Below are 57,671 nucleotides of genomic sequence, written 5' to 3' on the forward strand. Positions count from 1 at the left end.
TCTTGCGGCATTTGAAATGGTGAGGCAGTCCGGTCTTGGGGGTTCCCCCCATGAGGAACTGCCGAACCCGAAGGGGTATGTTTATTTCCGCGCCCGCCGTACTAGGATGTTTGCCATGTTAAGGTTGTACCATTTTGGAATTTTGAATTGATGAAAGTGATATATATCAACCAAGATCCAACACATCTGGTCAAAGTTCCAGATGTGTGTGCTGCTTTGAGAAGAAAATACCACGAGATAGAGAACCCATGCAGAATCTGATCGAGCTGGATTTCGTGGATTTAGCTATTGGTGTGGGATTGATGGCGATCGCCATTGGTTTATCTGCCTGGGAAAAATTAGGATTAGAGTTGAACCTAGCCCTTGCTACTGGGAGAACCATCTTACAACTTCTTGTATTGGGATACATTTTAGATTTCATCTTGGCTTTAGACAATGCTTGGGCAGTTTTGGCGCTATTAGCAATAATGCTGACAATTACGGCGATTGTCGCACGAAATCGCATCAGCCAAAAAATTCCTCATCTTTTGCCTTTGGTGTGGGGTGCAATTTTAATTAGTACCGCCGTCACAGTGTTTTACATCAACTTCTTGATCGTTCAACCAGAAAGATGGTACGAACCACAGTATATAATCCCTCTAGCAGGGATAGTCTTAGGTAATGCTACCAATGCAGCTGCGATCGCAGGCGATCGCCTTGTCAGCACCATTAATTCCAGCCATCTCGAAATAGAAACCCATTTAAGCTTAGGTGCAACTCCAGAGCAAGCAGTTAGCCAGTATCGCAAAGACGCCATCAAAGCCGGATTGATTCCTACTCTCAATCAAATGATACTCATAGGTATGGTCGCAATACCAGGAATTACTACCGGACAGTTATTAGCTGGTGTCAAACCTCTAGATGCTGTCTCCTACGAAATTTTGATTATGTTTATGGTTGCTTTTGCTAACTTGTTGACAACAGTTTTAATCACGAAGGGGTTGTGTCGTCAATTTTTTAATTCTACCGCGCAGTTGGTGAGGTAAAGGGATTCATCTACATCCAAAATAAGTATTTCATTTCCTTGTAGGGGTGCACAGCTAGCTATGCGCCCCTACAAAGTATCCACGCAATTTAAACTTGAGGACTTTTTGGAAACGCATCTATCCTATGGAGTATTTTATACAAAGCATAAATAAATATTTATATGGTTATTTAAAAATAATGTAATTTCAGTATTCAAACTCAATGCTGTAAAGCTGAAAACTCAACCCATTGCCATCTATCAGAGGTAACAGAATCAAAAAAAGAATGTCATGATTATCAGATGTACCTTTGAGTACTGAAGTCAAGCAGCTGAAATATTTATTAATATTAATAGTAGAAGGTGTAAATTCAGCGTCAGGAGTCAGAAAAAATTCCCAATGGCAGGTATTTCACATCAATCACCAGATTCTTCACCAACCGAACAGAAGATTATGAAAGATCAAAAACGATCGGACTCTAAAGAATTCGTCGGAAATCTCAAGAATGGGATTTGGCTATTTGGCCTGTCATCCTGGGTATTTGGCATTACCGATCGCAGTATTGCTTCATTTGCAGATGGCTATCTATCTGCTTTGGATTTGACGCAACTATTTACAGCGGCTACGTTCTTTGTGGCGTGGCTATTTTTGAAACCGGCATCCAGAGTTTAAGTTAAGCAACTAGTTGAGTATTTAGTCATTGTTTAGGCTAGTCCGATCGAGATATAGAAAGTTATCTATTTGATCGCTATAAGAGGTGTGCCACAGAATGCATAGATTTTTTTGCATTGATTGCAATCAAGGTAATTCGTAAAATCTCCGAATTACCCTAATTTTTAGTTTTCACAAGAGAGAATCAGGATCTACACCAAGTTCGCGTAACCTTTGTGCCAATATTTGGGCGCGTTCTTCCGGCGTTTGTAAACGTCGTTCTTGCTCGTTATACCAGTAAAGCCACTCTCGCGTGATACCGTGATATATTCCTCGTTCTATGCCAATTCCCAAACCTACCTCTGGTAGCCAAACAGGATTTCCTGAGAGCAATTGATACTCGTTATTGACTAATTTATAGACCTCTAAGTGTTGCTTGCGGCGGCGAGTAGGATTATAAACGACATAGTACAAGACTTTCAGCTTTGCGTACTCGTTTTTCTTAGTAGTGTATTCTCCGCGATCAGTCTGAGATACTACTTCCAGTACCAATATAGGAACTTTTTCTTCTTCCCAAATTGCATAACTTAAACGGAGGTTTTCATCAAAGTTATAGCTGCTTTGATTTTGGTGTATCTAAAAAAATTTTTCTAATTTTCCGGAATTGATTATGCTCAGGTGGTAGTCTTTATCAGATTAGCGATTTATACTGAAACTCTATAACGAACCTCCGGGGATATAACCCCATTACGGATTAAAAGCCCGGTCTTCATGGCCGGGCTTTTGCCAAGAAATTAAAAAAATCGGGGTAACTCTGGAAAATTTCAGAATTACCCCAAATTTTAAAAGTTACGAGCTAAAAATTGTTTTTCACTCATCACTTCTGATTAAATTAGGCAAACGCAGCGGTTGTCACATCGTTATTCGAGAGAATTTCTTGCAACTCTTCAGCGTCTACTGTTTCTTTATCAACCAGCATTTGCGCTAGCTGATCTAGGACGTGGCGGTTACGCACTAACACTTCTTTAGCGCGTGTATAGGCTACATCTACAAGTTTGCGGACTTCTTCATCAATGGCAGCAGCAGTTTCTTCAGAAAAATCACGCTCTGACATGATATCCCGTCCGAGGAACATGTTACCTTGTTGACGACCAAGAGCAACAGGGCCTAAGCGATCGCTCATCCCAAATCGGGTAATCATCTGACGCGCAACCCGGGCTACCTGTTGTAAGTCGTTAGAAGCACCAGTGGTAACTTCTTCTTCACCAAAGATTAATTCTTCAGCGAGCCGACCACCCAAAGCCACAGCCATCTGATTTTCCAGATAAGCGCGGCTGTACAAACCAGTGTCCATCCGGTCTTCGCTAGGGGTAAACCAAGTTAAACCACCTGCGCGACCACGAGGAATGATACTAATCTTCTGCACTGGGTCATAATCTGGCATCAAAGCACCAACTAAAGCGTGACCAGCTTCGTGATATGCCACCAAGGTTTTGCGCTTTTCGCTCATTACCCGGTCTTTCTTCTCTGGCCCAGCTAATACGCGATCGATCGCGTCGTTGATTTCATCCATTGAAATTTCAGTCAAATTCCGGCGTGCTGCCAGAATTGCGGCTTCATTCAACAGGTTGGATAAATCTGCGCCAGTAAATCCAGGGGTACGACGGGCGATTTTATCCAAGTCCACATCTTTCGCCAAGGTCTTGCCACGGGCGTGTACCTTGAGGATTTCGCTGCGTCCGGCATAGTCGGGACGGTCTACCACAACTTGACGGTCAAAACGACCAGGACGCAATAGGGCTGCATCTAGGACATCAGGACGGTTGGTAGCGGCAATAATGATGATGCCAGTGTTACCTTCAAAGCCGTCCATTTCTGTGAGCAACTGGTTGAGGGTTTGTTCCCGCTCATCGTTACCACCACCTAAACCTGCACCCCGTTGACGACCTACGGCGTCAATTTCATCGATGAAGACGATACAAGGAGCATTAGTTTTAGCTTGTTCAAATAAATCGCGGACGCGGGATGCACCCACACCTACGAACATTTCCACAAATTCCGAACCAGAGATCGAGAAGAAGGGCACACCAGCTTCACCAGCTACCGCACGAGCTAGGAGGGTTTTACCTGTACCAGGAGGGCCAACTAACAACACACCTTTAGGAATTTTTGCACCAACAGCAGTAAAGCGATCGGCGTTTTTCAAAAAGTCTACGACTTCATTTAATTCCAACTTGGCTTGGTCAATACCAGCGACATCGCCAAATGTCACCTGAGTTTGTGGTTCCATTTGCACTCTGGCTTTGGATTTGCCAAAGTTCATCGCTTGGCTACCTGGGCCACTTTGAGCGCGACGTAGCAAGAAGAATAAGCCAACCAAAAGCAATACAGGGAAAAATAAGCTGCTCAGTGCCTTAAACCAAAATCCTTCGTCGGTTTGGGGCAAAACAGAAATATCAACGCCTTTAGAAGTCAGAGTATTAATCAAGTCTGGATCGTTGACTAAGGTAACAATCCGTTTCGCTGGGTCATATTTGGGTGTAACCAGTGCTGTAGAGCGATCTGCACTCAAACTGACTTTTTCTACTCTGCCTTGCTGAACTTCTTGAATAAAGCGACTATATCGCCATGTCTCTCTGCTTTGGGGTTGTTTGTCAAAAAATGCTGTTCCCAGCGCAATGACGACAATAAACAGCAGCGCGTACAGCCCTGCATTTCTCCATCTTTTATTCACTAAGGTCTATCCTCCGGTATTTTTCGCACCATCGCCTAGCATCTGCGATCGCAAAGGTGATTATTAAGAATTATGTTAACTTATCTTAAGATATAACAAATTTGGCGTGGATGTCATGCTAAAAAAAGCTCCCTTATTAGCTGAAAACTATCATGGTAGGGATTACATTGTAGCGACCCTGAAGGCAGATGAACGGTATGAATGGGAATAATTTCTACCACACTATTAGTGTAGGCGATCGCTTCAAATCTCTGGACTAACTCGACGCTCCAAGTTTCTTCTAGCGCTGGCTGCTGGTGGTTTTGCAACCAGTTTACAAGTTGCGATCGCACAATTCCCGGCAAAATTCCGGCTCTCAACGGTGGCGTGTACCAACTGCGATCGCACCATCCCCAAAGGTTGCCTGTGCTGGTTTCTAGCCAATTTCCTTGAGTATCGACTAATATTGCTTCTTGAGCATCTAAGCTAGTTTTTGCCAACCAAGCACTCAAATAGTTTCCAGTTTTATGAGAGGGGAGGGAGCGATAAAATTCTGAACTGGCAACAGCGCACAAAATACCATTATTTTGTTTTTCTGTCAAATCTTGCGGTAAGAATCTGCCAGTTATCCACTCTCGTCCATCAGGAAAGAGAGTAATTCTGAGAACGGGAAAGTGTGGGAGAAGAATTTGAGCGCCTTGACGCAGACGCTTCCAATCGGGTTGCTGCCAACTAAAAGTTTGTAGTGAGGAAAGTAGGCGATCGCAATGTGCTTGCCAATTAGTTAAATTACTATCTAGGGAGTTCTCATAAACCCGCAATGTTGTAAAAACAGTTGCCCCATAAAGTAAACCCGGATCGTTAATGTTTAATTCTAGGGTTCGAGAGTGAATTAATTTGCCGTCATACCAAAAAATATTATTTGTCACAACCAAATTGCTTGTTGCTACAACTCCATTGAAAAATGATGACTTGTAATACTCATACGCTGCATGAGATAAAACCTGTGGGCTGCAAATCGCTGAACACCAGAATCCAGACTTAGGTGTTTCCAGTCATGATTTCTGGCATATTCAATTAGCCACTGAAATAACTCTTGGCCATAGCTATGCGATCGCTGCAACTCATCAACAACTAAATCATCAATGTATAAAAACTTTCCCGATGCTAAACAATTAGAAATGCGAAATCCAGCGATCGCAACAGCTTGCTTTTCTACTTCTAAAAATACAAGTTGATATCCTTCTTGCATTTGATATCGAACTTGTTCTACAAACTTAGTCTGCTCAAGGTGAGGGCGCAGCTGGGAAATCACAGAAAAACACCCTAATATTTGAAAGTCAGATTTTGCCAATTTTATTGACATAAATATTACTTTATACCAATTATCTAAAATAAGGCAACAGATATAAGCAGGGATTGCCTTGCTGTATCTAAATTTCTCAATTGCGAATTGCGTTACGTAGCGGGGCGTAGCCCATTGCGAATTGGTATTACTCAATATACGTGATAAATTTAAAAAAATTGGGTGAATATAATTCTCTACAAAACTTGCAACAACCCCTTATGAATAATAATTTAATCTTTAGGAGGAAATATAATTTTATGAGTACCTTCAGGAGTTGTAACTATTTTTCCTCCCAAAGCTTCGATTTCCTTAATTGCGCGTTTCTGAGTTCTCTCATCGGCATGATTATTTAAAACCATTGACCATGTAGAAATTTGAGCGTATTTACTGTTAGGATTTCGACTCAGAAATTCAGCAGTTTTTTGGGAAGTATTAGCTATAAGCTGACTCTCTGGATCTGAAAATTTACTTGCCCAGTTTGCCGCTGTTGCAAAAGACTGTTGGGCAGCTTGAGCGTTGCCTAAAAATAATAACTCATCAACTCCTTTAAAACGCCATATATAATATGATTTTTCGGGAACTGACGGAGATATTGATTTTAAGCCTTTCTCTGATAATGCGATCGCACGTTCTGGCATACCAGCATACAATGAAGTACTGATCGAAAGACTGCGATACGCTGCTAAAAATCGCGGGTCGCGTCCTAGAATAACTTCAAAATATTCTGGACTTAAACTGTAACCTGTTTTATCCCGAACTTCATCATCTCCAAAATATTGTAAAAAATTGAGATATACCAAATCTGCAATGAAGTTATCATAACCAAAACTAGGCATTTTTTGGAGAAAATTCAGGCGAAGATTTTCAGATTTTATTTCTTTTTCTAAAGTTTCTAAAGAGACAGATTGTTTTCTATTTATTAGTTTTTGCAATTGGGGGAATTGAATCAAGGCAACTCCTAAAATACACATACAAATTACAAAAGGTGTAGCAAAAGCTTGACGCGATAACAACATATTTTCCTTGTCTTTATCATTATAGTTATATTATTGTATACATAGTGGTATAAGAAAAGTCAGCCCTACTTGTGCGTCTACGCTTTGCTAAAGCAAATAAAAAACAGGTTGACTAAAATAAATTAATCTGTTATTAGTATTAAATTATACTTAACTGTTGTTTTTCTGAGATATACTTTATGTTTCTTTGTTTACAAGTAATATCTAATTTTTACAGATTGGAATGAAACGCCCAAAAACTAATTAATTAAATAAATCTTTCAGAATCAAAGCCACTTAAAACAGCGGAGAAACCTTACCTACCGCATTGGTAGACTCATTGCAAACCGTGGCTCCAAAATCTAGCATGGTATTATTCTTTTTCTAAAATAAATTTGACTTTAGGAAAGCCATAACTTTTTTTAGTAAAAATTTCTGAAATTATTAAGTTGTTTTGACTTTAATTACTTTTTTTGAGTAAAAGTCTTAAAAATTTTGACATAACCTAAAATCGTATCTTACTTTATACTAAATCTGTCTGTAATCTCTAAAAAGTCATGGTGAATAACACTTTTAACGAAATCACAGCAACTAATGGTCAAGCCATAGAAAATGGGGAAAGCAATAGTCAATCTAGCAAACCAAGTAGTGAATTTAAAATAAAAGTTAAGAAGCTGAATAGTAAAGGGGAAGGATTCAATATTGATGACATTATTGATGCTATTCAAACAGCAATAGTTGAAGTGATCGAGCTAGAAATTACCACTTGGGTTCCAGAATCATCTACTCAGTTAGAACAACCAAGAGAGCAGCAAACTGCTCAAAAAGGTAATCGAATGCACACTATAATCAATCTAATTGATGGTGATATAACTAACGAAGTTGGTAGTCAATTTGTTGGTAGTGGTCCATATACAGAACTTCGCGAATTTCATCTAACTCAAATCAAAGAAAGTCGAGAGATTATGCACAAAAATATAGAAAGTTTGCATAAGTTGTATGGATTTTTTATAGAAATTATGAAATCTCGTAAAACTTCACAACAATCGCTATCCCGTCCCCAGTAGTTGAGATTTATTAATTGATATTAACCCAAAAATACTTACAGGATATGAGCTTATCTCTACCTGTAGGTTAATTTGCTTTAGATAAATCAAGGAAATTATGACTATGCTTAACAAAATTCAAGAACAAGCTAAAGATTTACTAGAAAAAGTAGTCTCATCTATACATGAATTAGTTGATGATATTACAGCTTTAGAAATAAATACGATGGTTGTGGAGCAAATTACTGGTGCAAAGTTTAATGCTTGGCAAGCGTATGAAGAGATTTATTCAATAAATGACAAAGACTACTTTGATAGCAAAGGAATTCCAAATCCAGACGATTTAATAGAGCCAGAAAAAACTCAAGCTCAAGAGCTACGCAAGCGTTATATAAGTCTATTTGCACAACTTGAAAGGGAATATTTTTACATTCTCCTTGAACAAAGTACTGAGACTAGTGAGCCAGACTCCAGAATAATCCAATATCAGGAGCGTCTTAAATATCAGGTAGAACATAAAGCAAATATTGTTCCAACTGATGAGGTATACATAAAGTTAGCTCGACCAATATTGCCTGCTCCAACTCCTGTTGCAGATGGAGAAGAAAATAATCTAAAAAGTTTACAACACAGGTGGCAAGAGATTGAAAAACTTTTGAATAATGATAAATTTATTCGGACACTGCGGAAAATGTCTGAGCTTAAAGCAGCGCTTAATAGTGACAACATTACAACCATAGATATCGATATTATTTATGCTCAAACTGTTATGCAGTTAGATGGAGATATTATCAGTCGTTACCATACAAAGCTATTTCAATTATCTGAAGGTGATAGAGATTTAATCCTAAAAATACATAATGAAGGGGTAGTTACTGGAGAGAAGCAGTGGCGTGGAACACTAGATTTTCTGATTGGTATTGTACAAAATCTTGCAAAGTTATCCCGACAATGAACGCCGATAAAACACACACAGATAGTAAAGCTGATGTTCAACTATCTTTCTTTGTGCAAATACCTCAAGGTACTCCTATTAAACTTGAAATTAAAGTTGAGGCAGGACAGTATGCTTTTTATCTAAATAAGGCAGTTTTAAAACAAATTGAGGAAGCGCGAAAAATAGACTGCTCTGTGTACATCCCGCCAAAATTAATAGCTTATCTTTTATACTACAACTGCTTTAATGATAGTACCATACAATACCATAAATTAGTAGTTGCTCAAAAAAATTTTAAAATTTTAAAACTTTTTGACGATACTTTTATAGTAAGTTTTATCAGATTATTTTGGAGTAAATTATTACAAAATAAATTAAATTTACAGTATGTACTTACTTTTAATTTGTATTATAAAGAAGATACATCAGCTTTATATTTGTGGAAAGAAGAAGATATTGTTTTACAAAGTAATATCTTATTTTATGGCGACATAATTCACAAAGTAAGGAATAATTTTATCCAAAATCCTGAGTGTTTAAATATTGTTTATGTGCATTATTGGCTTATTGAAAAAATACTAAGCTATTTTCAGACTCAATTAAATCTATTAGCTTGGGAGCTAGCTTCGCTGTTACCTGCTGCTTTTTTCGCTTGGAAATTACATTTAGCACTTTCATTATCAATACTTGTTGGACTAGTAACATCTTTTGTATTTGCTACTATTCGCTATTGGCTTGTTAATCAACTTCCAAGATGGACTTCTATCAGTTCTCAATATCGAAATTGGCTGGCGTGGGGAATAACTTGTGTCAGTTCTAGTATTTTTCTTTTTACTCCCACTAATTTCTTATTTTTGCTGTTTTTGTCACTACTTGGGCCGCTATTACAAAGAGTTTTTAGTTTTGTAGTGGGGCAAATTAGTAAAGGCTTTATGCGTTGGTTACTAGCTTGAAAATTGAGTATGAGGCATTGAAAAAGATATTTTATTGTGAAAGACTGTTTAAAAAAAAGATTAGGGTAGCTGAGATATTAAAACAATGTACCTAAATTAAATCAGACTTTCTAATTACGTTTCAACAACTGCCAACACTGTTGAGCGATCGCTCAATTTGATTGAGTCTTTATCACTAATACCTGCACTCCTGAATCCGGTAGCCCTAATTCTTTCTTAGAACACAAACAAGCTTGCCAAGAATGAATAAGTTTAGCAATGGGAGTACTTCTTCGCTCAAACCTTATCAAAATAGCAGTGTTGATGTAAGAGGTCTATTTTACTAAGTATAAAATATATTTCAATATATTTAAATAACCTATAAATAGTATATATAGCATTTTCTGATTTATGTAAACAATTGTAACAATAACTAATAGTTCGCGTAAAACTCACAGCCTGAACCCGATATAAAACTATAGCTATGTTGGTGTTTCATATAGTTCAACCATGATTTACACACGTTCATACGGAGTCATCAAGTTAAAAATGCTTTTGATAGTTCAAACGCTCACTCTTTTCTGCAATATTACTGCTAGATAAAAGTAGCTCTGTCTTAATTGAGCAAAAACAGTTCTGTCATCCAAGTTATTTAACGAAATGAGATCAAAAAAATGGCAACACTCAGCATAGAACAACAAGAATTAGAAGAACTCCAAGAGGTGACAGCAAGCACATTCGATACTTCACAAGCAGAAGTAATTGAACCAGTATTTTCTACAAATGAGCAAACTCGATTAGCAAGACTAGAACAACTAGAAACAGGTACGTATGTTCCATCAAAAGATACGCTATTTACTCCTGTTAAAAACATCGGCTTCAATAGCACCGACTCTATCACAAGCGCGGATGGAGTCGGTGACAATGTTGGGAAAATAATAAGGAATGTAGATAAGGATGATAATCAAATAATAATAGGCACGCCCAATGCGGATACACTCTATGGTGCTAATGGGGATGACGTTATAACTAGTTTAGGTATCGATGATATAGTCTCAGGTCGCAATGGAGATGACCTCATTAGTGGAGGAAGTGGAAACGACTACCTCCTGGGTGATGCTGGGAAAGATATCATTTATGGGGACTATAGTGCCAGTGGAAATTCAGACTTGATTGCAAGTGGCAATGACACCATTTTTGGTGGTGATAGAAACGATAAACTCTATGGTCAAGGTCGTCAAGACAGAATCTATGGTGATTCTGGTGATGACTATATTGAAGGTGGGGCAGACAACGATCAAATTAATGGTGACGATGGCAACGACATACTTTACGGTGATGACATAGAGGGCAACCCCGGTGTAAGTGGTGACGATATAATCTCTGGTGACAATGGGAACGACAAAATTTATGGTGGCCGAGGTAATGACTTCCTCGAAGGTGATGATGGAAAAGATTTACTAGTTGGAGGGCAGGGTTACGACTCTCTTAATGGCGGTAACAGCAACGATATATTGATTGGTACTGATACAGACTTTTATGGTCAACTGCAACAAGGATTTGGCTTTGGCGAAAAAGATACCTTAATCGGTGGGAAAAATAACGACACATTTGTTCTGGGGCTTGAACAAGCAAATGCTAGGGATGTAAATGGTAATGATACTGTTGTTTCTGGCGTAGTTTTATACAATGATGGCAATATTAACGCCAGTGGTACTCAAGACTACGCTCTGATTAAAGATTTTGGTTTCATTAACGACCGTGTTATCCGTGGTGTAGATAAAATCCAGCTAGCAGGTTCAGCAAGTCAGTATTTACTGGATGCATCTCCTGTTAGCTCGATATCTGGTACGGGAATATTTTTTACCCCAAGTCAAGTTGTACCCGAACTCATTGGTATCGTTGAGGGAATTTCGCTCTCCAATCTAAGTCTTTCCGATAGCAATCAATTCATTTTTGTTTGATTAGAAATTTAGACTCAGGGTATTGAACCAAAATCTTATCTGAGCGTTACTGCACGCCTAAAGGATTCCAATTAAAAAATATCCAACTTGTAGGGTGCGTTATATCTCCAGCTAACGCACCATGACAGATTAGCTCGAAATTATGCGTTACTTGATTAATGCACCCTACAAATTCAGATTGGATGATTTATTTTTTGGTAGTCCTTTAATAGCAAAAAGCAGGAAAACTATCTTATTCCTATTTGCAACAAAAGGAACAAAAGCTTTATGACTTCAGATATCGTTATTCAGTTTGCTGAAATTCTCGAAAATCCGACAATCTTTCCCGATGAACAGGGAAAACTAAAAATTGTTGTTGAGAATCAAGGTGATACACAGTTTAACGGGCCTGTAAATCTCAAACTGTATGCATCAACTGATAAAGTTCTTGACATCAATTCTCTAAACACACTCGAACAATCAAGGGGTGCAAGCGATTTACTCAAGGGCAAAGATGAGCTTTTGGGCGGTTTGAACGATCAAAGGGTTAATTTAGCGCCTGGTCAATCTAAAACATTTACTGTGGATTTTGCTGGAACTGAGTTCCGTACTGCAAGTGTTGTCTCTCCAGGACTCTACTATTTGATTGGACAGGTAATACCAGGTAATAGCGTTACTGAAAGTAATACAGCCAACAATGTAGCCAGCCAGTTAATTACTGGAGGTGACGTTGTGATCCAATGGAATTCAATTCTCTTAAATGCCATACAAGCATCGGGAACAGCACCTCCAGTGGGGGCACGCAATCAGGCGATCGTTCAGGGGGCAGTTTATGATGCTGTCAACGCAATTGACCGGAGTTACAAGCCTTATTTAGTGAACATCAGCGCATCGGAAGCTACCGGGGCATCAAAAGAAGCTGCGGCAGTTGAAGCAGCCTACCGAACGCTGGTCAATTTGTTTCCAAAACAAAAAACTACATTCGATGAACAGCGGCAAAGGTCTCTTGCAACAATCCCGAATGGTACGGCTGAGAACAAGGGCATTGCGATCGGAAACAAGGTTGCCCAGCAAATACTGGATAACCGGAAAAATGATGGTTCAAGTACTGCACAAGGATCATACACGCCGGGAACTGGCTTTGGCGATTGGAAGCCAACTTTCAGCGATGGTGAAACAACAAATAATACTACCAATTTTGCACCAGCATTATTGCCCCAGTGGGGTCTAGTAACTCCCTTTGCTATAGACAGTGTTATGCTGTTCCGTCCAGATACTTTCCCTGAGTATGGTAGCCCTCGGTATACAAGAAATTTTAATCAGGTTAAGGCGCTTGGCGCTGAAAATAGCACTGTTCGCACCGCAGATCAGACGGAAATTGCCCAATTCTGGGCTTACGATCGCGGTGATACTTTCAGGCCACCAGGTCAGTTGAACGAACTCGCGCAAGAAGTAGCATTGGCTCAAAACAATACTCTGGAAGAAAATGCCCGTTTATTTGCACTGCTGAACATTGCCCAAGCTGATGCGGGTATTGTTGGGTGGGATGCCAAGTACGTGTATGAGCAATTGCGCCCGATTACTGCAATCCGCAATGCCGATCAAGATAATAATCCTGACACGATCGCCGATCCTAATTGGGAACCTCTGCTAGATACCCCACCATTCCCAGATTACATCTCAGGACATTCTGTATTCGGTGGTGCATCAGCCGAAATTCTGAAACTTTTCTACGGCACCGACGACATCAGTTTTGACATTCCTTCACAAGAATTACCTGGCGTTGCTCGCTATTACGGCAGCTTTTCACAGGCAGCCCAAGAGTCTGCCGATAGCCGGATTTATGGTGGCGTCCATATTGAAGCGGCCACTATAGACGGGGTGCAAGTAGGTAGGAATGTCGGCAACTTCGTGTTTAATAACTTTTTGACTCCGGTTTAGTTATATAGCAAGGGACTGGGGACTGGGGACTGGGTGAAAAGTCTTTTTGTGTCTATGTTTTATCATGACCCAATCTTCTTTAGAAGACTTTAGCTATCAGCCTCAAAATTCATTCTGAGGCTGTTGTTGGGACTGGTGCAAGTTCTGAGTTTTTCAATAATTGCCAACATTGGCCGGCGATCGCCCAATCTTCTTGAGTATGAATAACTAATATCCGTACTGAGGAATCGGGTGTAGCAATATTCTCATCCACAGGCTGCTGTTGATTTTTCTCAAGGTCTATTTTCAGTCCGATAAAACCAAAAGCTTCACAGGCGGCTTGGCGAATTTCCGCAGAGTGTTCACCCACACCGGCTGTAAACACTAAAGCATCTAATCCCCCCAAACTAGTCAGCATTGCGCCAATACCAGAACGCAAGCGATGCACGTAGATATCCCACGCCAGTTGAGCGCGGGAATTACCTTGAGCGATCGCTTCTCTCACTTCACGCATATCGCTAGATACACCCGAAATTCCCTTTAACCCAGAAGCTTTATTTAATAACTCATCCAACTTTTCGATAGAGTAATTGCAGTGCCGCAACAAATAAATCAGAATCCCCGGATCGACTGAACCAGAACGACTACCCATCATCAATCCTTCTACGGGCGTGAATCCCATAGTGGTATCAATACTGCAACCGTTTTTAATCGCTGCTAAAGAGCAACCATTACCCAGATGGCAGATAATTAACCGCTCAGATGCAACATCTCGACCGAGAATTTGGACAGCACGTTCAGAACAGTATTGATGACTAATACCATGAAACCCGTAGCGACGAATACCTTGCTCTACCCACTGATATGGGCCGGGATAGATTGCTGCTGCATCGGGTAAAGTACTATGAAATCCGGTATCAAAAACTGCTACTTGAGTGACATCTTTTAAGATTTGTCCAATTGCTTCTATGCCTTCCAAAGCAACTGGATTATGTTCTGGAGCCAGGTTAGATAGACCAGCGATCGCCTTTTTGACATCTTTTGTAATTACCACACTATCTCGATAATCCTCTCCACCATGTACTATCCGATGCCCCACCACATCGATTTCTGACAAGCGATCGATTACCTTGATAGCATCACGATCGAGTGTATTGAGCATATAGGTGAGGTGCGCCTGTGGAGAATCACCAGAAATTGATTTTTGCAGCGTTCCACCCGTAGCAGTTTTCACCTCAATTTCTGCTACACCCCGATCTTGAGTCCAGTTGATTTTCCCTTCCCAAAGGGGTTGGGGTGCTTGGGTAGGCAGAGTTTTATCTGCAATTTCATACAGACAACTCTTTTGGCTGCTCGATCCGGCATTCAGTACCAATATTTTCATAGTGACAACAAAAAAAGGCGATCTCCTTTAATCGTGTCACTAATTCTAGCTTCATGCTTAGTACAGTTTTGCGTAAAAGCGTAGCGTTTTTAATGCAGAGGAACGCATTAACATTGCCCTCATCCCCTAACCCCTTCTCCCAACTTGGGAGAAGGGGAACTAGAGAATTTGCTCCCCTCTCCCAAAATTGGGAGAGGGGTTGGGGGTGAGGGTCAAACCTGGAAAGTTCGCCAAATCTAGCTTATACGTTAAGTTGACACCTATGATTAACAATGCAAGCCAACGCATTCACAATGCAGGCTATTGCTTTTCTTTAATTCGCTATGAATTAATCAAATGCTGTACTTAGTTTTTTCAAAGAGGGATAAGGGTTTTAAGAGTATGCAAGAAAGGAAACCCCCTACTGAAATCGTTATACTAACTGTGGGAGGCTGTTTTTCTATCCAGCCAGATTCCATAATTGTGTTTTTTTATAGCTTGCTGCACTATGTCCTTCTTCAAAACCCCGCTAATTGGTTTAAAAGCTGACTCATTTCGTCATCCATTAGACCTGGAAGCTACCAGAGCGCTCAAGCAGATACCAGGCATAGATATGTTAGTGCGAAATTGGCTCGGCCCAATGGCAGAGCAGGTTTTCTATGTGGAAAATATTGCCTCCAGCATTCTGGTGGGTGAAAAGCAACTACCCGATTTATACAAGCTGTTGTTAGACGCCTGTAAAACCCTGGATATAGATCCTCCCCAGTTGTATGTCCGGCAACATCCGGCTCCCAATGCCTATACTTTTGCTGTGCGGGGTAAGCAGCCTTTTGTGGTGCTACACACTTCCCTGATTGATATCCTTACACCAGAGGAAATACAAGCAGTAATCGCCCACGAGTTGGGACATCTCAAGTGCGACCATAGCGTTTACTTGACACCTGTAAATTTACTAATATTAGCTGCGGCGATTGTGCCCAATGTCGGAACCTTCGTTGCTCAAGCCATACAGGCGCAACTTTTGGAATGGGTACGTTGTGCTGAGTTTACCTGCGATCGCGCCGCATTACTAGCAACCCAAGACCCGAAAGTTGTCATGTCCGTGTTGATGAAGTTGGCAGGTGGTTCTCCCACGTTAGCGCCCCAACTGAATCTCGATGCCTTTGTTGCTCAAGCCCGCGCTTACGATGACATCAGCAAGACAGAACTGGGTGAAATGGTCAAAGCTGCCCGTACAGCTCAATTAACCCATCCAGTACCAGTACTACGGGCGCGAGAAATTGACCGTTGGGCAAGCAGCACAGAATATCAAACTCTGTTGCAAAGTCACGGACTGAAATCTACTAATAATGAAGTTGCAACCAAAGGTGGATGGCGCAATTGGTAGAGCTTCTATTTACAAGTGTTTTTTCGCTACATAAGCACAAAATTGTTAATAGATCGTAAGAAGCGATCGCTAAAGTGCGATCGCTTCTTGCTGTCGAAAAACGCAAACTCTAATTACACTACATATCCCTTTTGTCAACTAGAAGCTTTTAAAGCTGCTTCTGCTTGCGAGTGCAATAACAAACCGTATTCCAAGCCCTCCACCACGGCTTGATAGGAAGCTGCCAAAATATTCGTGGAAACCCCTACTGTCGTCCAGCGTTGACGACCATTGCCTGATTCTACCAACACACGGGTTTTCGCCGCAGTGCCCGTATGTCCATTGAGAATACGCACTTTGTAATCTGTCAAATCAAAAGTTGCAATTTGGGGATAAAAGTTCACCAAAGCCTTGCGTAAAGCTGCATCCAAAGCTGCTACAGGCCCGTTACCTTCCGCCGCCTCCAAAATATTTTTCCCGTCAACAGCGACTTTGACTGTAGCTAAGGCATTGCTAGTTTCTTTCTCTTCAATCAAGTCGCAGTGGACTTGAAAACCTTTGACTTCAAAAAACTTTCGGCGATCTCCCAAAGCTTCGTGCATCAACAGTACAAAACTGGCTTCTGCGGCTTCAAATTGAAATCCTTCGCTTTCCAAATCTTTGAGGCGCTGGAGAATTTCTCTAGCCTCTGCCTTTTGTTGATCCAATTCAATCCCAAAACTGCGGGCTTTGGCTAAAACATTGCTCAGTCCAGCCTGTTCCGAAATCACGATGCGGCGACGATTCCCGACTTGTTCCGGCTGAATGTGTTCGTAAGTCAGAGGATTACGTTCCACTGCTGATACATGAATACCGCCCTTGTGAGCAAAAGCCGAACGTCCCACAAAGGGCGCGTGTTCATCTGGCGCAAGGTTGACAACCTCACTCACAAAACGACTAGCTTCTGTAAGTTGTGTGAGCTGGTCTTCTGTGATACAACTGTAACCCGCCTTCAGTTGTAAATTGGGAATTAACGAACAGAGGTTAGCATTACCACAACGTTCACCGTAACCATTTATTGTGCCCTGTACCATCTTTGCCCCTGCCATCACGGCGGCTATTGCGTTAGCAACCGCCATTTCCGAATCGTTATGAGTATGAATTCCAATTTGGGGCATTGTCCTTTGTCCTACCCTGCGGAAAGCCGCTGGCGCGTCTATGTCCTTGGTCATTAATTCTTGACGAATGACGCCAGTTGCTTCAACGGAGGGAACCTCCGCAACGCACTGGCTCACTAATGACAAATGACTAATGACATCTTGAACAATTTGGCTAATTTCGTGGGGTAAAGTGCCACCATTGGTATCACAAAGGACTAGCCATTCCGCACCAGATGCGATCGCAGCCTCTAATGTCTGTAAAGCATAATCTTGATTGTGCTTATAGCCATCAAACCAATGTTCGGCATCGTAGATAATCCGACGACCTTGAGAACGGAGGTACTCAATTGTGTCGCGAATCATCGCCAAATTTTCTTCTAATGTCGTCTTGAGTCCTGTTGTCACGTGTAAATCCCAAGACTTGCCAAAAATTGTTACCCAGCGAGTTCCCGCAGCCAAAATATCCTGTAGCATCGGTTCAGTGGCGGCAGTGGAGTTGGGGCGGCGAGTTGAACAAAAAGCAACAATTTCAGCCTGTTTAAGCGGATCTTCTTGAAGTTGCCAGAAAAATTGTACATCCTTGGGATTGGCACCAGGCCAACCACCTTCAATGAAGGGAATTCCCAGTTGATCGAGTCTACGGGCAATGCGTAACTTATCTTCTATCGATACAGATAGCCCCTCGCGCTGAGTGCCATCCCGTAATGTAGTGTCATAGAGCCAAAGTTGAGGTGAAAAATTTGTGGTCATAAAACTGGGACCGACGAGACAACTTTCGAGGCAATGTGTCAATATACAACAAAAAGCCAGTTTGGCAATTTAAAAATGCCTAAGGTACTAGCTGAAGGTAAAACAATTGATTGCGAGCATGGAAGCAATCTCCGCAAGATTTTGCTGCAAAATACTATTGCTCTCTACAATGACGGTGCTAAGGTGATAAACTGTCGGGGCATTGGCAGTTGCGGAACCTGTACGGTTAAGGTAGAGGGCAAAGTATCAGCAGCGAATTGGCGCGATCAAGCACGGCGTTCGCTTCCTCCCCATTCTCCTACAACAGACTTACGTTTAGCTTGTCAAACTCAAGTTTTAGGCGATGTGAAAGTGACAAAGTTTGATGGATTTTGGGGGCAAGGTTCTCGAATAGTGTGGACACCAAAAGGTTAAAAAGGAGTTAAGACAAGATGGGTAGATGGACACCCTTAATTTTAATGGCTGGAGGTTTAGCCATTCTGCTTGGTACATTACTAGGCATCAATTTTCCGATGGGCGTACAAACTGCTAACGCTCCCAGTGATAAGAAATCAGAAGTCCTGCCAGCTAATATCAATGTTAATGGCAGTAGTGGCAGCAATAATGAAGAACCTGCAACAGAAGGAAATCAAACAACTCAAACAAACGAAAATAGACGCGGTATTGTAGCCCCAAGACCTGACAACAGGAGTAACGTTGCCCAAAATTCTGGCGATGACTCAACTGACAGTACAACAGACGGCAATACAGATTCTTCACAAACAAGCACACCATCTAGCGATACAAATCAAAGTAACGAACCAATTCGCGCCTTGTGGTAACGAGCAGATCCGTCTTCAGACCCGTCTTTAGTTACAAGTTATAAGTTATAAGTTATGAGTTATGAGTTATGAGTTATTAGTTATGTACTAATGATAAATGGCTAATGACAGATGACTAATGACTAATGACTAATGATTAGTGAGACTGTGATTATTGGTGGCGGCGTTATTGGTTTAGCGATCGCCATTGAACTAAAATTGCGCGGGACAAACGTCACCGTGCTTTGTCGTGACTTTCAGGCTGCCGCTACCCATGCCGCCGCCGGGATGTTGGCACCAGATGCGGAAAATATCGCTAATGAGGCAATGCGTTCCTTGTGCTGGCGATCGCGTGCCTTATATCCTGATTGGACGCGCAAATTAGAAGAACTGACCGGCTTAAATACTGGCTACCGTGCTTGTGGTATCCTCGCACCCCTCTTTGAAGAGGCAGGGGGGCAGGGGGGCAGAGGAGCAGGGGGAGCAGAGGAGCAGAGGAGCAGAGGGGAAAGTCTTTCCTCCTCATCTTCCTCATCCCCGGCTTACTGGTTAAACAAAGAGGCAATTCATCAATATCAGCCAGGATTGGGAGCAGAGGTAGTTGGTGGCTGGTGGTATCCTGAAGACGCACAAGTTGATAATAAAGCTCTAGCTCACGTATTGCGAACGGTAGCTGAGTCTGTTGGTGTTGAACTTAAAGACGGTATTATAGTAGAAGCATTTTTACAGCAGCAAGGACAAGTAGTTGGCGTGCAAACCAATGCGGGAATAATTCGCGCCGCTCACTATATTTTAGCTTCAGGTGCTTGGTCAAACGAGTTGTTACCCCTACCTGTGCTACCCAGAAAAGGACAAATGCTGAGTGTGCGGATACCAGAAGTTTCGCCGGAATTGCCCTTGAAGCGGGTTTTGTTCGGACAGAATATTTACATCGTACCAAGACGCGATCGCCTGGTTATTGGCGCAACAAGTGAAGACGTTGGCTTTGTCCCCAACAACACCCCAGAAGGTATTCAAAAATTACTACAAGCTGCTATCCGGTTGTATCCCCAATTAAAGCATTATCCCATCCAGGAATTTTGGTGGGGATTTCGTCCAACTACCCCTGATGAATTGCCCATCCTGGGCACTAGCCACTGTCAGAATTTAACTTTTGCTACGGGTCATTACCGCAACGGAATTCTACTTGCGCCCGTAACCGCCGCATTGATTGCCGATTTAATCTTAGAACAAAAGTCTGACCCCCTACTTGCTGATTTTCACTATTCCCGCTTCCAATCCAAGTCATCTACCTCCACCCCCATGCTGACTCACTCTGCCAATTTCTCTAACGGGCATAATATCACCCCACTTTCCACAGACGCGATTAATCACGTCTCTACCGATTCCCCATTGATTATCGCTGGCAAAACCTTCCAATCCCGCTTGATGACGGGAACTGGTAAGTATCGCAGCATTGAGGAAATGCAGCAAAGCGTCGCCGCCAGCGATTGTCAGATTGTCACCGTAGCAGTACGACGGGTACAAACCAAAGCTCCTGGACATGAAGGTTTAGCTGAAGCCTTGGATTGGACGAAAATCTGGATGTTACCCAATACCGCAGGTTGTCAAACTGCTGAAGAGGCAATTCGGGTAGCGCGTTTAGGGCGAGAAATGGCGAAATTGTTAGGGCAGGAAGATAATAACTTTGTTAAGTTAGAAGTAATACCCGACCTTAAGTATTTACTCCCAGACCCGATTGGGACGCTGCAAGCAGCAGAACAACTAGTTAAAGAAGGCTTTGCAGTATTACCCTACATCAACGCTGACCCCATGTTAGCCAAGCGCTTAGAAGAGGTAGGCTGTGCTACAGTCATGCCTTTGGCATCGCCAATTGGTTCTGGACAAGGGCTGAAAACAACTGCCAATATCCAAATTATCATCGAAAATGCAGGTGTGCCAGTGGTGGTAGATGCTGGTATTGGTTCACCCTCAGAAGCCGCTCAGGCAATGGAATTGGGAGCAGATGCCTTATTGATTAATAGTGCGATCGCTCTTTCTCCAAACCCAGCAGCAATGGCTCGTGCCATGAACTTGGCAGCAGTCGCCGGTCGTCTAGCATACCTTGCTGGCAGAATGCCTATTAAAGATTACGCCAGTCCTAGTTCACCTCTAACTGGGACGATTACTAGTTAGAGAATAGGGAATAGGGCATAGGGCATGGAAAATAAACAGACAAGTCAGACAAGAGGAATAACCCAATGCCCAATGCCCAATGTAACGATTTATCTAGCAGTTTAAGACCAGATTTAGCATTTATGTAACATTAAATTAACGATAAAGATAAAGGAATTCATTCATGCCCTATACCAATGAAGAAGGCGGTCTTCTGAATAATTTTGCCCGGGAACCAAAGGTTTATCAAGCAGAACCTCTCACGGAAGGGCAAAAGCGAACTTATATCCTACTAGGAATTGCCGCTACAGCTTTGGTTGCCGGCTTGATTCTAGTCGCCTTCTTTGTTTCTAAGAGCAGTTGATCGTAAAACATTTTAAGAAAACTTCATCTTCTTTATAGTTTTTCAGGTTCCGATTTTAAGAGGGGCCTGCTTTTTTATTTTTTGTTAAAATTGAACTGGGAATGAAAGTATATAATTATACTTTATTGTTCCTACTATAATTGAAGGCTCAATATATTCTGAGCAGCACAACATCTACTTATTAAAAATCATTTTTATTATGAGTTTGGCCCACTTGAATGCACCCAGAAAGGTGATATCTACTATGTTTTGGCTCTTTAGCCGCTATGAGCGTGAATGATACTGCACACAACAATAATTCTACTTGGAATCGGCAAGTATACCACCGCCTGAAACTTGCCTTAAGTCTTGGCTTACGACGACAAATTCTTTTAGCAATATGTGATGATTTATACTTGAGAAATCAGGTAGCAGCCCGTTTGCATTCTACATTGGCTTATCCTGTTGGACAGGTGCTATATCAATCATCAAATGCTCAGGAAAATAGCACTCCAGCTTATCCGCGATTAGTCACGTTGCGTTTGAATTTAAACGATCCCAATCCCATAATCCAGATTAATCAATGGTTGACTAATTATCCACCGCCAATTATTGGGGCATCAAAAGATACTCCTGGTAGACCTTTTCCAGTACCAGCATTTCAGATTGTCGGCATGGAGCATCTTACGAAGCAACCAGTTGCGACACAGCGTTTATTTTTGCACTATCTCCGCTTAAGCGAACAATATTTTTCTACACAAGAATCCAGCCGATTCCTAGAATCTAATTTGCTGTTGTGGATACCACGTCCTTGGTTATCGGCTATCAAGCAATCAGCACCACAGTTTTGGCGTTGTCGTACTGGCGTATTTATGTTTGCTGGAGAACCCACACCAGCAACTCAGAATTTGGCCTATCCAGAACGTTTTTCACGTTCTGGAAGCTTGGATTTAGGGAATATTGAGCAGTCGATTCTAGATGAATCAGTTAACCAAGCAGAACTCAAAACCGCAGCCACCGAGTTAAAGTTTGATAATAATTCTGATTTCCCAGTAGAGATACAAGGGAATCGCCTACACAAAACTGAGGAAGTTTCACAATCAACAACGGATTTATTCAAGGCTACGCCACAACAACAGGAATCTACAAATCGGTCTGGTAGTGGTAGTAATAATCAATCGCTGTCGTCTTTATCTTATATTAGCAGTGAGTTAACAGAGCTAGTAATAGCAACAATAAATACAAGTATTGCTCAAAATACAGAGGATTCCTTACAACCACAGCAGATTTTATTGGAGATTGAAGAATTACACGAAAATCTTGTTTCAGAGGAGATACTGGCAGAGGCTTATCATCGCTTGGGTACTTTATACCGTCTTCGCATTGAGCAAGGAGAGGCAACTTTAGAAAACCTGATGGTGGCAATTATTGCCTATCAGGAGGCAATTAGTTATGACGAAAGCTCACCGCAACTCCCAGATATCTTGAATGATTTGGGTACACTCTACTGGATGCTATACCGCACACCACCCAATTCTGAAGAGGGGCAAACTTATATAGAGCAGGCAATAGAATTTTATCAGTTGGCGTTAAAGATGATTTCGTCCCAGACACATTCGGAAACTTACGCTCGCGTACAAAATAATTTGGGGACAGCTTATGGTGATTTAGCTCGTTTCTCTCACCCATCTGAAAATTGGCAGCAAGCAATTTTCGCTTACAGTGAAGCACTCAGCCACCGTACAGCCGATATGGATTCATTAAAGTATGCGGCTTGCCAAAATAATTTGGGTACTGCTTATTGGCATTTAGGGCAATACAATCAACCGATTGTGCATTTAAAGAAAGCGATCGCAGCTTACAATGAGGCGCTTGCACACTACAACCCTGAAGAGGAACCGCTGAAGTATGGCATGATTCAAAATAATATCGGTACTGCGTGTTGGAATCTGGCACAATACGAACAACCTGCCCAAAATCTCCAGTTAGCCATAGATGTTTATAGCGAAGCTCTTAAGTATCGCACTCCAGCTAATGTTCCCAGTGCCTGCGCCGCTACACAAAATAATCTGGGTACTGCCTACTGGCATCTAGCAAACCTATCTGAAACTACTCAAGAGGCACGGCAAAAGTATCTGCAACTATGTATCAGCGCTTATGAAGAAGCTATAGCTTTGGCTCACTCACTTAGCGGTACTTCTTTAAGTTTTGATTTGCTTGCCTCTCACAATAACCTGGGACTAGCACATTATCAGCTAGTAATAGATAAGTCTTTTAATGGCGACAAAGCGACACGCTCTCAACACTTAGAAATAGCATTAGATAACCATTTGCAAGCCTTAAACGGATTAATTAAACAACCAGAGGCTTATCAAACAACCTTCGCTTACGTGGTAAAAACTATTCGTACTTTTCATAATGAATTAGGCATACAGGGGCAAAATCTGGCTTTATCTAAAGTTCCTAGCCAGTTGTTGCCAGAGATTTTGTCAAAATTATAAATCCTATTCCTCTGCATAGTGTGGGGAATGCCAAAAAACTGTAACTTGATATCAGCTTGTTAAGAATTGTCAAGTAAAGTAAGGTAACGATGTTTACGACGGGCTACGCCTACGCAATTACTAGACTTTTTGCATAAATCAAAAAAGAACCCCACTTTGCCTTTGACTTACGTCAAAGTCTCCACTCTTGTTGGGGATGACTTGTTAGGGAACTTTTTGCAAAAGGTTTACTGTTTTACTCATTACAAAGTAATGAAATATTTTCACAATTCATAAATTTAACTTCATAAATATAAATTATTCATTAAATTATTCTGAAATACACATAAATTTTTTATACAAAAAACAATAAGATATTGGCGTATTTTGCGTAAATTTACTAAGGTAGACTGAAGACCTACTTGAAAGAAGCTTCAGAATGATAATTAAGACCTAAAATTATGAAACTAAGTTTTGTTTTGACTATTGCTATATCTAGTTTTTTTGTGAGTTCGACCACAGGATTTGCTTTCTCTGGTCAAGCACAAGCTCTAACTTTTTCTGGCATTTCTAGTGCTACATGGGGAAATCCTACTCCAGGAAGCACCGATACTAATCCCATATATACAGGTGTGGGAAGCAACACATTTACTTGGGGTCAACCTAATTCGTTGTCAGGATTTCCAAATAAACTAACCTCTTATGGAACTTCATTTTCTACGGACATTAACTCTGTATTCAAAATAGGTGATTTAACTTACTTTAATGGAAAGATACGCACTGATACAGGCATTGGATTTGTACCTTTAAATCTCAATGTATCTTTCAGCCCACCTGTGGGAACCAGCCAAGTTTTTGACTTCAACTTGCGTTTAGTAAATACACTTAACGACCCAAAAGATCCTGAAAAGAGTGCAGACTTAGTATTTTTAGATACAGATTTGAGTAATCGCAGTTTCACCTTTGGAAGTAATAAATATACCCTTGAGTTAACCGGTTTTAAGCTAGACGGTCGCCAGATAAGTATTAAGGCTCTTGAAGAAGCTACAACTACAACAGCTATTTATGCAAAAATCAAAACTATACCCGAACCCGCGGCACTGGCGGGTTTATCCTTGTTAGGGATATACCTGATATCTCGTAAAAATTTTTGGAAAAAAAATACTAAGAGCCTATAAATATGACTTATTCAGAACCCTTGTAGAAACGTAGCACTACTACGTCTCCACATTATTTTTCATCAGATGTCTAATTTATAGAAATAGGCAATAGGGAATAGGAAACAGAGAAAAAGATAGATAGGTACTGAGTCATGTTCAAAAATTAAATAGGAGTCCTAATATAGTAATCCGATTTGATTTTTGAACTTATACCAATTCAAAAAAAATCAAAAATTTTGGCGTTGCTCCCGTTGCGGGATGAATTAAGCTACTAAGGGTACAAATCCATAATGGATGTAGTGCAGTCACAATCGAATTGATAGCTTAAGCATTTCTTCTGATTTAGAATAGCAAGGAGTTTTTCGATGAAGGCGTGCTAGATAATGTCTGAATCTGGTATTTTCTCAGATCACGAGTGTCAGCCGCTCAATGGCGCTCAAACCAATGCCATTCACGTACATGGTTAGACATTGTTGTTTAATTTCGTCGTTGTATCCGTGTTTTAAATATGATTCTAGAAATTGGCGTTAGCGGAGCAGGGCAAAACGCACGTCGCAATCGGTACAGATGTAGTTTTGTTTACCACGACAATGCCCGTTCTTACGGCTAAGGTTAGATGCACAATCTCGACAGTTCATCCCTTAATTATGCAATGCCAAATCTAGCGATCGCTGCCCAAACGAAACAAGTGATTCGAGTCCAAGATGATTTAATCAGCTAATTATGCTGTTTCTGGGTTTGTGTGCGCTTCCAAACCTCCTTCCCCTTTTTTTCAATACCCGTCGTAGTCGATCTGCACTCAAGTTTACTTGACGCTCAGATGCAAGTTTTTTTGCTAATTGTTTAGAGTTATAAGTCTCTGACTCTTGAGCTAAACAATTTTCGAGATAAACCAAATCTGATTCTGAATATCGAGGTTTTCCTCCTCGACCAGGAGCATCCCATAAACCTGCTAAACCCATCTTTTCCCAGCGGTGAAGGGTTTGACGCACTGTTGAAATCGCCCAGTTCAAGCCTTTTGCAATTTGCTCATTTTTTAAGCCGCGAGTATTCAGCAGTAAAACTTGAGCACGATCCTTAGTACGTTGAGGAACATCTTTGGCTTTTCTCAACTCTTCTAAAGTCAGCTTTTCTTCTTCTGTGAGAAACACTTTTAATCGGCATCCCATAAATAATAACCTTTTACACAATCAATTTTTGTATCTATTTACGCCTGTATACTTAATTATTTAAGTATTTAATCATACATCCTAAAAAACTGAACTACAAGTATTAAGGATGCCGGCGTCTATAAGGCTGCTACGCGATAAGTATTGGCTCGATAACACGATCAAAGTTTGCAATTTTTCATCAACAATAGATTTTTATAAAAAGTTAGGCACATTGAGATGACACCATTAACCTATATAGGCAAATTTATTCAATAGCCTAAGGCTGTAGTTTATAGCTATGACAAGAAAAATTTGTTGGCGTTGTCTTGATTAATGTCTAAAGTCGATAATAAAGGACTGTATCATTAAATTACTAAGATTATTCCTATGCTTACGGAGGTTTATCGAAACTTTAAAAATTATTTTTACGCTAGTTTCTATTTTGATGAGCACAAAAAGATATACAAGCCTAGTTCCTTTTTATTCAACTAGTCTGTGGAAAATTGCCTTGATTATCTCCAAAAAATATCTGTTTCATTGACTTTACATAAAGTTTATATTTTATGCCACCATATTTTTGATTAAGACAACAACATATTCAATACTCATTGAATAAACTAATTTTAACAGCTTATTTGATGCTTGTTAGAAGCTTGATAAGCTTTGTCCTACCTTTCCTACCTTTCCTACCTTTCATACCTTTCCTACCTTTCCTACCTTTCCTACCTTTCCTACCTTTCCTAATTAAGGGAGTACCCGAAAAAAATAAATTTTTATACTTGATAAATATATTTTATGACAATATTAAATATTAAAAGTAATTTAGACTTGGTAGATCGACCAGCAATCTAATATTGTTTAAATTATGCTTTTCTAGTTAAAAATATAATTGCTATGATATTTTTGAATTAAGATAGAGCCAGATAAATAGCAAAAATAAGTACTCAGTAAATTTTAGGGATAAATTAATATTTAGTATATTTTTGGAGTCATATTTTTTGCTAAAAAACAGCAATAATTGATACAAGCTAAATTTTTAAAAAACTGATATTCATTACAACTTCAAATAAAAATAATAGAGACAATGGGGGCAGAAGAAAAACCTGTTAATTTGCGCTCGGAGACAAATAATGGTAGCGATCGCAGAGAACGTTCAACATCGGCTAACTATACAAACTGTAGAAATTGCCCCTAACACAACGGCGATTCGCTCTCTTGATTGGGATCGCGATCGCTTTGATATCGAATTCGGACTGCAAAACGGTACAACCTATAATTCATATCTAATTAGGGGCGAACAAACAGTTTTGATTGATACTTCTCACCAGAAGTTTCGCGATCTGTATTTAGAGACTCTCAAAGGTCTTGTTAACCCCAAAACAATTGATTACATAATTGTTAGTCACACAGAGCCAGATCATAGCGGTTTAGTAGAAGATGTCCTCCAGTTAGCTCCTAGAGCCACTGTCTTAGCCTCAAAAGTTGCACTTCAGTTTTTGGAAGGCTTAGTACACGATCCTTTTTCCAAGCGGATTGTGAAAACTGGCGATCGTATAGATATCGGCAAAGGACACGAAATCGAATTCGTGAGTGCGCCTAACCTGCACTGGCCGGATACAATCTTTAGCTTTGACCGCAAAACCCAAACTCTTTATACCTGTGATGCTTTTGGGATGCACTTTTGTGACGATCGCACCTTCGACGAAGATTTAGAAGCGATCGAAGCTGACTTTAGATTTTACTACGACTGCTTGATGGGCCCTAACGCTCGTTCTTTGGTGAATGCCATGAAGCGGATGAGCGAACTAGGGAAGATTAATATTATCGCCAACGGTCACGGGCCATTATTACACCATCATTTAGATGTTCTAACCGGCTGCTACGAAAATTGGAGCCAAAAACAAGCTAAAGCAGAAACCACTGTTGGCATGTTTTTTGTCTCAGATTACGGGTATAGTGAGCGGCTTGGTCACGCAATTGCTGAAGGTATACAGAAAACTGGGGTTGGGGTAGAAGTCCTGGATCTAAGTACTGCCCAGAGCCAAGAAATCCAAGAACTAGCCGGTAGAGCAGTTAGCATCGTTATTGGTATGCCCCCGACTACCGCCGCCGCCGCCCAAGCTAGTATCAGTTCATTGCTAGCTGTTGCCAAAAACAAGCAAGTGGTTGGGCTGTTTGAATGTTACGGTGGGGATGATGAACCCATTGATACACTCCGCAGAAAATTTCTCGACTCTGGCATCAAAGAAGCTTTTCCAGCTATTCGGATTAGAGAGGCTCCCACTGCATCAACATTCCAGTTGTGTGAAGAAGCGGGTAAAGACTTGGGACAATTGCTGGTGCGCGATCGCAACATCAAGCAAATCAAGTCCCTCGATGTTGACATGGAAAAGGCGCTGGGTCGGATTAGTAGTGGACTATATATAGTCACCGCTAAAAAAGATAATGCCTCAAGTGCCATGCTCGCATCCTGGGTAACGCAAGCGAGTTTGCAACCATTAGGATTAACAATTGCCGTTGCTAAAGACCGCGCCATTGATTCCTTAATGCAAATAGGCGATCGCTTCGTCCTCAACGTTTTGGAAGAAGGCAATTATCAAGAACTCAAAAAACATTTCCTCAAGCGCTTGCATCCTGGTGCTGACCGCTTTGCAGGAGTGAAAACTCAAACCGCGAAAAACGGTTCGCCGATTCTAACTGATGCTCTAGCATACATCGAATGTGAAATACAGACCAGCATGGAATGCAGCGACCACTGGATTTTATACTGCACCGTCCAAGAAGGTCGTGTCTCCAAAAACGATGGATTGACAGCCGTTCGCCATCGCAAAGTAGGTAATTACTACTAAGAAAGAAGGAATAAGGAGTAGGGAGTAGGGAATAAAGATGCGGGGGAGCTTATGAGCAGAGGAGAACTTGTACAAGTCTTTGCCCATTCCCCATTCCCAATACTTCGGCTTCTCTACGAGACGCTACGCGAACGCTCAGTACAAGTGCCCAATGCCCAATTCCCCAACTTTTAACAGCTATGACCAATTCCAAGCCACGCGACGTACAAGTTCTACCAATTGCTACAAATACTAAAGCTATCAGAGCACGTAGTTGGTCACGTCTGCGGTTTGAAATTGAATACGCACTTGAAAGAGGTACCACCTCCAATTGCTATTTAATTGAAGCTGATAAAACCGCACTTATTGATCCACCGCCAGAAAGCTTTACCGAAATTTATTTAGAGGCATTGCGGCAGACTTTAGATTTACAAAGTTTAGATTATATCATCCTGGGTCATTTTAGTCCCAATCGAGTTGCAACCCTCAAAGCAATTTTAGAACTGGCACCACAGGTAACTTTTGTCTGTTCTCTTCCCGGTGCAAACAATTTGCGTGCTGCTTTCTTAGAGCAAGATTTAAATGTTTTGGTGATGCGCGGGAAAGAAACTCTGGATTTAGGTAAGGGTCATGTTTTGAAATTCTTGCCCACTCCTAGTCCGCGTTGGCCGGAAGGACTTTGTACCTACGATCAGCAAACCCAAATTCTCTACACAGATAAGTTATTTGCAACTCATCTCTGTGGTGATGAAGTGTTTGATGATAACTGGGAAGCGCTTAAAGAAGACCAGCGTTACTACTTTAACTGCCTGATGGCTCCCCAAACTCCTCATGTGCAAGCAGCTTTGGAGAAAATATCAGATTTGCAGGTAAGAATGTATGCTGTGGGTCATGGGCCTTTAGTACGCACCGGCTTAATTGAACTTACCAAAGCTTATGCAGAGTGGAGCCGTTCTCAAAACGATCGCGAGATTTCCGTTGCCTTACTTTATGCTTCAGCTTACGGAAATACAGCGACTTTAGCACAAGCGATCGCTCTGGGACTAACTAAAGGTGGAGTTGCAGTCAAATCGATTAACTGCGAATTTGCTACCCCTGATGAAATTCGCATCAACCTCGCACAGTCAGAGGGTTTTATCATTGGTTCTCCTACCATTGGTGGTCATGCACCAACTCCCATTCATACTGCTTTAGGGATTGTGCTATCGAGTGGTGACAACAGCAAACTTGCTGGGGTCTTTGGTTCATACGGCTGGAGTGGCGAAGCATTTGACTTAATCGAAGGTAAACTTCGGGATGCTGGATATCGCTTTGGTTTTGACACCCTGAAGGTCAAGTTTAAACCTGATGATGTCACTCTCAAGTTCTGTGAAGAACTTGGTACAGATTTTGCCCAAGCACTGAAAAAGGCTAAAAAGGTACGCGTACCACAACAAGCCGCTACTCCAGTAGAACAGGCTGTTGGTCGGATCGTTGGTTCCGTATGCGTGGTGACAGCGAAACTTGGAGAAGTATCTACCGCAATGTTAGGCGCTTGGGTTTCTCAAGCCACTTTTAACCCACCCGGAATAAGTGTGGCGATCGCTAAAGACAGAGCGATCGAATCTTTGATGTATCCAGGCGGTAAGTTTGCCTTAAATATTCTACCTGAAGGCAATCATCAAGACTACATGAAGCATTTCCGTAAATCTTTCGCACCTGGGGAAGATCGATTTGCCAACTTTAGTACAGCAGTTGCAGATAACGGCTGTACCGTCTTTACCGACGCTCTAGCATATTTGGAATGCTCAGTCAACCAACGTCTGGAATGTGGCGATCATTGGGTTGTGTATGCAACTGTGGACGAAGGGAAATTACTCAAGCCTGATGCTGTTACTGCCATCAACCATCGGAAAACGGGCACTCATTATTAAATAATGAGAAATTTAACCTAACGAAACCGCCTTAGCTCGAATATAGCCAAGGCATTTTATAACAAAAATTCTCTTTTTTTCTGGGATGGGCATCTTGCCATCCCAGTTTTTTTATGCTTAATCGACAAAACTTAAGCAATTTAAAGGGTCATTCCAATATGTCCCAAACTTCAAGGATGAAATTAGTCGCGACGATCGTTGCCAATCCATTCACTTGAATTTCTAAATCTGCGATCGTGTTACCGTAATTTCTTTCTTCTCTCGGTGTTCTCTGCGCCTCTCTGGTCGCCTAAGGCTTGCCACTTTGCGTCTACGTTAAATTCAAATTGACTTTGACCAAGATTTTAACCTTAACTGAACCGTATTGGCTGATAGAGTGGCTGTTGCTCGTGCATTGCCCAGATATATGGACAATAGAGACATTGACTGAAAGTTGTTTCTGCCCTGCGGCGAGATTCTCACCGATTGAACATCAGAGTTATTAAGGAGTCAAAGCCAAGTGAATTTTATTGACAAACCATCTTTAGAAATCAACGCTTCTCGCCAGTTTACCGCTTGGCTGTATGAGCAAAACCTCAGTTTGTCCTTCACTACCTATCAAGCAGGGAAGTTATTTTTCATCGGCTTGCAATCAAACGGCAAATTGTCTGTATTTGAACGTAGCTTTGAGCGGTGCATGGGGTTGTATGCCAATGGCAACAGCCTCTATATGAGTTCCCTGTACCAACTGTGGCGATTTGAAAACATTATCCAACCCGGACAAAACCACCAAGGCTACGATGCTCTTTATTTGCCCCAGATGAGTTATGTAACAGGAGATTTGGATATTCACGATATCGCTTTGAGTAAAGCAGAAGAGAAAGATTTAAACTCACAAAAGCTATTATTTGTCAATACTTTATTTAGTTGTTTGGCAACAGTCAGCGAAACCCACAGTTTCGTTCCTCTATGGCAACCAAATTTTATCAGCAAACTAGCGGCAGAGGATAGATGTCACTTGAATGGGTTAGCAATGCAGCAAGAAAAACCCAAATACGTTACTGCTGTCAGCCAATCGGACGTAGCCGAAGGCTGGCGAGAGCATCGATTCAGTGGGGGCTGTGTCCTTGATGTAGAAAGCAATGAAATCGTCTTGCAGGGGCTTTCTATGCCCCACTCTCCCCGCTGGCATCAGGAAAAACTGTGGCTGCTTAACTCAGGCACAGGAGAGTTTGGCTTTGCTGACTTAAAGCGGGGAGTGTTTGAACCAGTCGCCTTCTGTCCGGGATATCTGCGCGGTTGTGCATTTTATGGCAACTTTGCAGTAGTAGGAATTTCCCAACCCAGGCATAACAAGACATTCAGCGGCTTGGCTTTGGACGAGAAATTGCATCAGAAAAACGTTGAGCCTCGCTGTGGGTTACTAGTGATTGACCTGAGAAGCGGCGATATTGTCCATTCCCTACGAATAGAAGGGGTGGTACTGGAATTGTACGACGTGGTAGCACTTTTGGGTGTACGTCGTCCAATGGCGATTGGGTTTCGTAGCGACGAAATTCGGCGGGTAGTAACGGTGGGATGAGCAGCAATTCAAAATTTAAGAGGAATCAACATCAATAGCATCTAATTTAACAACAGTTATTACTATAGAACCAGTCTTTTCGTCTTCGTGAAAGTAACTCTAAATTCACAAGTTAGTAACAGAAATTACAAGTTTGATTGTGTACGCCTTTCTCAACGTATCTGTAGCATAAATTTCGGGAAATGGGAGGTATGACTTTTCACGGGATATGGAATCAGAAAAATGGTGTGTGCAATTTCAGTATTAAAGCGGAAACAACATAAATTCACTTGCCGAAATTACGCAATTGCCACCAGGACAAGTACAAAAACGCAGGGTAGCCTTTAACTAGAAAAACAGTATCAGGCAATTATTAGACAAAACTTTTATATTATTTTTGTTGTTCTTATGACTCCAAAACACACCAAAATTAAATTTCCTATTTGGCAGTATCTGAACCAACCCTTATTTAGTCGTGACACTAAATTAGTATTGAATCCCCAACGCTTTGTATTGATCTGGCGTCTGCAACTTTTAGAACGTTGCTGGACTAAAGAATGTGACGCCAAGGGGCCTCAACAGCATTAGATATCTGAAAAGTTGCTGAATTCAACTCAAAGCTGGCAAATTAAGCCTCGTTTATAGAACGTGGCTTTTTGCCGTCAAGTAAAGCACTGACAGTCATATCTCCCATAACATTAATCGCGGTGCGGCAGCGATCCAAAAACCAGTCTACAGTAACTAGCAAAGCAATGTACTGGGTAGGTAAGCCAACAGAAGTGAACACCAATGTCATCGTTACCAGTCCCGCATTGGGAATATTTGCCGCACCTACAGATGCAAAAATCGAGGTAAGGATGACAATTAACTGCTGTCCTAGACTCAGATGTTGCCCAATCAGTTGGGAAATATACAATGCAGACATTGCTTCGTAGAGGGCAGTGCCATCATTATTGAAATTTGCCCCGACTAATGCCCCCAAGGCAGCAGAAGATTCCCTTAAACCGACTTTTGTTTGCAAGACCTCAAAAGTTATGGGCATTGCCGCCGCCGAGGAAGAAGTTGAGAAAGCTGTCAAAAAGGCATCAGAACCACCAGCTAGGAATTTTAGCGGGTGTACCCAAGAACCAAATTTTACTCTGGTGAGGTAGTAGCACGCTTGCAATACCAGTGCTAACAATACGGCGACGATAAATGCACCCAAAGATTTAAACGGTGCAAAGCCCTGCATCGCAATAGTTTTAGCTACAATCCCAAAGACTGCGAACGGCACTAAGGCAATTACCCAATTGAGGATGCGGACTACCGCTTCAAATAAAATTCCGATGACATCCTCTATCGGCTGGAATCCATTCTTGCCTTGGGCGATTTGTTCAGATTTTAATCCCCGCAGGACGATGCCAAAACTCAGGGCAATCACAATCAGTTGAATGACATTATTATCAACCAATGGCTTGAGGACGGCTTCTGGTACAGCATCTTTGAGTATTCCCCAAGGATCGAGACTCTGAGGAGTTATTGCCGTACTTGTTGAGGTGCTTACATTGCCCCAAGTCCCTGGACGCAGTACATTCGCTACCAAAAGTCCCACCAAAATAGCTACGGTAGTGTTGGTTAAAAGTAATACTGCTAACCGCCGTCCGGCGGTACCAGGGATATTGGTAGTCATCAAAGTATGTAGCACCGCTACCAGAATCAGGGGTGTAGCCAAGGCGCGGAGAGCCTTTAGCACCAATTCTGCCGGAATTGCTAAATTGTTGATTAAGGCGGCGTTGCTGGGATTAGGATTCCCCGCACCAAGGGCAATTCCGACGCTGACTGCCACTACTAAGGCGATGAGAATTTGCAACGTGAGAGGGATACGCTGCCACCAAGGGCTAGCTTTGGTTTCAGGCGAAGTTGTTCTCTCTGTTTGACTCATTGGCTAGATACTGGTTAACTGTTGTAACTATTAAAACAACACTAATCATAGTGATAATTCACGAAAAAGAACAACTTTAATTTTGGTTAAAAACTGTTAATCTAAGATTCCGTTGCTTTACAAAATCTGGCTCGAAAGGGTATACCACAAGGTAGGCCCCTAGAGATATCTTGGCTTGTAGTTGGAGATGCTTATGTCCTTTGTTCCTCTACATATTCACAGTGACTATAGTTTGCTTGATGGGGCAAGTCAGCTACCAGAGTTGGTGGATCGAGCGATCGCACTGGGAATGAAAGCGATCGCTCTTACCGATCATGGTGTCATGTATGGAGCCGTTGAACTGATTAAAATCTGCCGTAGTCAAAATATTAAGCCGATTATCGGCAATGAAATGTATGTAATTAACGGCGATATCGAGAAACAAGAACGCCGCCCTAAATATCATCAAGTTGTTTTAGCTAAAAATACCAAAGGTTACAAAAACTTAGTCAAATTAACCACGATTTCTCACCTTCAAGGTGTTCAAGGCAAAGGAATTTTTTCTCGTCCTTGTATTAATAAAGATTTATTAAAAGAATATCATGAAGGCTTGATTGTTACCAGTGCTTGTTTGGGTGGAGAAATTCCCCAAGCAATTCTCAGTAATAGACCAGATGCAGCCCGAAAGGTTGCTCAGTGGTATAAAGATGTATTTGGTGATGATTATTATTTAGAAATTCAAGATCACGGTTCCCAAGAAGACCGGATTGTGAATGTTGAAATTGTCAAAATTGCGCGGGAACTAGGGATTAAAATTGTTGCTACCAATGATTCGCATTTTATTTCTTGTTTTGACGTTGAAGCTCACGATGCTTTGCTGTGCATTCAAACTGGTAAGTTAATTATTGAAGATAAGCGGATGCGTTATAGCGGCACAGAGTATCTCAAATCTGGCGAGGAGATGCAGCAGCTATTTCGCGACCATTTACCGGATGATGTAATTGCAGAAGCTGTAGCCACTACTGAAGAAGTCGCCGATAAAGTTGAGCCTTACCATATTATGGGTGAGCCTCAGATTCCTACACCTCCCATTCCCTCCGGTCATACTGCTGACACTTATGCTGAAGATGTTGCATGGAACGGACTTTTAGAACGGTTAAATCGCAAATCTCGCCAAGAAGTTGATTCCGTCTATAAAGAAAGATTGGAATACGAACTGAAAATGATTCAGCAGATGGGTTTTTCCAAATACTTTTTAGTTGTTTGGGACTATATCAAATTTGCTAGAGACAATAATATTCCTGTGGGGCCAGGTCGTGGTTCTGCGGCTGGTTCATTAGTTGCTTATGCAATGCGAATTACTAATATTGACCCCGTACATCATGGGTTACTATTCGAGCGTTTCTTGAACCCAGAACGGAAATCCATGCCTGATATTGATACGGATTTCTGTATTGAACAACGGGATAAAGTGATTGATTATGTAACTGAGAAATATGGTGCAGATAGAGTTGCCCAAATTATTACTTTTAACCGTCTAACTTCTAAAGCAGTTTTGAAAGATGTCGCCAGGGTATTAAATATTCCCTACGGTGAAGCTGACAAAATGGCGAAATTAATTCCTGTGGTGCGGGGAAAACCAACTAAACTCAAGGTGATGATTTCCGATCAAACTCCAGAACCAGAGTTTAAAGAGAAATATGATAAAGAACCCCATGTTCGCCATTGGCTTGATATGGCGATGCGAATTGAAGGAACTAACAAAACTTTTGGTGTTCATGCAGCAGGTGTGGTAATTTCCGCTGATCCACTTGATGAAATTGTGCCGTTACAGAAGAATAATGATGGTTCTGTGATTACCCAATATTTCATGGAAGACCTGGAATCAATGGGTTTGTTGAAAATGGATTTTCTGGGTTTGCGAAACCTGACGCTGATTCAAAAGACTGTTGATTTAATTCAAGAAACGAGAGGATATCGGGTTGATCCTGATGAAATTCCTCGCGATGAAAGAAAAGCCCAGAGAATATTAGCGAAAGGTGAACATAGCACTTTGCCAAAAGATGTGCAAAAAACTTATGAATTATTAGAAGCAGGTGAGTTAGAAGGGATATTTCAATTAGAATCCTCTGGGATGCGTCAGATAGTGCGAGATTTGAAGCCTTCTAATATAGAAGATATTTCTTCAATTTTGGCACTTTATCGACCGGGGCCATTAGATGCGGGACTGATTCCTAAATTTATTAACCGCAAACATGGTCGAGAAAAGATTGATTATCAACACCAAGTTCTGGAACCAATATTAGACGAAACTTATGGAATTATGGTTTATCAAGAGCAAATCATGAAAATTGCTCAAGATATGGCGGGATATTCTTTAGGACAAGCTGATTTGCTGCGTCGGGCGATGGGTAAAAAGAAAGTTTCTGAGATGCAAAAGCAGCGAGAAAAATTCGTGGATGGCGCAGCGAAAAATGGCGTTCAGAAAAAAGTTGCGGATGAGTTATTTGAGCAAATGTTGAAGTTTGCTGAATATTGTTTAAGCTATGACACGGAAATATTGACAGTAGAATATGGATTAATGCCGATTGGAGAAATTGTAGAAAAAGGCATTGAATGTAATGTGTACAGCGTTGATGATAATGGAAATATTTACACGCAACCTGTGGCACAGTGGCACGATCGCGGGGAACAAGAGGTGTTTGAATATTGCTTAGAAGATGGTTCAGTTATTCGGGCGACAAAAGACCATAAATTTATGACTGTTGATGGTCAAATGTTGCCAATTGATGAAATATTTGAACGCGAATTGGATTTAATGCGGATTGAGAGTTTACCGAATTGAGAGGACGGGCGGTGGGAATTATGCATTTTCGGCTTGCTATATGAATGAGATGTCTGACTTTTTTTATAGGACTTTTCATATAAAATGGATGATGGTGAGGATATTACAGAAATTCCTTTACGACCTCTGGTTTGGATGGGAGACTCTCTCAAAAATATTCGCTTATTTCCTGAAGAGGTGCGTGCATCAGTAGGCTATGCGCTGCAATTGGTGCAAGCAGGGGAAACACCAATGGATGCCAAGCCTTTTAAAGGGGTTGGAAGCGGCGTGTATGAAATTATCAAACGCTACGATACCGATACTTACAGAGCAGTCTATGCAGTAAAGATTGCAGAGAAAATCTATGTCCTGCACGCTTTTCAGAAGAAATCAAAGCAGGGGATTAAAACCCCACAAGCTGATGTTGATTTGATTAAACAACGCTATAAAGACGCAGTGGCAAGGGAGAAACAACAATGACACAGGAACCCGTTTTTGAACAAAGCAGTGGGAATGTGTTTGCTGACCTCGGTTTGTCGGATGCTTCGGAACTTTTTACGCGAGGTAAGATAGGGATTCAGGTATTGCGCCTCCTCTCTCAACGCAACCTGAAACAGCGCGAAATCAGCGAACTTCTTGGCATTCCCCAGCTAGAAGTATCTCATTTGATGAAAGGGGAGTTTCAAAGGTTCAGCGAGGGCAAACTCCTCATTTTCCTCAAGCGCCTCGATATGGAAATCAGCTTGCATCTTCGCCCTCGTCATGCGCCGGAACAATCTGCTGAAACTGTGATATCGCTATAGGGCAGGATAGAAGCGATGTTGGGTCTTGAGAAAGTAGTAGTGGGGAGTAGGCAAATGAGGGGCATGAAAGAGCAGAGGAGCAGAGAGAAATGCTCAATGCCTACCAATAACTAGACTATTTGCGGTTTTCCCCACAGGATGCTCTCTTGCTTGTAAATGGCAATTCCCGGTTTTGCGCCTTTGGGTTTGTAGACGTGTTTTAGCTGAGTGTAAACTACTGGCACTTGCTCGCTCTGACGGGCGCGACTGTAGTAAGCGGCAAGATTAGCTACAAATTGCAAATCAGCTTCTTCGGCAACAGCACCCGGTTCTAGACGTAGTAACACATGGCTACCTGGAATTTCTTGAGCGTGGAACCATAAGTCATAATCCCCAGCTACACGAAAGGTCAATTGGTCATTTTGGCGATTGTTACGACCGATTAATACTTCAAAGCCACTGGGGGTAAGGTAACGATGAAAGTTAGTGCTGGGAGGTTCGTTTGCACTGCGGCTACGATATTCTGGATCTTCTAGATACTTTTGCCCAATCAACTCTTCGCGGATTTCTTCTAAAGCTCGTAAATCTTCTGCTGTTTGGTAGGTGTCTATCTGAGCGATCGCAGCTTCTACTTGCTCTAAATACTCAATTTCTGTCTGTACTTCCAATAGTAGCGGTTCGACAGCAGCACGAGCGCGTTTGAGCTTTTGGTGCTGTTTGTAAAGACTTTGAGCATTTTGGACAGCATTTTTATCTGGCAACAGAGCGATCGCTACTGGCAAATTTGTATCAAAATCAGCAAGGATAATTTCTTTCATCCCCGGTTCCCAATTTTGCAAGTGAGCCATCAATAAATCAGCTTTTTGCCGATATTCATCGGCTTGATCTGATTGCTGCAAGCGCGTCTTAAAAGTTTGAGCCTTGTTACGTAATTTCGCCAGAATATTATTCAATTTCTGACTCAACTGATGGCGCAATTGGGAAAATAACTGTTGGTTAATCTGGTTACTGTAGTAGCGGTTGAGCAACTCCTGGATATTTTTGACCTTTTCAACTTCACCCCAACCCATTACGGTGTAACCATCTTTTGTCCAAGCGGGTTGAAATTCTTTGGAATCTAAGGCTTGCAGCCATTCTTGCCAACGCTCAAACAGCCGTCGCCAGTCGTCAGGGTTGAGAGTATTGGTGGATGTTTCTGGTGCGATATTTGCTTCTAGCAGCATTAACTCCAGTAGTGCTGCACTCAAGCCACTATAACTTTTGAGCAATTGCCGCTTGATTGCTCCTGGTACTAAACTTACCCGTTCTTGCCAACGTTCTTGGGATTCGCTCAAGTAGGGGACAGTTCCAGTTAGTTTCGGTGGTGTTTCATAAGGTTGTCCGGTTTGGATGGGACGGACACTAGATTGTTGCTGACTTACTTGATGAGCGGCGGTGATAATTATATTGTTAGCGTCGGTGAGAATGACGTTGCTATACTTGCCCATGATTTCTGCATAGACATGATATAGAGCGCTTTCTCCAGGACGACGGGCAAATTGCAAATCAATAACACGCTCCCAAGGTGCGATCGCTTCAATCGCCACCAGTGCTAAACCACCTAATTGGTGAATCAGTTGTTGGCTAAAGGTAAAGGTATCTGGCGATCGCGGTGGCGGATCGCCAATACAAATATGTGCAGCTTGAGGATGCCAAGAAATCTGTAGCCAATCTCGCTGTTGGAGGGTGCGTAATGCCATCGCAATCGTGTAGCGATCGCGCTGGTAAACTTGTTCTAAGCGTGATGGTAGCCAGTTAGCGCGGATTTCGCTACAAGCAGCTGTGAGAGTGGTAAAGTCAACTGGTTGCAAAGCGATTAGTTGTTAACATTCAAATGGTAGCGATCGCCATGCCTTTATTTTTGTTTAGTTAAAGCATAACAGACCTCACCTATCATAGCGGTTACTTGCTTTGGTGATAGCTGCGAATAAAAAACATAGAGATTATCATTAGATAAGTTCTGCGTTTAGGTAATAAATTAGTTTTTTATACAGTTTGTTTTTGGTGTTAAGTTTTCCCAGCTCAGGCGATCGCTCCCAAAGTTGAAGAAGTTATTCAAAATTCAGAATTCAGGAGTCAGAATTACTCTCGTGGGAGACTTAAACCTGCTCGTTAAGGCTGCACTATCCACCAGTTTCACAGAATTCAATTCTAAATTCTGGCTTCTGACTCCTGAGTTCTAATTTTGTTAAACCCAAAATATTATCCGAGTTACTTACTCACCATTATCTGTTAAGCAAAAGCGTTACTCAGCAACCAAAACTGGTTTTTTTACTGTTGATTGCACTAGTTCTGTGGTTGAGTGTACTAGTTCTTTTGCTTTTGATTGCACTAGTTCAGCAGTTGAGTGTACTAGTTCTTTTGCTGTTGACGCTACTGGTTGGGGCTGCATCAGTTGGGTGTAAAGTTCACCCAGTTGATGTGCGACACCATCCCAGCTAAATTTAGTTTCGACGCGCTTTCTACCAGCTTTACCCAATTCATCTCGCCATTCTGGATTTAAGAGAATTCGGTCAATAGCAGATGCAAAAGCATCTACATCTTGTGGTGCAGCCAATAAACCAGTTTCTTCATTAACTACAGTAAATTGAAGTCCGCCGACATCACTCGCTACCACTGGTGTACCACTTGCCATAGCTTCGATCGCCACGAGTCCAAAAGGTTCGTAGTGACTGGGAACAACGCAAACATCGGCAGCAGCGTAATAAGTTGGTAAAATATCTTGACTCAGACGACCAGCAAAGGTGGTAAAGTCGCTCATTCCCAATTCGTTGACGATTTGCTCAATGCGATCGCGCTCAATTCCGTCACTGTTACCTGGAGTACTACCACCACCAATGATTAACTGGAGATTGTTGGTGTCGCGTAGCTCAGACTGGTTTACTGCCCGCACCAAGGTTTCTATACCTTTGCGTTGGTCAAAACGCCCTACATACAATACGACTTTGGCTTCTTTGTCAATTCCCAATTCAGCCCTGGCTGCTTCTCCTCGTGCAATCGAACCAAATCGCTGAATATCTGTACCACAGGGAATAACATCGATATTACCTTTTGTAGAAACTAGCGATCGCATGTGTTCCTGTTCTTGCGGACTCGTCGCTACAATTCGCTCTGCTTTTTCCAATACCTCTTTTTCCACTGCTAATCGCTGACTAGCAATCAAAGGAATATCTTCTATAGTATTGTACTTGACTGCTCCTAAGGAGTGGTAGGTGTGAACCTGTTTACTCTTTTGAATTTTATTTAACTGCATCCCCACCCAACTAGAGAGCCAATAGTTAGTGTGAACCAATTCGTATGTAATTTCGTTTTTTACTTGAAATTCGAGGAAATTATCTATAAATTCTGGCAAATATTCAAAAATATCATCACGCGGCACAAACTCAAGGGGGCCAGCTTTTAAACGAATAGTTCGACAATTGTTGCTATGTTCAACTATCGAGTCTTGCTCCAGACTCACTTTGCGGGTAAACATATCAACTTGCCACCCTAGTTGCGCTAGTGCTTCACCTACGTGGCGCACATAAACATTTTGTCCCCCAGCTTCTTCTTTTCCTATTTCAATCGCTGGGTCTCCGTGGACGGAAATCAAGGCGATACGTTTTTCGGTGGTAGAGTTCATAGTTTGTGTGTTGCTGTTTTTAACAAAGTTTTAGGTCGTTCCAAGCTCGTATATAGCACACTTGCATGAATTGTGTAGGAACTTTGATTATTATTGATTTTAATTTATTATGTCTAATTTATTTTTACATCCTCTGTCAGAAGTAGACTTTTAGGCTAAATACAAATATTTAGTTTCTTGAGATATAGGAAATTGTTATAGCCGTATCTCATACTTTTGATAGATAAAATGGGATTTTTCATTTCTCTCTAGCTCTAATTTCATAGATATGGCAATTTTAATTTGCTCTCTACCTAAAGACTCATCTCTCAAATTCTGTGAGGAGATATCTGATAAATAGGGGGTTTGACCCCCTAAGACATTTCCGAACAGGAAGTCAGAAAACATAAAAAGTAGAGTTATGACTTAGATGTTTTCAAAAACAAATCGGTTTGTTATAAGACTCATATCTGATTTTTGAACAAGATTTCATAGGACTTACGCAAAAACCCTCTCAAACTCTCATTTCTCCGTGACCTCTGTGTACTCTGTGGTTCGTTTTCCGTTACTTGTGCGTAAGTCCTATTTCAGATAAAACCCGTATCTCACAAGCTTTTCAATCTCAGGATGTTTTCAGAAATCAAATGGGATTCCCATGTATTGCTATCGGATAAAAATATATTTATTTAGCTTATATTTTCTAAAAGAAATCTAAATTCTGTTTAAGTTTAGCTTCCTTATCTCGTCTTTGGTCTTCGTTGCTAGCAGACAAAACTTCGACTATTAAATCTGGTGCGCCAGTTAAATGTCCCGCTTCATCCAATGTTAGCGCCAAGGTTTCTTTAGTAGCCCAAACTACATCAGGAATCACATCATCTGATTCTGAAAACAAAACGCCGGGGTTGATTACAGCTTCTCCTAAACCAGTAGACTCTGACCAAATGTTAAGCTGTTGGAAAATTCTGCCACAAGTTTGCTGATGTTTAAAGTGAGGTGCCCTGGTCATAAATAATTCTCCATCAACTATCTCGTAGCGCGTCCCTTCATTTTCTGCGAAGAGTTCCACATCATGAATTGTCCAGCGTACTCCGGTATTAAGCATCTGACTCATTGGCTAACTCCTTTAATCTTGCTTTTGTATTTTAATAAAATAGAATTCATAATTCATGCTAATTGATTTTGTATTCTATATTCTTCTTCAATCATCACTTGCGATTTTCGCGCCGCCACTTACACCGCACTAAGCGAATTTCATCAAAAGTGTAGCTTTCGCCTAGTTGTTCTTTGATGGGAGTGAGGGAAATATCACCGAGTACTTCTAAAACTTGCCAAATTTTTTGTTGATGTTCTAAAGGTACTAATTGATTTAAATCAACTGGCTGATTTTTCTCAATTAGTTTTTCTAGATGATTGCTAACTGTTGCCGGACTAAGGTTGCGCTTTTGGGCAATTTGAGCAACATTTAAACCTTGTTGATGCAATTGTAATGTCTGTAATTCTGTGTAAGAAGATGAGTTTGGAGATGATACGGAAGCAGAAGTAGCCGATTTATTTTGCAAACCTTTTTCTTGGCGGTAGGCGCGAATTTCTGTAATAAACTTTTCGCCATATTGAGCGAGTTTGTGACTACCTACACCAGAAAGTTTGGCAAATTCAGCTAAGTTTTGGGGTTGCACCTGTACCATCAATTTTAAAGTGGAATCGTGGAAGATGACGTAAGGTGCTACAGATTGCTCATCAGCCAATTTTTTACGTAGCGATCGCAACTTCTGCAATAATATTTCTGCAACTTCTGCTTTTTCACTCTCCGGTTCCCAGGTAATCTTTTGAACTGTGGTTACAGCTAGCGAAACTGAGCGTTGTTTTCGCATTACTTGCCAACTTAAGGCATTTAGTTTTAAAACTGAGTAACCATCGCTAGTTTGCTCTATTAAGCCTTGATGTAAAAGCGATCGCCCCAACATTCGCCATTCATCTACAGTTCTATCTTTACCAATACCATAAGTAGAAAGTTTATCATGTTCGTACTGGATAATTTTGTCTTTTTTTGCCCCTCGCAACACATCAATTATGTGCAGCATCCCAAATCTTTCTTTGCAACGCGCCACACAAGATAAAAACTTCATGGCTTCAATTGTCCAATCTTGCATCGGTTTGGGATGACGACAATTGTCACAGTTACCGCAATTTCCAGGAAACCTTTCTCCAAAATAACCCAGTTGAATCGTTCGCCGACAATCAGTACCTTCAGTGTAATCGATCATCTGACGCAGTTGTTGTTTAGCAATCAACTGTTCTTGAGGATCGGTTTTTTGATCGATACTCCATTCAATTGTTTTAACATCACCAAAGCTGAAAAATATCGTACATCGAGATGGTTCTCCATCTCTCCCGGCTCTACCCGATTCTTGATAATAACTTTCTATATTTCTGGGTAGATCGAAGTGAACTACCAAACGCACATCGGGTTTATTAATTCCCATTCCAAAGGCGATTGTTGCCACCATCACCCGGACATCATCTCGAATAAATCGCGTTTGATTACTACTACGTTCTTCATCAGTTAATCCGGCATGATAAGGGAGAACAACAACTTTATCATTTTGGAGTTTAAAAGTGAGTTCATCAACTTTTTTACGAGTTAAACAATAAATAATTGTTGAACCTTCAGTTTCTCGAATTAGTTCTAATAATTCAGCGTAAGCATATTTAGTTTTAGGACGAACTTCGTAATAAAGATTTTCACGGTTAAAACTGGCAAGATGGATGCTAGGTTGCTTTAGCCCTAATTGTTGAATAATATCACTACGGACGCGATCGGTTGCTGTAGCGGTGAGGGCGACGGTAGGAACATCAGGATACCGTTTTCGCAGAGATTTCAACTGGCGATATTCTGGGCGAAAATCGTGTCCCCATTCCGAAACGCAATGCGCTTCATCAATAGCAAAGCTAGAAATGCCGATTTTTTCTTTAACTAAATCGAGAAATGGGAGAAACCTTTCACTTAAGAGACGTTCAGGGGCGACGTAGAGTAATTTTACTTTACCGTTAATGATGGCTTCTTCCCGCGATCGCACTTGGTAAGCATTCAAACTGCTATTGAGAAATGTCGCGTTAATATTATTATTTCGTAGTGCTTCTACTTGGTCTTGCATCAAAGCAATTAACGGCGACACCACCACCGTTAGTCCATTTTTTAATAAAGCTGGTAGCTGAAAACACAGAGATTTCCCCCCGCCAGTCGGCATTACAACCATTAAATCTCGATTTTGCAGCGCATCTTCGATAATTTGCCGTTGTCCGGGGCGGAATTGGTCGTAACCGAAGTGATATTTTAGCGCTTGTTCGAGATGGGGATACTGAAGCATAGCGATCGCTTTTTCGGGGCCGTTCTGCGTGAGTAGTTATTGAAGATATCAGGATTTTAACTCACATCATCGGCAGCTTTGGTCAGACCTGCGTTTCTGTTGGCGATCGCACGCCGATCAACCATCATACATGATGCGATGTCTACGACGGGCTACGCCTACGCTTGACTTTTAAGACAGTTGCTACAAAATTGGCAATCGCACACACTTGTATTGAGCTAATAAACATTGTCATAAGTACCAATGTCTGGCAAAAGAACAATTTGTTCCCCACTTTCGTTATCGGTTTTTAGCGAGAAAACAACGCGACAATCATATCTACAAGAACATGAAAGCAACCCTAATAGCTTTCCCTCTAGCTTGTGAGTGTCCAAGTTGGCTGCAAATATGTCATTCTCCATAGCAACAATAGTTTCTTCTATTCTGGCTTGCAAATCAGCATTACGACGAGCAAATTTTCGGAAAGCTCTTTTAAATTTGCTAGTGATAACCAACCTATACATCGGCTGCATTTGGGTTATTGAGATATTCCCGTAATTCTTGAATTGCTTCAGCAGCAGTCTGGACTTTGAGCCTACCTGCTTGGAATTCAGCAATGGAAGTTGCTGCATCTGACGCAATTTCATCTCGCCGACTTTCAATAATTCGGTTTTTGAGAATTTGTATCAGTATTTCTTGCTGCTCTAAAGTCAGCTCCATCGCGGCATCTAAAACTCTATCTAGGTTACTCAGTTGCTTCATCCTCTTAATTATTTTGGTTGATAACAGAACTTGTAAAGATATAAACTTACAAGTCTTACCCTCATAGCTTTTTTAGCTTTATCAAACTCATTTTAACTTATCGCACTAAATCAATTTTCATAAATGAGCGATGTCTACGACGGGCTACGCCTACGCTTTTTCAGGCTGTTCTGCGTGGGTAGTTATTGAAGATATCAGGATTTTAACTCACATCTTCGGCAGCTTTGCCCAGACTTGCATTTCTTTAGTCAGGGTTTTTGGCTCTGTTGAGATTGTTAGAGAAGTGGTTAGCGAGCAACGGAAAGTTAGCTAATTTTAAACTAAGTTCCTAACTAAGTTTTTTAACGATAGTTATTCTGAGGTTTCCTTAGCAGTTTTTGATTTTGGACAGTGAGAAAATTGAAGAGGTGTAGTAAGAGCGGTGCATTTTAGCTGTGATTCTAAAGCATTAATCTTTCGTAAAAGCGATACTCCCCACACTATAGAAATTACCAACTTGATTGTCATGCCCACGAGCAAAAGTGTCACTATTGTGGCATTTTTCTTTTGTTGAGCCAGCCTTTTTTGTTCTTCTGCAAGTCGTGCTTCGACTTCTTGAGCACGTTCAGCCTCTAATGCCTGTTGTGCTTCTCGCCGATCTAATTCTTCACTAGCAGCTAAAAATCGATAATCTAAGTTGCTCAAGCTTTTACCATTTGCCCAAGTTTGGGCATCTCTCAACGCTTGTCCACGCAATAGGCGAGATTTATCTTTTTCTTCTGAGGCTACCCATGCATTGAAGTTTTCGTAGTAAGGACGCAAGTAAGCTAGTTTTTTTCCAACCCATTCTAAATTGAAAACTTCTTGATAAATTCGGTTTTTTATTTGGAGAAAACCTTGTTTTTTGATTACCAAGCCAGACAGCAATAATTCTACCTGTTCTCGACTATCATCGGCTGGTACTTTCACTCCTTGGAGAATTTGTTGATAAATTCCTAGCAATCTGGCGGCAAATTTTTCGTTTCTGAGGATGCGATCGCGAATTGTCCGCAGATGCTCCGGTTCATCTTGTGATTCCCATTTCTCGATAATGTGCGATCGCACCACATTTTCTATCCAAAATTCTTCTGTACCAGGGGGAATTTTCAGATTTCTACCCATATCATCTTGAGATAAATTCACAAGCAGCCGACACAGCTTTTGAGTCAGAAATGGTTGCCCTTCTGTCCAAGCTAATACTTCTTTCAAAACTTTCTGGGGATGATTGTCTTTAATATCTAGTCCTAAAGATAGTGGTTGAGCTTCTTCAAAGGTGAAACCATTTACTTGTATGGTTTTACCCAAATTAAACGGGGTAGTATGATTTTGATATAAAATTAAGTCTGAAGGTGTGGCAACCCCGAAAACTGCAAATGTAATCCGATGATACTCTGGATCGATTGCTCGTTGGTTATAACAGAACCGAATCAAGTTAAAAAAGTCATCAACAGAGAAATCGAGGTTGAGTATACTATCAACTTCATCAATAAAAATAAATAGTCTTTCGTTAGGAAACTTCGCTAACAGATTTTCCGAAATAAACCGACTAAGTTTATGAACTAAAGAAATATCTTGTTGTTCTTGCCACCAGCTTTTTAAATTGACTTTTCCTAACAGTTGAAAACTCAACCATAGGTCGCCAACAACTCCTTTATACCACTGTTCTGGAGTGATATTTTTACAACCAATATTAGTCATATCAACGGTGGCACATCTAAAGCCCTCTTGTTGCAAGCGGTGCTTTGTTTTTACCATAAGTGAGGATTTACCCATTTGCCTACAGCTTAAGATGTAGCAAAATTCACCCTGTTTCAAAGCTTCGTAAAGTTCTACATCTGCTCTGCGCTCAACATAGCTAGGAGCATCATTAGTAAGAGTACCACCCACTTGGTATCGATAATTTTTCATTTAATTAATAATTAATTTTTAATTTCAAATTAGTTCTATGTCTCAATCAAAAAATTCGTTTTGGGACAGTTGATAAAATTCATTTAATATCGATGATTAAGTGAGTTCATAGTAAGAACTTTATTTCTTACTATGAACGCTCAAAACTAGATGGTAAATTTACTATAAGCATTAGCACTATTTTGCTTTTCAAACTGTTGGCTAAAATAAAGACGATATAACTCACACTTGCTGCTAGCTTCATTGCCATTTAATTGAACCAAACCCATACTTTCTAGCTTGTAAGCAGCGATCGCGTCTAACTCCACTTTTCCATCTGTTGCAATTACCTGTTCCATAGCTAATATTAATTCTGGTTCTGCTTGCAGTAGTGTCAACAGTTCTCGTAAATGCTGACCGTAAATTCCTACTGGTGTAGATGCGGTTTCTAATAACATATCCAGCGTCATTTCCCCCTGACAGAGATGATAAAATGCAAGGTTCACCAGATAGGGATGTCCTCCTACCATTGCTTGTAGGGGTGCAAGGCGTTTTGCCCCTTCCGAGTTTCCTGACCAATCTAGTCCGTAACGTAATGCTAAATTCTGTACCTCCTTAAGGGTAAATGGTGGCAGTGTAATTGTTATCCCTACATTGAAAGGCGATTGGTTGAGCTTAAGCGGAATATAAATTTCTGTTGTGTGAACCACTACCATCCGCAGTTTTTGCCAAGTCCGATCTTGCTTTGCTTGTTCGTGCCAAAATCGCAGCATTGGCAGAAAGTCTTGGGCAATATTGGGATGTTCAAAAATCCGGTGGACTTCATTCAAAGCCAAAACTATAGGACTATCATCAATGTGTTGCAACAGATAAGCTTCAAAGTAGATTTTGCAGCTTACTTTGCTGCCCATTTCTGTATCCCAAAAATCATCTAAACAAGGAAGGAGATTTAACTGCCTAGTGACATTTACACAAAACCAACGCAAAAATTTATCCAGGGAAACAAAAATGTCTCGATCGGCTTCTTGAAAGTCCAAATAAACAATTTGATAATTTTGGTCTCTAGCATAAGCAATCATCCGATTGAGTAGAGAACTTTTTCCCATCTTTCTAGGTGCTTTGAGCCGGATTAAGCAACCAGGTTGTAAAACCTCATTACAAACAAGTTCTTCCAGAGAAGGGCGATTGATGTAAAAAGGAGAACTTAGTGCTACAGGGCCGCTGGGAAATTCTATCTTGCTTGCTGAAAAAAAGTCTGGGGAAACTATTTCTAAGCTAGATTCTTCACCGAACTTTTGTTGGAGCTGATTTTCCCCATTAGCTATCTCAGATTGCAAGTGGTTATTCAAGGCTAAATGTAGATTTTTTTTCGTGACTCTTTTTCCAAGTGCTATAGAAAGGTCTTGCCACAACTCAGAACCAATTTCCTTGATATAGTTGTTGCCGTAGCCTGATGCCTCTGCTATTTCTCCGTAAGTTTTGCCCAAGCACGATTGATAAAGCACAAACCACTGAATTGAACCGAGAGGCTTGTCTTGCAGAATTTTTTTTACAGATTCTATAAACTTATCCACAGCGTATAAATTGTTCAACAGCTATGCAATTTACTTATCCTTTTTAGCCTAGTAATAATATACATCTGAAATATATCTGAAAAAAATATTTAACAAAAGAAAAAGTTAAGATTGCATTCAGTATACCAAAAATGTTATTATAATCATTTTATTGAAGGTTATTTTGTATAGAGATTAAGTCGGTAAGCACGATAAAACCAATATATATTTAGTTTTGTAAAAACGGTGAAATAACGAATTTGTAAAGTACGTGCTGTATTTACATTTCGTAAAATACTTGGGAATTTTCTCGCCTACTTACTTAGTTAGCGCTCTTTAGAAGATGTTTTAAAAGGGTTTTTTGCTTTCATAATTAGTACAGTTAAGTATCTCAGTAGATTGCTAAAACCTTAATTTCTCATCAGAACTAACCCAAGTCAGAACGGCAAAATTATACCTTCAGGGACTTTTAAAATATCCTCTTAATCACTCTCACCAAAGTAAAAACATATAATCCTTGCTACGCAGGAGTTTCAGGCCAAATACATATTTCTGACCATAATGTTAGAAAATAAAGCTTCAAACCCAAGTGCTGTATGAAGTTTAAATGTTGCCTGAGATTTTTATTTCCCCAGAGTGACGGAAGACCGTTAGTTCAGCCTAAATACAGCCCTGAAAAACCTGGTGACAATGATGGTTCGCTGGTATGAGATTCTAGAGACAGTCAATGGAAGCTGAACATAATGGAACAACATCAGAAGCCAACGGTTGTAATTACAGGTGCCTCTTCGGGGGTGGGTTTGTATGCTGCAAAAGCTCTTGCTGAAAGGGGATGGTATGTCGTACTAGCCTGTCGGGATTTAGCGAAGGCACAAAAAGCAGCCCAAAGTGTGGAAATCCCCTACAACAGTTATACCAGCGTACATATTGACCTTGGCTCCTTGGAAAGCGTTCGACAGTTTGTGAAGAACTTTCGAGCCACTGGAAAGTCTTTAGATGCTTTGGTGTGTAACGCCGCAATTTATATGCCCTTAATCAAAGAGCCGTTACGCAGTCCAGAAGGTTACGAGTTAACTGTCACCACCAATCATCTGGGTCATTTTCTATTATGCAACCTGATGCTAGAGGATCTGAAGAAGTCATCTTTAGAGCCAAGGCTGGTAATTTTAGGAACCGTCACGCACAATCCAGACGAACTGGGTGGGAAGATTCCACCGCGTCCCGACTTGGGCGATTTGCAAGGCTTTGCAGAAGGGTTTAAAGAGCCGATCGCAATGATTGATGGTAAGAAATTTGAACCAGTCAAAGCTTACAAGGACAGCAAGGTTTGCAACGTGCTAACTATGCGGGAACTGCATGAGCGCTATCACGAGTCAACCGGTATCGTCTTCAATTCTCTCTATCCGGGATGTGTTGCAGAAACGCCGCTATTTAGAAACCACTATCCCCTGTTTCAGAAAATCTTCCCATTATTCCAGAAGTACATCACTGGGGGATATGTGTCTCAGGAATTGGCGGGAGAACGGGTCGCTGCGGTGGTTGCCGATCCTGAGTATAATCAATCCGGTGTTTATTGGAGTTGGGGAAATCGCCAGAAGAAAGATGGCAAGTCTTTTGTGCAAAAAGTCTCTCCTCAAGCCCGTGATGACGAAAAAGGCGATCGCATCTGGGAACTCAGCGCCAAGTTGGTTGGACTTGCATGATGGAACAGAAAAAGACAAACTATGCTCATCTAGTGTTCACCGTTCCACTCAATACTGATGAGTCAACAGAACATCGTAACCTTTACATACAAGAACGCGACACTACACCTCTAACAAAATTAATACCTCCCAATTCCTAGAGTTCGTAGGGTGCGTTACACTTTGTTAACGCACCGATGTTAATTGTAAATAGATACGAAAAATTATCTAAACATTTCTGATGGAAACTACTATGTCTTCTTTAAAGGCGCATTCCCAAACGTTATATGAAACTGATTACTTGCAATGGCTAGAAACGACTGTAGAAAAATTGCAAAGTCAGGATTACGCAAACGTTGAGTGGGAGAACCTAATTGAAGAAATTGCCGATATGGGAAGGAGTGAGCGCCGGAGTCTCAAGAGTAATTTGATTGTAATTCTGATGCATTTGCTCAAATGGCAATTTCAACCCGACAAAAGAAGTGGTAGTTGGGAAGGAAGCATCATTGAACATCGTAGACGCGTTAAAGAAGCTCTAGATGATTCACCTAGTCTCAAATCCTATCTTGAGATAGTTTTTGCTGAGTGTTATGCACAAGCAGTTAAGCAAGCAAAAGCTGAAACTGGCTTGTCAATGGAATCCTTTCCTCTGAACTGTCCATACCAGCTAGCAGAAGTCACAGATGATGAGTTTTTACCTCAGTAAGCACTGAATCGTTCTGTATTATCAAGGGTTGGGCAAATTATTACTCAACTGTAGTCAGCAGTGATGCCTACAAAAGTCAAGATAACCTTATCTACATAAAGCCTATAACTTGGGCAAAACGCCGTCACCCAAATAAATCAGCAGGATGGGTGGTAAAGAAATATTGGCAAACAATAGAAGGCGCAAACTGGGTATTCGCAACCAGAGCAGAGGGGAAAAACCCCAATAATGATTTATCTTACTAAGTACAGACTTGCGGAGGTTCGTAATGGATTTATAAAATGCCGTACTATCATCTGGTTGCTTTGACAATAAAATGCGTAATCGAGCCGGAAAAGCTGCTGTTTCCTCCTAATCACCATCTAATTCGCAAAAATTACTTTCACCCCTCCAACACCTTGGAGGGGTTTTTAGTTGGTGCTACGGTTGCTACTTGCTTTAGCGTCGTCCCATGCACAGTAGCACTGGAATGCTTTCTGCTCCCACAAGGGTATGAGCGATCGCACTTTTAGAAAAAAGGGACGGGTCTAAATTATTTACTGTTCTATCAAATTAACGTTGTTAAGTTACTCAGCAGGTGTAGTTTTCACTTCCAGGCTGTGTTAGATATTGTGACGCGAAACAGGAGTATAGATACGTTGCTAAAGCTTTCTCCCGAATCTCCTCTATTTATTGTATTAATCATTATTAGTTTTCTAGTAGTAACTTTGTCAACTTGGTTATCATCTAAACCATTTGTTTTAAAACCATTTGGAGTTAATGATATTCTCCAGCTACTCACATTACAATTATTTATTTCTTTGTTGTTAGAGCGTTCTTTAGAAGTTTTTATAACTACTTGGCGTGGCCCATTTATCGAACAATTAGATATTAGTATTCAGCAAGAAAAAGCTTTAATATCTGAAAAAATAAAACTTATGGAAGTACAACAGAACCAATTTCCTTCTTTGGAATCAAATCAAATCAGTGGACTCCCACCAGAAGGAATGAGTTTAGAACAGCAAATCATCCAAAACTTTACACAAAACCAACAAGAAGCATTAAACATATTCAAGCCACAAATGGATAATATAAATGAAAAAGAGCGCCAAAGAACAGCCTATAAATCTGATACACGAACAATTGCTCTATGGACATCTCTTTTATTTGGTCTTTTAATGAGCGCAATAGGTATTCGCTCAATCGAACCACTTGTAGTTATTGATTTAGATAATCCCATACAAGTAATTATTTTCCGTTGTTTAGATGCATTGCTGACAGGAGGTTTAATTGCAGGAGGTAGCGAGGGAATTCATAAGCTCATAAAAGTTTTTATCGACTTTATGGAAGTTACATCTAAACAAATCAAAAATCAAGGATCGTCTTGATGAAACTCTCAATGCAGGATAAGATTGCAAATATTATGAAAATTATAGTAATATCTATTCTGTTTATCTATAACTACTTTTCCACTTGGAATTTTGATAATAAAATTGACTCAAATATATAAAACTGGTCGCAAATTCACAGGAAATTTCAAGCAAAGAATAGAAATTGTATTAATATAAATTAAGTAACAGTACAGCGATCGCCCCAATTCTTAGAGCAAAAGAGAGCGACACCGAGCAGTCCCTTAAAATAGAGATCGCATACAAAAAAGCCCAGTCATCTCTAACTGGGCTTTTAGCTATCTCAATCAATTATTGAAGCTGAGTAGTTTCGCACTATGCAGCAGGTTGTTCTAGATTTACCTTGACAACTTTGTTCTTTTCTTGCTCGGTTTTAGGCAGTGTCAAGTTCAAAATGCCGTCTTTATAATCTGCGGTGACATTGGTATTTTGAACCCTAGCAGATAGAGGAATTACACGCTGGAATTTGCCGTAGTAAAATTCACTCTTGGTAATACCCTTGTCTTGGGTTTTAGTTTCAGACTTGCGCTCACCGCTAATGTGAACAGTGTCTTGGGTGACTTGAATATCTAAGTCTTTAGCTTCCAATCCTGGCAACTCTAACTTGAGATGAATCGCATCATCAGTTTCATGCAACTCAGCAGCCGGGACTCTGATAAAGCCTTTTTCTAACCGTGCAGATGGGACTTTGGTATCTCCCAATAAGCCGTTGATGTGACGTTCTAAAGCGTTCAATTCTTGCCAGGGATTGTAACGAACTAGTACCATAACTCTCTCTCGGAAAAATTCAGCTATTGTTTAATCGTTTTTGCACTTGGTTTTGTGCTTATGTATTCATAATAAATATGGTTTAAACTCTTGTAAATTCGGTTTTCAACACTTAATAAAAGGATGATTACCGCACTTAATCAGACCTAAAAAAAGATTACGGTTTACTCTAATTTTTTAGTTCGGTAAACCAGAATAATAACTATTAAGACTAATAAAAATCAACTACCTAATCTGCTGTTGAAGGGGATAGTGTAGTTAGAGGCGATCGCTTATATTCCCAAAATAACAACATCCAAGCTCTACTTGCCTCGCCATCGCACTATTCAATAAGCATTTCGATTTAGTCATCGGGAAACTACTAAGATGAAATACTTTCTACATCTTTGTGACTGCATTGAATACAAGTAACATCAAATGCTGAATCCATCCACTCATAACCGCAAGCACGACAATAACAGAAAATATTATTGCGATTGGGGTGTGGTCATTGCGCAAGAACTCGCCGGAGAATAAATAAACTATTGCGCCGTAGTATTCCTAAAACTTTAGGCTAGAATCCCCTAGCCTAAAGGCAGGGGTGTTGACAGGGAATTTATGATTTTTGGCTCATGTCACCTGATAATTCAGGTTTTATAATTAAAGTTAAAGGGCTTAGAGCATTAAGCATAAATGAGGTTAAAAGCTGTGAAGAAAATAGTTGTTGCTACTTTATTCACCTTAATCGCTGGCTCAACATCTTTACTTTTTCCCCAAGCTGCTAAAGCTGATAGGGTTGTTTACTGTCATCCTGTTACTGACAATAGGGTACTCAAATCGGCGGCTGACCACCCCAATGCTTATACAAATGGTTTTCGAGAAGGACAACAAAGCGCTCGGAACAGAGAAGCTTATAAACCTCGGACTGTGGGAGGTGAGTTCGCTCGTGGTTTTCAGGATGGTTATTTGAATCTACCTTATGCTGGGCAAGAGAATGTTGTACCTAGAACAATTGTGCAACATACTACTCAGATTTGTAATGATGATGGTTACACCGTAGCGCCTTCTCCTGTTTACATCTACAACCCTTATCCCATCTATGGGTCGCCCTATCCTACTTATGGCATCAACTTTGGATTTGGAAGAGGGTTCCACTTCGGATTTGGAGGAGGGTTCCACGGATGGGGTCACCATCGAAGATGGTAGGGGGTGGGGAATTTCGTTAAAGAAAGTTTCTGGGCTGAAGGATACTTTGTATTCACACTCGGAAGTAATCAGGGAAAAATTCGAGAGTATATCTGAAATGCGATCGCCCTTAGTTTTCAAAGACAAGCGATCGCATTGACAGCGGCTTTCAAGCCAACGCGAGTAGCGTCTCGAAGATCGGAAAACTCAAGAGCGTAGTTTACGGATCTCTGCATAACAATACCTGTTGCAGCACTGTCACCATTGCCTTCCCTTGCTTTTTTGGTGGATAACCAAATTTCCGCAACAGGCGCGGTTGTTTTCCAAGGTTATCACTGGGAGTTACAAACCAGTAGATTATCCAAGAGAACTCAAAGGCAATACACCTGTCAAAGAATTATTTATGCCTTTGATATTCAATCCGCACTTGCTTAACGTCAAACTCAGATTCTAAAAACTCAAGTTTTTCTACTTGCTGTAATCCCAAACTTTCAAACTGTGCTAATTCTGAGTCTGATAATGGCCAAGGTGGGCCAGAGGGTTCAGCTTCTGTATCTCGAACACGAGTAATCAGCAAAACTGCGCCACCGAGAGCAACAACAGAAGTAACTGAAGAAATAACCCAAGAACGCACATTTAACGGTAAAGCTTGAATATTACGACATTCAAAAACAAAATCAAAAGCTTGATGCCATTGTGGAGGAATCGCTAACAAATCTGCAACTACATAGTTGACAGTCGAATCTGGAAATCGCTGCTTACACCAAGCGATCGCTGTCGGTGAAATATCAAAGGCAGTTACTTCAAACCCTTGATCGGCTAAAGCTTCGGCATCATCTCCCAAACCACAACCAATGACTAGCGCCTTTTGCCCAGAAGCGAACGGTTGATGATTTGTCAACCAATCTTGTAGATAAGGGTGAGGAGCTAACTTTGCCCAAGGAATTTTTGCTGTATCACCTTTAGCTTCGGTATATAACACTTCAAACCATGCCGATGGTTCTGATTTTTGTAAAGCTTCGGTAGCTAACTGTTTAACATAAAATTGTAAATCTTCAGGTTGCTGTTCAAACATAAAAACTGACATTAATAACAATTGGGCGTTGCTGAATGGAAGTGTGAATCAAGCGATCGCCTCAAGCTTGCCGATCGCCCAGTGCCCGCAGCGCCACTGAACCGTACTTTAGATAATATATTACCAAAAAAATTTAAATTTTCAGTATTTATTCGGTTTTAGAGTAACAGAAAGTTTTACGATGTAGACGAGCAAGATAATGCCTTAATCGGCTATTTTCACCTTCTACTCTGAATATTAGTTGATGCACACCTTGGACATTGCATAGCGATGTCTACGACGGGCTACGCCTACGCTTGAATTCATACTTCAATTATGCCCCAAAAATATTATTACCGATCTGGAGGGCTGTTTGGACAGATATCGTGTAAACCATAAGATCCTGCTGTAGTTTTGCTTCCTGCTATTCCATTACCACAAGTAAATTCGATACTGCTATTTTTTCCTATTATCAGCAATTGTCCATCATTGACTATTGTACCTATTTTTACTGGTACTGACTGACTCTTTTGATTTGGGTCTTTGATTTCTACGCTACCTGTAATTTTTGTAATTTTGGCAGACATTATCTTGCTCCTAGTTTTAAACGTTGACGAGCTATAGCTTTCCATCCATCTACTTCAGGTAGGCGATTATTGCCATTAGCTATACATAATTCCCACTGTATGTTTGCTTTTTCCAAATTTTTTAAGTTCTCGAAAACCTGAGCGAGTAAACAATAAGCAGCACCATTTTTCTTATAATTATTAACTGATGGGAGTTTTTTATGAAAAGCGATCGCTTTTTCGAGTTCTTCTTGCGCCTCTGCATAGCGTTGTTGCTGAAACCTCGCCCATCCTAGATTTTTATGCAAGTTGTAGAGCAAAAAATTATCTTCTACGGTTAATTTTTGATCTGCTTTTGCTTGAGTCTGTACTACGTAAAGTAAAGAAACTGCTTCGGCTGGTTTGTTCTGGAGGAGGTACAACCTTGCTAGGTCACTATATGCAATCAATAAATTTCCCTGCGCGGCTAATCTATACTCACTTTGTGCTTTATCTAAATCTTGTAACTGTTCATAAATAAGTCCTAACTGTCTGTGGGCTTTAGCATTATCTGCATCAAGATTAATTGATTTTTGATAGTTAGAAATGGCATTATCCCAGTTCTGAGTCTCATAGTCTATTAAAGCCTGTTGATTATATTTTTCAGCAATTTTGGGAAGAGAAACTTTAAAAATAATTAAGCTGAATAAAAGTAGTGCTGATATTCCTAGTTTGGTTTCTTGCCACAGATCGGTTTTAATTCCCACACTCAACAGCAACTTTTCTACTCCTATGCGTCCTGCTTGAGTTAGTACACCACCAGCCGTAAGCAATGTTAAGACACTTTGAGAAATAATAGCAAAAGAACTTATCAGACTTGTACCTCCACTTAAAAAACGAGTGGAAATATCCACAACTAAACTTACAGATGCGGTCAATGAAGCGATTGTCAGTGCATTCCACAGCCAGTCAAATTGGTCTAAGCGATGGTTTTCATCTTGCAAAAACCACCACCAAAATGTTGTTGGTACTTCCAAACTTGCACGCCAGTCAGCTAGTTGTATCTGTTGGTTAATTTTATTCGCTTGTTTCTTTAAGCGAGTATCTAAAAAAAACAATTTTATGAGGATATGCTCTGAAATATCACTAGTATCGCGTAAGAATTTATGAACGCG

The 57,671-nt window shown here is 40.8% G+C and carries 48 protein-coding genes and 4 pseudogenes (1 of these 52 running past the window's edge); 29 read left to right on the forward strand and 23 right to left on the reverse strand.

Features of this window, described 5'->3' with window-relative positions; genetic code table 11:
* The first annotated feature begins 248 nt into the window (after positions 1-248).
* Positions 249-1,025 (forward strand): ABC transporter permease, encoded by a 777-nt coding sequence (locus tag ACFE93_RS08950; protein ID WP_375472973.1) that lies wholly within the window; start codon positions 249-251, stop codon positions 1,023-1,025.
* A gap of 432 nt (positions 1,026-1,457) precedes the next feature.
* Positions 1,458-1,676: a hypothetical protein gene (locus tag ACFE93_RS08955; protein WP_375473019.1), complete on the forward strand. Its 219-nt coding sequence runs from the start codon at positions 1,458-1,460 to the stop codon at positions 1,674-1,676.
* Positions 1,677-1,847: 171 nt separating this feature from the next.
* On the opposite strand, the pseudogene ACFE93_RS08960 reads toward ACFE93_RS08955, so the two are convergent.
* From ACFE93_RS08960 to ACFE93_RS08980, 5 genes and pseudogenes are all read right to left on the reverse strand, one after another.
* Positions 1,848-2,264: pseudogene (locus ACFE93_RS08960) on the reverse strand (Uma2 family endonuclease); the annotation flags it as partial.
* Positions 2,265-2,547: 283 nt separating this feature from the next.
* A complete protein-coding gene (gene ftsH3, locus ACFE93_RS08965) occupies positions 2,548-4,389 on the reverse strand; it encodes an ATP-dependent zinc metalloprotease FtsH3 (protein ID WP_104907870.1) in 1,842 nt (613 codons plus the stop codon).
* A 113-nt stretch (positions 4,390-4,502) separates the two neighbouring features.
* Entirely contained in the window at positions 4,503-5,297 is a 795-nt protein-coding gene (locus ACFE93_RS08970; RefSeq protein ID WP_375472974.1) for an aminotransferase class IV, read from the reverse strand.
* Between the two features lie 17 nt (positions 5,298-5,314).
* A complete protein-coding gene (locus ACFE93_RS08975; RefSeq protein ID WP_375472975.1) occupies positions 5,315-5,734 on the reverse strand; it encodes a GNAT family N-acetyltransferase in 420 nt (139 codons plus the stop codon).
* A gap of 212 nt (positions 5,735-5,946) precedes the next feature.
* Positions 5,947-6,732, reverse strand: coding sequence for a hypothetical protein (locus ACFE93_RS08980; protein WP_375472976.1), 786 nt, complete (start codon positions 6,730-6,732; stop codon positions 5,947-5,949).
* Between the two features lie 536 nt (positions 6,733-7,268).
* On the opposite strand from ACFE93_RS08980, the gene ACFE93_RS08985 reads away from it, so the two are divergent.
* From ACFE93_RS08985 to ACFE93_RS09005, 5 genes are all read left to right on the forward strand, one after another.
* Positions 7,269-7,778 carry a hypothetical protein gene (locus ACFE93_RS08985; RefSeq protein WP_375472977.1) on the forward strand — a complete coding sequence of 170 codons (510 nt, stop codon included), beginning with the start codon at positions 7,269-7,271 and terminating at the stop codon, positions 7,776-7,778.
* Positions 7,779-7,881: 103 nt separating this feature from the next.
* Positions 7,882-8,712 carry a hypothetical protein gene (locus tag ACFE93_RS08990; RefSeq protein WP_375472978.1) on the forward strand — a complete coding sequence of 277 codons (831 nt, stop codon included), beginning with the start codon at positions 7,882-7,884 and terminating at the stop codon, positions 8,710-8,712.
* A complete protein-coding gene (locus tag ACFE93_RS08995) occupies positions 8,709-9,647 on the forward strand; it encodes a hypothetical protein (protein ID WP_375472979.1) in 939 nt (312 codons plus the stop codon). The genes ACFE93_RS08990 and ACFE93_RS08995 overlap by 4 nt, the downstream gene beginning before the upstream one ends.
* A 653-nt stretch (positions 9,648-10,300) precedes the next feature.
* Complete coding sequence (locus ACFE93_RS09000; protein WP_375472980.1) at positions 10,301-11,590, forward strand: calcium-binding protein; 1,290 nt, start codon at positions 10,301-10,303, stop codon at positions 11,588-11,590.
* A 267-nt stretch (positions 11,591-11,857) separates the two neighbouring features.
* On the forward strand, positions 11,858-13,510 hold the full coding sequence (locus tag ACFE93_RS09005) for a DUF6851 domain-containing protein (protein ID WP_375472981.1): 1,653 nt from the start codon (positions 11,858-11,860) through the stop codon (positions 13,508-13,510).
* 109 nt (positions 13,511-13,619) lie between these two features.
* Here the strand turns inward: ACFE93_RS09005 and ACFE93_RS09010 are convergent, their stop codons facing one another.
* Positions 13,620-14,873 carry an acetate kinase gene (locus ACFE93_RS09010; RefSeq protein WP_375472982.1) on the reverse strand — a complete coding sequence of 418 codons (1,254 nt, stop codon included), beginning with the start codon at positions 14,871-14,873 and terminating at the stop codon, positions 13,620-13,622.
* A gap of 487 nt (positions 14,874-15,360) precedes the next feature.
* Here ACFE93_RS09010 and ACFE93_RS09015 point away from each other — a divergent pair, with 487 nt between their 5' ends.
* On the forward strand, positions 15,361-16,239 hold the full coding sequence (locus ACFE93_RS09015) for a M48 family metallopeptidase (protein WP_375472983.1): 879 nt from the start codon (positions 15,361-15,363) through the stop codon (positions 16,237-16,239).
* 134 nt (positions 16,240-16,373) lie between these two features.
* On the opposite strand, the gene cimA is transcribed toward ACFE93_RS09015, so the two are convergent.
* On the reverse strand, positions 16,374-18,107 hold the full coding sequence (gene cimA, locus ACFE93_RS09020; protein ID WP_375472984.1) for a citramalate synthase: 1,734 nt from the start codon (positions 18,105-18,107) through the stop codon (positions 16,374-16,376).
* Positions 18,108-18,182: 75 nt separating this feature from the next.
* Here cimA and ACFE93_RS09025 point away from each other — a divergent pair, with 75 nt between their 5' ends.
* The 6 genes from ACFE93_RS09025 (at position 18,183) to ACFE93_RS09050 (ending at position 25,062) form a co-directional block, all read left to right on the forward strand.
* Positions 18,183-18,521, forward strand: coding sequence for a 2Fe-2S iron-sulfur cluster-binding protein (locus tag ACFE93_RS09025; RefSeq protein ID WP_375472985.1), 339 nt, complete (start codon positions 18,183-18,185; stop codon positions 18,519-18,521).
* 17 nt (positions 18,522-18,538) lie between these two features.
* Positions 18,539-18,928 carry a hypothetical protein gene (locus tag ACFE93_RS09030; RefSeq protein WP_375472986.1) on the forward strand — a complete coding sequence of 130 codons (390 nt, stop codon included), beginning with the start codon at positions 18,539-18,541 and terminating at the stop codon, positions 18,926-18,928.
* Between the two features lie 132 nt (positions 18,929-19,060).
* A complete protein-coding gene (gene thiO / locus ACFE93_RS09035; RefSeq protein WP_375472987.1) occupies positions 19,061-21,082 on the forward strand; it encodes a glycine oxidase ThiO in 2,022 nt (673 codons plus the stop codon).
* A 163-nt stretch (positions 21,083-21,245) separates the two neighbouring features.
* On the forward strand, positions 21,246-21,425 hold the full coding sequence (psb34, locus tag ACFE93_RS09040; protein WP_292858262.1) for a photosystem II assembly protein Psb34: 180 nt from the start codon (positions 21,246-21,248) through the stop codon (positions 21,423-21,425).
* Between the two features lie 266 nt (positions 21,426-21,691).
* Complete coding sequence (locus tag ACFE93_RS09045; RefSeq protein WP_375472988.1) at positions 21,692-23,905, forward strand: tetratricopeptide repeat protein; 2,214 nt, start codon at positions 21,692-21,694, stop codon at positions 23,903-23,905.
* Between the two features lie 440 nt (positions 23,906-24,345).
* Positions 24,346-25,062 carry a choice-of-anchor K domain-containing protein gene (locus tag ACFE93_RS09050; RefSeq protein WP_375472989.1) on the forward strand — a complete coding sequence of 239 codons (717 nt, stop codon included), beginning with the start codon at positions 24,346-24,348 and terminating at the stop codon, positions 25,060-25,062.
* A 287-nt stretch (positions 25,063-25,349) separates the two neighbouring features.
* On the opposite strand, the pseudogene ACFE93_RS09055 reads toward ACFE93_RS09050, so the two are convergent.
* Positions 25,350-25,448 (reverse strand): annotated as a pseudogene (locus tag ACFE93_RS09055) (IS1 family transposase); the annotation flags it as partial.
* A gap of 309 nt (positions 25,449-25,757) precedes the next feature.
* Complete coding sequence (locus ACFE93_RS09060) at positions 25,758-26,213, reverse strand: helix-turn-helix domain-containing protein (RefSeq protein WP_375472990.1); 456 nt, start codon at positions 26,211-26,213, stop codon at positions 25,758-25,760.
* A gap of 1,112 nt (positions 26,214-27,325) precedes the next feature.
* Here ACFE93_RS09060 and ACFE93_RS09065 point away from each other — a divergent pair.
* From ACFE93_RS09065 to ACFE93_RS09080, 4 genes are all read left to right on the forward strand, one after another.
* A complete protein-coding gene (locus ACFE93_RS09065; RefSeq protein WP_375472991.1) occupies positions 27,326-29,044 on the forward strand; it encodes a diflavin flavoprotein in 1,719 nt (572 codons plus the stop codon).
* 179 nt (positions 29,045-29,223) lie between these two features.
* Complete coding sequence (locus tag ACFE93_RS09070; RefSeq protein WP_375472992.1) at positions 29,224-30,936, forward strand: diflavin flavoprotein; 1,713 nt, start codon at positions 29,224-29,226, stop codon at positions 30,934-30,936.
* A 499-nt stretch (positions 30,937-31,435) separates the two neighbouring features.
* Entirely contained in the window at positions 31,436-32,497 is a 1,062-nt protein-coding gene (locus ACFE93_RS09075; protein ID WP_375472993.1) for a TIGR03032 family protein, read from the forward strand.
* Between the two features lie 387 nt (positions 32,498-32,884).
* Complete coding sequence (locus ACFE93_RS09080) at positions 32,885-33,064, forward strand: hypothetical protein (protein ID WP_334839362.1); 180 nt, start codon at positions 32,885-32,887, stop codon at positions 33,062-33,064.
* 40 nt (positions 33,065-33,104) lie between these two features.
* On the opposite strand, the gene ACFE93_RS09085 is transcribed toward ACFE93_RS09080, so the two are convergent.
* Positions 33,105-34,397, reverse strand: coding sequence for a dicarboxylate/amino acid:cation symporter (locus tag ACFE93_RS09085; protein WP_375472994.1), 1,293 nt, complete (start codon positions 34,395-34,397; stop codon positions 33,105-33,107).
* Between the two features lie 193 nt (positions 34,398-34,590).
* On the opposite strand from ACFE93_RS09085, the gene ACFE93_RS09090 reads away from it, so the two are divergent.
* The 3 genes from ACFE93_RS09090 to ACFE93_RS09100 all read left to right on the forward strand — a co-directional run bounded on the left by ACFE93_RS09090 (position 34,591) and on the right by ACFE93_RS09100 (position 38,003).
* On the forward strand, positions 34,591-37,221 hold the full coding sequence (locus ACFE93_RS09090) for a DNA polymerase III subunit alpha (protein ID WP_375472995.1): 2,631 nt from the start codon (positions 34,591-34,593) through the stop codon (positions 37,219-37,221).
* A gap of 84 nt (positions 37,222-37,305) precedes the next feature.
* A complete protein-coding gene (locus ACFE93_RS09095; RefSeq protein ID WP_375472996.1) occupies positions 37,306-37,680 on the forward strand; it encodes a type II toxin-antitoxin system RelE/ParE family toxin in 375 nt (124 codons plus the stop codon).
* Positions 37,677-38,003, forward strand: coding sequence for an XRE family transcriptional regulator (locus tag ACFE93_RS09100; protein WP_334907120.1), 327 nt, complete (start codon positions 37,677-37,679; stop codon positions 38,001-38,003). The genes ACFE93_RS09095 and ACFE93_RS09100 overlap by 4 nt, the downstream gene beginning before the upstream one ends.
* 110 nt (positions 38,004-38,113) lie before the next feature.
* Here the strand turns inward: ACFE93_RS09100 and ACFE93_RS09105 are convergent, their stop codons facing one another.
* The 6 genes and pseudogenes from ACFE93_RS09105 to ACFE93_RS09130 all read right to left on the reverse strand — a co-directional run bounded on the left by ACFE93_RS09105 (position 38,114) and on the right by ACFE93_RS09130 (position 45,731).
* A complete protein-coding gene (locus ACFE93_RS09105; RefSeq protein WP_375472997.1) occupies positions 38,114-39,832 on the reverse strand; it encodes an NFACT family protein in 1,719 nt (572 codons plus the stop codon).
* A gap of 575 nt (positions 39,833-40,407) precedes the next feature.
* Positions 40,408-41,643: pseudogene (locus ACFE93_RS09110) on the reverse strand (glycosyltransferase family 4 protein); the annotation flags it as partial.
* A 679-nt stretch (positions 41,644-42,322) separates the two neighbouring features.
* Complete coding sequence (locus ACFE93_RS09115; protein WP_375472998.1) at positions 42,323-42,733, reverse strand: Uma2 family endonuclease; 411 nt, start codon at positions 42,731-42,733, stop codon at positions 42,323-42,325.
* 94 nt (positions 42,734-42,827) lie between these two features.
* Positions 42,828-44,990, reverse strand: coding sequence for a DNA helicase RecQ (gene recQ, locus ACFE93_RS09120; protein ID WP_375472999.1), 2,163 nt, complete (start codon positions 44,988-44,990; stop codon positions 42,828-42,830).
* A gap of 218 nt (positions 44,991-45,208) precedes the next feature.
* Positions 45,209-45,493, reverse strand: a complete 285-nt coding sequence (locus ACFE93_RS09125; RefSeq protein WP_375473020.1) for a type II toxin-antitoxin system YafQ family toxin — start codon at positions 45,491-45,493, stop codon at positions 45,209-45,211.
* A complete protein-coding gene (locus ACFE93_RS09130; protein WP_375473000.1) occupies positions 45,486-45,731 on the reverse strand; it encodes a hypothetical protein in 246 nt (81 codons plus the stop codon). The genes ACFE93_RS09125 and ACFE93_RS09130 overlap by 8 nt, the downstream gene beginning before the upstream one ends.
* A gap of 130 nt (positions 45,732-45,861) precedes the next feature.
* Here ACFE93_RS09130 and ACFE93_RS09135 point away from each other — a divergent pair, with 130 nt between their 5' ends.
* The gene (locus ACFE93_RS09135; protein WP_375473001.1) at positions 45,862-46,044 is read left to right on the forward strand and encodes a hypothetical protein; all 183 of its coding nucleotides are present in this window, start codon (positions 45,862-45,864) and stop codon (positions 46,042-46,044) included.
* A 38-nt stretch (positions 46,045-46,082) separates the two neighbouring features.
* On the opposite strand, the gene ACFE93_RS09140 is transcribed toward ACFE93_RS09135, so the two are convergent.
* Both ACFE93_RS09140 and ACFE93_RS09145 read right to left on the reverse strand, forming a co-directional pair.
* Complete coding sequence (locus ACFE93_RS09140) at positions 46,083-47,657, reverse strand: AAA-like domain-containing protein (RefSeq protein ID WP_375473002.1); 1,575 nt, start codon at positions 47,655-47,657, stop codon at positions 46,083-46,085.
* A gap of 146 nt (positions 47,658-47,803) precedes the next feature.
* The gene (locus ACFE93_RS09145; RefSeq protein ID WP_375473003.1) at positions 47,804-49,228 is read right to left on the reverse strand and encodes an AAA-like domain-containing protein; all 1,425 of its coding nucleotides are present in this window, start codon (positions 49,226-49,228) and stop codon (positions 47,804-47,806) included.
* Between the two features lie 704 nt (positions 49,229-49,932).
* Here ACFE93_RS09145 and ACFE93_RS09150 point away from each other — a divergent pair.
* From ACFE93_RS09150 to ACFE93_RS09170, 5 genes are all read left to right on the forward strand, one after another.
* Entirely contained in the window at positions 49,933-50,892 is a 960-nt protein-coding gene (locus ACFE93_RS09150) for a protochlorophyllide reductase (RefSeq protein ID WP_375473004.1), read from the forward strand.
* A 232-nt stretch (positions 50,893-51,124) separates the two neighbouring features.
* On the forward strand, positions 51,125-51,577 hold the full coding sequence (locus tag ACFE93_RS09155; protein ID WP_375473005.1) for a DUF29 domain-containing protein: 453 nt from the start codon (positions 51,125-51,127) through the stop codon (positions 51,575-51,577).
* 20 nt (positions 51,578-51,597) lie between these two features.
* Positions 51,598-51,822 (forward strand): group II intron maturase-specific domain-containing protein, encoded by a 225-nt coding sequence (locus ACFE93_RS09160; protein WP_375473021.1) that lies wholly within the window; start codon positions 51,598-51,600, stop codon positions 51,820-51,822.
* A 36-nt stretch (positions 51,823-51,858) separates the two neighbouring features.
* Positions 51,859-52,089 (forward strand): hypothetical protein, encoded by a 231-nt coding sequence (locus ACFE93_RS09165; protein WP_375473006.1) that lies wholly within the window; start codon positions 51,859-51,861, stop codon positions 52,087-52,089.
* A 195-nt stretch (positions 52,090-52,284) separates the two neighbouring features.
* Complete coding sequence (locus ACFE93_RS09170; RefSeq protein ID WP_375473007.1) at positions 52,285-52,944, forward strand: hypothetical protein; 660 nt, start codon at positions 52,285-52,287, stop codon at positions 52,942-52,944.
* Positions 52,945-53,280: 336 nt separating this feature from the next.
* On the opposite strand, the gene ACFE93_RS09175 is transcribed toward ACFE93_RS09170, so the two are convergent.
* Positions 53,281-53,733 (reverse strand): Hsp20/alpha crystallin family protein, encoded by a 453-nt coding sequence (locus ACFE93_RS09175; protein WP_375473008.1) that lies wholly within the window; start codon positions 53,731-53,733, stop codon positions 53,281-53,283.
* A gap of 687 nt (positions 53,734-54,420) precedes the next feature.
* On the opposite strand from ACFE93_RS09175, the gene ACFE93_RS09180 reads away from it, so the two are divergent.
* Entirely contained in the window at positions 54,421-54,918 is a 498-nt protein-coding gene (locus tag ACFE93_RS09180; protein WP_375473009.1) for a hypothetical protein, read from the forward strand.
* Between the two features lie 376 nt (positions 54,919-55,294).
* Here the strand turns inward: ACFE93_RS09180 and ACFE93_RS09185 are convergent, their stop codons facing one another.
* On the reverse strand, positions 55,295-55,972 hold the full coding sequence (locus ACFE93_RS09185; protein ID WP_375473022.1) for a class I SAM-dependent methyltransferase: 678 nt from the start codon (positions 55,970-55,972) through the stop codon (positions 55,295-55,297).
* Positions 55,973-55,993: 21 nt separating this feature from the next.
* Here ACFE93_RS09185 and ACFE93_RS09190 point away from each other — a divergent pair, with 21 nt between their 5' ends.
* Entirely contained in the window at positions 55,994-56,134 is a 141-nt protein-coding gene (locus ACFE93_RS09190; protein WP_375473023.1) for a hypothetical protein, read from the forward strand.
* Here the strand turns inward: ACFE93_RS09190 and ACFE93_RS09195 are convergent.
* From ACFE93_RS09195 to ACFE93_RS09205, 3 genes and pseudogenes are all read right to left on the reverse strand, one after another.
* Positions 56,106-56,204, reverse strand: a pseudogene (locus tag ACFE93_RS09195) (IS1 family transposase); the annotation flags it as partial. The gene ACFE93_RS09190 and the pseudogene ACFE93_RS09195 overlap by 29 nt on opposite strands.
* A 100-nt stretch (positions 56,205-56,304) precedes the next feature.
* Complete coding sequence (locus tag ACFE93_RS09200) at positions 56,305-56,538, reverse strand: hypothetical protein (RefSeq protein WP_375473010.1); 234 nt, start codon at positions 56,536-56,538, stop codon at positions 56,305-56,307.
* A protein-coding gene (locus ACFE93_RS09205; protein ID WP_375473011.1) for a tetratricopeptide repeat protein crosses the window boundary here: on the reverse strand, positions 56,538-57,671 show its 3' portion. 105 nt of this gene lie beyond the right edge of the window; 1,134 of the gene's 1,239 nt are visible here — the last part of the coding sequence; its start codon lies beyond the right edge, outside the window; its stop codon occupies positions 56,538-56,540. The genes ACFE93_RS09200 and ACFE93_RS09205 overlap by 1 nt, the downstream gene beginning before the upstream one ends.

This window comes from uncultured Nostoc sp., from assembly GCF_964247315.1.
Lineage (GTDB): Bacteria > Cyanobacteriota > Cyanobacteriia > Cyanobacteriales > Nostocaceae > Nostoc.

Excerpts from the sequence above, each read along its gene's own strand:
- ACFE93_RS08950 (WP_375472973.1), top strand. The coding sequence starts at position 249 with ATGCAGAATCTGATCGAGCTGGATTTCGTGGATTTAGCTATTGGTGTG.
- ACFE93_RS08955 (WP_375473019.1), top strand. The coding sequence starts at position 1,458 with ATGAAAGATCAAAAACGATCGGACTCTAAAGAATTCGTCGGAAATCTC.
- ACFE93_RS08975 (WP_375472975.1), bottom strand. The coding sequence starts at position 5,734 with ATGTCAATAAAATTGGCAAAATCTGACTTTCAAATATTAGGGTGTTTT.
- ACFE93_RS08980 (WP_375472976.1), bottom strand. The coding sequence starts at position 6,732 with ATGTTGTTATCGCGTCAAGCTTTTGCTACACCTTTTGTAATTTGTATG.
- ACFE93_RS08985 (WP_375472977.1), top strand. The coding sequence starts at position 7,269 with ATGGTGAATAACACTTTTAACGAAATCACAGCAACTAATGGTCAAGCC.
- ACFE93_RS08990 (WP_375472978.1), top strand. The coding sequence starts at position 7,882 with ATGCTTAACAAAATTCAAGAACAAGCTAAAGATTTACTAGAAAAAGTA.
- ACFE93_RS08995 (WP_375472979.1), top strand. The coding sequence starts at position 8,709 with ATGAACGCCGATAAAACACACACAGATAGTAAAGCTGATGTTCAACTA.
- ACFE93_RS09000 (WP_375472980.1), top strand. The coding sequence starts at position 10,301 with ATGGCAACACTCAGCATAGAACAACAAGAATTAGAAGAACTCCAAGAG.
- ACFE93_RS09005 (WP_375472981.1), top strand. The coding sequence starts at position 11,858 with ATGACTTCAGATATCGTTATTCAGTTTGCTGAAATTCTCGAAAATCCG.
- ACFE93_RS09010 (WP_375472982.1), bottom strand. The coding sequence starts at position 14,873 with ATGAAAATATTGGTACTGAATGCCGGATCGAGCAGCCAAAAGAGTTGT.
- ACFE93_RS09015 (WP_375472983.1), top strand. The coding sequence starts at position 15,361 with ATGTCCTTCTTCAAAACCCCGCTAATTGGTTTAAAAGCTGACTCATTT.
- cimA (WP_375472984.1), bottom strand. The coding sequence starts at position 18,107 with ATGACCACAAATTTTTCACCTCAACTTTGGCTCTATGACACTACATTA.
- ACFE93_RS09025 (WP_375472985.1), top strand. The coding sequence starts at position 18,183 with ATGCCTAAGGTACTAGCTGAAGGTAAAACAATTGATTGCGAGCATGGA.
- ACFE93_RS09030 (WP_375472986.1), top strand. The coding sequence starts at position 18,539 with ATGGGTAGATGGACACCCTTAATTTTAATGGCTGGAGGTTTAGCCATT.
- thiO (WP_375472987.1), top strand. The coding sequence starts at position 19,061 with ATGATTAGTGAGACTGTGATTATTGGTGGCGGCGTTATTGGTTTAGCG.
- psb34 (WP_292858262.1), top strand. The coding sequence starts at position 21,246 with ATGCCCTATACCAATGAAGAAGGCGGTCTTCTGAATAATTTTGCCCGG.
- ACFE93_RS09045 (WP_375472988.1), top strand. The coding sequence starts at position 21,692 with ATGAGCGTGAATGATACTGCACACAACAATAATTCTACTTGGAATCGG.
- ACFE93_RS09050 (WP_375472989.1), top strand. The coding sequence starts at position 24,346 with ATGAAACTAAGTTTTGTTTTGACTATTGCTATATCTAGTTTTTTTGTG.
- ACFE93_RS09060 (WP_375472990.1), bottom strand. The coding sequence starts at position 26,213 with ATGGGATGCCGATTAAAAGTGTTTCTCACAGAAGAAGAAAAGCTGACT.
- ACFE93_RS09065 (WP_375472991.1), top strand. The coding sequence starts at position 27,326 with ATGGTAGCGATCGCAGAGAACGTTCAACATCGGCTAACTATACAAACT.
- ACFE93_RS09070 (WP_375472992.1), top strand. The coding sequence starts at position 29,224 with ATGACCAATTCCAAGCCACGCGACGTACAAGTTCTACCAATTGCTACA.
- ACFE93_RS09080 (WP_334839362.1), top strand. The coding sequence starts at position 32,885 with ATGACTCCAAAACACACCAAAATTAAATTTCCTATTTGGCAGTATCTG.
- ACFE93_RS09085 (WP_375472994.1), bottom strand. The coding sequence starts at position 34,397 with ATGAGTCAAACAGAGAGAACAACTTCGCCTGAAACCAAAGCTAGCCCT.
- ACFE93_RS09090 (WP_375472995.1), top strand. The coding sequence starts at position 34,591 with ATGTCCTTTGTTCCTCTACATATTCACAGTGACTATAGTTTGCTTGAT.
- ACFE93_RS09095 (WP_375472996.1), top strand. The coding sequence starts at position 37,306 with ATGGATGATGGTGAGGATATTACAGAAATTCCTTTACGACCTCTGGTT.
- ACFE93_RS09100 (WP_334907120.1), top strand. The coding sequence starts at position 37,677 with ATGACACAGGAACCCGTTTTTGAACAAAGCAGTGGGAATGTGTTTGCT.
- ACFE93_RS09115 (WP_375472998.1), bottom strand. The coding sequence starts at position 42,733 with ATGAGTCAGATGCTTAATACCGGAGTACGCTGGACAATTCATGATGTG.
- recQ (WP_375472999.1), bottom strand. The coding sequence starts at position 44,990 with ATGCTTCAGTATCCCCATCTCGAACAAGCGCTAAAATATCACTTCGGT.
- ACFE93_RS09125 (WP_375473020.1), bottom strand. The coding sequence starts at position 45,493 with ATGTATAGGTTGGTTATCACTAGCAAATTTAAAAGAGCTTTCCGAAAA.
- ACFE93_RS09130 (WP_375473000.1), bottom strand. The coding sequence starts at position 45,731 with ATGAAGCAACTGAGTAACCTAGATAGAGTTTTAGATGCCGCGATGGAG.
- ACFE93_RS09135 (WP_375473001.1), top strand. The coding sequence starts at position 45,862 with ATGTCTACGACGGGCTACGCCTACGCTTTTTCAGGCTGTTCTGCGTGG.
- ACFE93_RS09140 (WP_375473002.1), bottom strand. The coding sequence starts at position 47,657 with ATGAAAAATTATCGATACCAAGTGGGTGGTACTCTTACTAATGATGCT.
- ACFE93_RS09150 (WP_375473004.1), top strand. The coding sequence starts at position 49,933 with ATGGAACAACATCAGAAGCCAACGGTTGTAATTACAGGTGCCTCTTCG.
- ACFE93_RS09155 (WP_375473005.1), top strand. The coding sequence starts at position 51,125 with ATGTCTTCTTTAAAGGCGCATTCCCAAACGTTATATGAAACTGATTAC.
- ACFE93_RS09165 (WP_375473006.1), top strand. The coding sequence starts at position 51,859 with ATGCCGTACTATCATCTGGTTGCTTTGACAATAAAATGCGTAATCGAG.
- ACFE93_RS09175 (WP_375473008.1), bottom strand. The coding sequence starts at position 53,733 with ATGGTACTAGTTCGTTACAATCCCTGGCAAGAATTGAACGCTTTAGAA.
- ACFE93_RS09185 (WP_375473022.1), bottom strand. The coding sequence starts at position 55,972 with ATGTTTGAACAGCAACCTGAAGATTTACAATTTTATGTTAAACAGTTA.
- ACFE93_RS09200 (WP_375473010.1), bottom strand. The coding sequence starts at position 56,538 with ATGTCTGCCAAAATTACAAAAATTACAGGTAGCGTAGAAATCAAAGAC.